This is a genomic window from Kitasatospora sp. NPDC048545 (assembly GCF_040651155.1).
Taxonomy (GTDB): domain Bacteria; phylum Actinomycetota; class Actinomycetes; order Streptomycetales; family Streptomycetaceae; genus Kitasatospora.
On the sequence record NZ_JBEZIQ010000054.1, the window covers coordinates 1 to 57671 of the forward strand.

A 57671-nucleotide genomic window follows, 5' to 3' on the forward strand; every position below is an offset into this window, starting at 1 on the left:
CGGCTGGACGCCAACCAGGAACTGCTGGGCCTCGGCACCGCCAACCTCGGCGCCGGCTTCTTCCAGGGCTTCCCGGTGAGCAGCAGCGCCAGCCGGACCGCCCTGGCCCAGTCGGCCGGCGGCCGAACCCAGGTGTACGCGCTCGCGGCCGGCGTCGGCGTCCTCGCCGTGCTGCTGTTCCTCAGCCCGCTGCTGCACGACACCCCGGACGCCGTGCTCGGCGCCCTGGTCGTGTTCGCGGCGCTGCGGATGATCGACCTCGCCGGCTTCCGCCGGCTGGCCTCCTTCCGGCGCCGCGAACTGCTGCTGGCGCTCGGCTGCACGATCGGCGTGCTGAGCCTGGACATCCTGTACGGCGTCCTGGTCGCGGTGGGGCTGTCGGTGATCGAGCTGCTCAGCCGGGTCGCGCGGCCGCACGACGCGGTGCTCGGGGTGGTGCCCGGCGTCGCCGGGATGCACGACGTCGACGACTACCCCGAGGCGCGGACCGTCCCCGGCCTGCTGGTCTACCGCTACGACTCCCCGCTGTTCTTCGCCAACGCGGAGGACCTCCGGCGCCGCGCGCTCGCCGCCCTGGCCGAACAGCCCGAGCCGGTCGGGTGGTTCGTCCTCAACACCGAGGCGAATGTCGAGGTGGACATCACCGCGCTGGACTCCCTCGACGCCCTGCGGCTCGAACTCGACGCCCGCGGCGTCGTGTTCGCCCTGGCCCGGGTCAAGCAGGACCTGCGCGACGAGCTGGACGCGTACGGCCTCAGCGAGTCCGTCGGCGCCGACCGCATCTTCCCCACCCTGCCGACGGCGGTGGCTGCGTACCGCGCCTGGGCGGGCGGCGAGGCGGGTCCGGAGGACACGCCGTCCCGGTGACCGGCGGCGGGCGGGACCACCGGTCCCGGGTGGCCGGGCCGTCCGACCCTGGGCACCGTCGCGGCCCGATCCCATCCTGGAGGAGCCGCCGGACGGCCCCCCGGAGCCCACCCGGCACGACGCCCCGCCGGACCGGTCGGCTGGCCGGGCGTCCGCCACCTCACCGGCCACGACTTCGCCCCGCTGATCCAGGCCGCCAAGGCCCTGCCGGGTTTCCCGCAGACCCCGGCCGAGGAACGGTTCATCACCGTCGGCTTCGGCCGCGACGCCGTCCTCGCGATTGCCGACCAGGTCGTCGACGCGGTCCGCCGGGGCGCGATCCGGCACTTCTTCCTGATCGGCGGCTGCGACGGCCCCACCCCGGGCCGCGACTACTACACCGAGTTCGCGCTCGGCGCGCCCGGGACAGCGTGCTGCTCACCCTCGGCTGCGCCAAGTACCGCTTCAACGGGCGCGAGTTCGGCGACATCGACGGCATCCCGCGGCTGCTGGACCTCGGGCAGTGCAACGACACCTACTCCGCCATCAGGATCGCGACGGCGCTGGCCGACGCCTTCGAGTGCGGGGTCAACGACCTGCCGCTGACCCTGGCGCTCGCCTGGACCGAGCAGAAGGCGGTCGCCGTGCTGCTCACCCTGCTCGCGCTCGGCATCCGCGACATCCACCTCGGCCCCTCGCTGCCCGGCTTCCTCACCCCCGCGCTGGTCGACGGCCTGGTCGAGCGCTTCGGCCTGCGGGTGACCGGCGACCCGACCGCCGACCTGGCCGCGGCGCTGGAGCGGACGGCGTCGTGAGCACCCCGGAAGCGGACCCGGTGCTCCTCACCACCGCCGACGGCGGACGCCTGGAGTTCCCCTGCGCTCGGGGCACCAGCGTGCTGGAGGCCGCGGCCGAGGCCGGCGCCACCCTGCCGGCCTCCTGCCGGCAGGGCACCTGCGGCTCGTGCCACGCCTCCGTCACCGACGGAGCGTACGAGCTGGGCGCGTACAGCGAGCAGGCCCTCCCGGCGGACGAACGCGCGCGCGGCGACGTGCTGCTGTGCCGCACCTTCCCGTGCGGGCCGCTGACCGCAACCCTGCCGTACGAGCAGTCCCGGATCCTCCACGGCGCAATCCCCGTCCGGACGGCCGTCGTCACGGCGCTCGAACCGGTCGCGCAGGACACCGTGCGGCTCGAACTGCGCCTCGACGGCGAGCCGGACTGCCAGTTCGACCCGGGCCAGTTCATGGAGCTCCAGGCCCCGGACGACGAGGCGAAGCGGGCCTACTCGCTCGCCGGCACCGGCAACTGGGAGGGGCGGCAGGAGTTCTACGTCCGGCTCCGGGAGGGCGGGCGGTTCTCCTCGTACCTCGCCGACCGGGCCCGTCCCGGCGACCGGCTGACCGTGCACGGGCCGCAGGGTGCCTTCGGGCTGCGGGAGACCGGGCTGCGCCCACGCTGGTTCGTGGCCGGCGGAAGCGGCCTGGCCCCGCTGCTGGCGATGGTCCGCCGGATGGCCGAGTGGCAGGAGCCGCAGCCGGCCCGGCTCTTCCTCGGTGTCAACGAACCGCAGGACGTCTTCGGCGTTCGCGAACTCGCCGCCGTGGCGGAGGAGTTGCCGGGATTCCGGTACGACGTCTGCGTCTGGAAACCGGCCCCCGGCTGGTCCGGCCCGACCGGCACCCCGGCGGACCTGTTCGCCGCCGCGCTGCCCGGACTCGGCGGCGTCCCCCCGGCGCAGGTGCACCGGGAGCGCTTCCTGGCCGGCTGAGACCGGCGCCGCCCCCGCCCCCGTCCTCCGTCACCGGGGCGGGGGCGGGGGCGGGGGCGGCCGGGCGCGGTCAGAAGGCGGAGTGGGCGAACCAGTGGGTCAGGAGCTCGTCGTCCCCGGAGACCTCGACCCCGTCGGCGGTGCGGTCGATCCGCCCGTAGAGCAGGAACAGCAGGTCGGCGGCGGTGGCCCGGACGGTGGCGTCGGCGGTGGCGTCGGCGCCGTCCGGGTCGAGGCCGAAGCCGTCGGGGCGCAGCCGGACCAGCCAGTCTCCCTCGCCGTCGGTGCGGCCGAAGCGGATCGTCCGGTCCGCGCCGCGCAGTTCGGCGGTCCCGGGCGCGAAGAGGGCGGCGAAGGGCAGGTTGGTCAGGAACTCGGCCACGCCGTCGGCGGCCAGGGCCGGGTCGACGACCGGCGTCAGGCCGAGCGCGAGTTCGGCGTCGACCCGGTGGACCAGGGTCTCGAACAGCATCCGGCGCACCCAGAACCGGGCGTGCTGGTCGGCGCCCCAGGCCCACATCGGCGCGTCGAGGTCGGTGAACGCGTCGGCGGCCAGCTCGGCGGACTCGGCCAGCCAGGCCGGGTAGTCCTCCGGCCGCTCGGGCAGCCGCAGGTCGACGTCGCGGCTGCGCGGCGGCTCCTGGATCCGCTGCCGCAGCAGCACGGTGAACCAGCGCTGCACGCTGCCGGCGTGGCGGACCAGGTCGGCGAGGGTCCAGCCGGGGCAGCCGGGCACCGGGAGCGACGGGTCGGCCTGCTGCACGGCGGCGACGAAGCGGGCGGTCTCGGCGGCGACGGCCGTGCCGTGGTCGTGGGGGGTCATGAAGGTGCTCTCCGGGGATGCGGGCCTCGCGGCGCCTCGGGACGGCGGGTGCGCCCGATGGTTCATCGCATGAAACAACGGTGGCGACGCTAGGCCTGAAAGGTTGAGCTTGTCAAGCATCGGGTGCGTCGAGCGCCGCCAGCAGCTCCGGCCCCGACCACCGCCGTGCCCCGCCCGGACCCGCCCGCTCCGCCTCATGGACCAGCGCCGCCAGCCGGGCGTTGGCCGGCGCCGGCAGACCGTGCCGGGCGGCGAGCGCGATCACCTCGCCCTGCAGCGCGTCGACCTCCGTCGGACGCCCCCGCTCCAGGTCCTCCCACATGGACGAGCGGGCCCGGGCGTCGATCCGCAGGGCGGCGGCCGCCACCCGCCGGAACAGCACGTCGGGCAGCCCCAGCACCCGGGGCATCCAGCGCGGCGGCAGCGGCCCCAGCCGGGCGGGCGCGATGCCCGCCGCCCGGAAGGCCGCGAGCGCCTCCCGCTGGCACCGGGCCAGACAGGCGCGGTACGCCCGGGCGCCGAGCTCCTCGCGCAGCGGCCGTCCGGACAGGGCGTTCACCGCGTTGTTCAGGTTCATCAGCAGCTTCGCGGCCTGCACGCCGGGCATGTCCGGGTGCAGCGCCAGCGCGAGCCCGCCGGCCCGGGCCGCCGCCGCGAACCGGTGCGCCTGCGGGGCGTCCTCGACCAGGAGCGCACCGCCGCTGCCCTGGTGGACGGCGGCCGGGCCGCTGCGCACGACGTTGTACGGGACCATCCCGGCGAGCACCCGGTGGGCCGGCAGCCCGGCCCGCAGCTCCTCGGGGTTGTGCAGGCCGTTCTGGAAGCTGATCACGACCGCGCCGGGCGCCAGCCGGCCCGCCAGCTCGCGCCCGGCCGCCCGGGTGTCGGCGGACTTGACGGTCACCAGCACGTAGTCCGCCGACGCCGCCGCGGCCGCGCCGGTGGCGACGGTCAGCCCGCGCACCTCCCGCCGGGCGCGGCCCGGACCGCTCAGGGTCAGCCCGTCCCGTTCGATGGCGGCCATCGGCGCCGGCCGGCCGATCAGCGTGACGTCCGCCGCGGCGGCCAGCATGCCCCCGAGGTGGCAGCCGATGCTGCCGGCGCCGAAGACCGCGATCCGCGGTGCCCTGTTCACTGGTGACGTCCTTCCGGCGGTCGGCTGGTGCGGCTCGTGGCGGGTGGGTGCGGTCGGCGGGTGCGGGTGCGGGTGCGGGTGGCCCGGTGGCGTGGGGCCGAGTTGGGCCGGGTGGGCCGGGTCAGCCGGCCAGGTCCGGGTCGGTCGCGCCGATCTGCTCGAAGAGCGGCTGCGCCTGGAACCACCCGGCCAGTCCGCTGCCGACCTGTCCGCGGGTGATCAGCGCCGTCTCCCGGTCGATGTGCTTCGGGGTGCCGGCCGCCATGGCGAGCAGCTGGGCCTGGCAGGAGCGCTCCATCGTGACGAACCACCAGACCGCCTCGGCGACCGACCCGCCGACCGTCAGCAGCCCGTGGTTCTGCAGGATCACCGCCTTGTGCGCGCCGAGCGCGGCCGCGATCCGCTTGCCCTCGTCGACCTCGTTTACCACGCCGCGGTAGTCGCTGTACAGCCCGTGGTCCTCGAAGAACGCGCAGGCGTCCTGGGTGAGCGGGTCGAGCCTGATGCCGAGGCTGGAGAAGGCCTTCCCGTGCAGCGAGTGCGCGTGGGCGGCCGCGATCGCGTCGGGGCGGGCCGCGTGCACCTGGGAGTGGATCACGAACGCGGCCCGGTTCACCGGCCGGCTGCCGTGCAGCAGGGTGCCCTCGTGGTCGACCAGGAGCAGGTCCGAGGCCTTGATCATGCCGAAGGGCATCCCGAACGGGTTCACCCAGAACCGGTCGGGGTGCTCCGGGTCGCGCACGGTGATGTGCCCGGCGACTCCTTCGGAGAAGCCGAACCGGCCGAACAGCCGGAATCCGGCGGCCAGTTGCTCCTTGCGGTACTGGCGTTCGGCGGCCACCGACTCGAAGGTCGGCGGCAGCGGCAGGGTGACTCCGGCGGGCAGTGGTCCGACGGCGGCGGCGAGCGAGGCGGGCAGCGGGGTGCCTGCGCCGGAAGGCGGTGGGGTGCTCATGGCCCCAGAAGATACAATGCTGTATCCGATACGACAATGGATCCGATCTGCATGCGGATCCGGGCGACACGCGTGCGGATCCGAGGGATCCGACCGAGCAGGGTGAACCGAGTGAACCGAGTGAACCGGGATGCCGCCGATGCCCAAGGGTGAGACCAAGCGACGACCGCGCACCCGTGCGGCACTGCTCCAGGCCGCACTGGAGACCTTCGCCGAACACGGGTTCCGCGCCGCCACCATCGAGCAGATCTGCGAGCGGGCCGGCTACACCCGGGGCGCGTTCTACTCCAACTTCAGCAGCAAGGAGGAGCTGTTCCTCGCGCTGTTCGACGCGCACAGCGACCGGATCCTCGCGCGGATGACCGAACTGGTCGACTCGATCGCCACCGAGGACCTCACCGTGCGCGCGCTGGTCGAGGTCCTCTGCGAGGTCGAACCGGCCGAACGCGACTGGTACCTGGTCACCACCGAGTTCACCTTGCACGCCATCCGTGACCCGCAGGCCGCCTGGGTGCTCGCCCGGCACGACGCCCGACTGCGCGCCCAGCTCGCCCGCGCCCTCACCGACCACCTGGCCCGGGCCGGCCGCACCCTCACCGCCGACCCCGACGAGGTCGCCCGGCTGCTGATCGCGATCCGCGAGGGCGGCCTGGCCCAGAGCTACGTGGAACCCGAGCAGCTGCCGCCAGGCAGGCTCGAACGGCGCTTCCTGGAGCCCCTGTTGACGGCGCTGACCACGGACACCCGGGTGCCCTGAGGCGCGGCAGCGCCCCGGTCGGGACGCCGGCTCAGGACCTCGCGGCCGGGCGGCGCCCCCAGGCGGTGATCAGGCCGGGGGAGAGGTCGGCGAGCTCGGGGGAGGAGAGGTAGGCGAGGGCCCGGTCGAGCTCCCCGGGCGCGAGGCCGCCGTCGGCCTCCAGGGCGTCGCGCATGCTGAGCCAGGTCTCGCGCCAGAAGGCGGTGACGGGAGCGCCGGGGGTCAGCGGCGGCACGTGGACCTCGGCGCCGACCTCCCGCAGGCCCAGCCCCCGCAGCAGGTGCGGATAGCGGGTCACCCAGCCGGTGTCGGTGCCGATCCGCCGGTGCAGCGCCTGCCACATGGCGGCCATGGTCCGCCGGTAGACGGCCTGCGGCGAGTCCGCCGTGGTCAGGTCGACGGCGTCGCCGACGACCAGCCAGCCGCCGGGCGTCACCCAGTCGGCCAGGCGCGCCAGCACCTGCGCGTGCCCGGGCAGGTGCATCAGCACGAACCGGCAGTGCACCAGGTCGAACCGGCCGGGTGCCAGCGCCGGATCGGTGATGTCCGCGGCCGTGGTGCGCAGCCGGTCGACCGGGCGGGCGTCCACGAAGCGCGGGTCCCGGTCCAGGGCCAGCACCTCGTCGGCACCGGCCTCCTCGGCCAGCTAGCGGCTGATCGTCCCGGTGCCGGCGCCCACGTCCAGGCAGCGCCACCCCGGGCCGACGCCCAGGGCGGTCAGCCGGGCCCGGGTCACCGCGTCGTAGGCCAGGGCGCCGTAGTCGATGCGTTCCCCCTCGCCGGTCTCGTCGGGGGCGAAGAGCCCGGTGCCGTAGTGACCGTCGCCCGGGGCGGGCTGTGGGCCGGAATGCGGGGCGGGCCGAGGGCCGGGCTGAGGGCCGGGCGCGGCAGCCGGATCCACGGGGGGTTCCTGCACGGGGACTCCTCACCGGGGGAGGGGACGGGAACGGGGCGGCCCGTCGCCCGCCCCCTTCGCTCGGAAGGCGGTCGACGACCTGTCACCCGTCCCACCCCCGGACACCGTCAACCGTTCGACGCCGGGAACCGACCCGAACGGCCGTGTCGGTCCGGGTGCTGCGGCTCCCGGCCCCGGTGGGCGGCGATCAGCTCGGCGTAGTGCAGCCCGCTGCTCTTCACAGTGCGCCGCTGGGTCGGGTAGTCGACGTGGACCAGGCCGAACCGCTTGTCGTAGCCGTACGCCCACTCGAAGTTGTCCAGCAGGGACCAGGCGAAGTACCCCGTCGGTCCCGCCCCCCGGGCGGCCGCCCGGGCGCAGGCCGCCAGGTGGTCCCGGAGGTACTCGGTGCGCTCGGGGTCGTCCACGCTGCCGTCGGCGGCGACGGTGTCGGGGTAGGCGGAGCCGTTCTCGGTGACGAAGATCCGGCGCACGCCGTAGTCGTGGGTCAGCCGCAGCAGCAGCTGTTCCAGGCCCGGTGCGTGGACCTCCCAGGGCATGGCGGTGTGGCGCCGGTTCGGGCCGGGTACCTGGCGGAACCGGGGGGCCGGGCCGCCCGGGTCGTCGGCGACGATCTGCCGGAAGTAGTAGTTGAGGCCGAGCCAGTCGAGCGGCGCGGCGATCAGCTCCAGGTCGCCCGCGCGCTCGGGCAGGTCGACGCCGTACTCGGCCCGCATGTCCGCCGGGTAGCCGCGGCCGAGGACGGGGTCGAGCCACCAGCGGTTGACGTGGCCGTCGGCCCGGGCGGCGGCGGCCCGGTCGGCCGGCGAACCGCTCGCGGGCTCGATCGGGCTGAGGTTGTTGACGATGCCGATCCGCGCGCCGGGCACGGTGGCCCGCAGCGCCCGCACGGCCAGGCCGTGGCCGAGGTGGAGGTGGAAGGAGGCCCGGACCGCCGCGGTGAGGTCGGTGACACCGGGTGCCATCGTGCCGTCGAGGTGCCCGATCCAGGCGGAGCACAGGGGCTCGTTGAGGGTGGCCCAGTGGGTGACGCGGTCGCCGAGCCGTTCGCCGACCACGGCCGCGTAGTCGGCGAAGCGTTCGGCGGTGCAGCGCTCCGGCCAGCCGCCGCGGTCCTGCTGGGCCTGCGGGAGGTCCCAGTGGTAGAGCGTCGGGAACGGCACGATGCCGGCGTCGAGCAGGCCGTCGACGAGCCGGTCGTAGAAGTCCAGGCCCGCCGGGTTGACCCGGCCGTCGGCCAGCGGCACCACCCGCGGCCAGGCGATGGAGAAGCGGTAGGCGTCCAGCCCGAGGGAGCGCATCAGGGCGATGTCCTCGGGCCAGCGGTGGTAGTGGTCGCAGGCGGTGTCGCCGGTGTCGCCGCCGGCGATCCGGCCGGGGGTGTGCGAGAAGGTGTCCCAGATGGACGCCGCGCGGCCGTCGGCGCTCGCCGCGCCCTCGATCTGGTAGGCGGCGGTGGCGGCCCCGAACAGGAAGTCGGCGGGCAGGGCGCTGAGGTCGGTCATGGGACGGCCTTTCGGCGGGCGGGGGGACAGGGGTCCGGTCGGTCCGGTCATTTGACGGCTCCGGCGGTCAGCCCGGCCACCAGGAAGCGCTGGAGCAGCAGGAACCCGGCGACGACGGGCACGCTCACCACCAGGGAGGCGGCCATCACCTGGTTCCAGTAGACGTCGCTGAGCGTCGCGTAGCCCTGGAGCCCGACGGCCGGCGTGCGGGTGCGGTCGTCGGTGAGGACGGAGGCGAACAGCACCTCGCCCCGCGCGGTCATGAAGGCGTACACGGCCACGGCCACGGCCACGGCCACGATGCCCGGGTGCGCCGCCGGGACGATGACCCGCACCAGGGCCCGCACCGGACCGCAGCCGTCCACCAGTGCCGCCTCGTCCAGGTCGCGGGGGATGGAGTCGACGTACCCGACCGGCATCCAGATCGAGAACGGCAGCGAGAAGGTCAGGTAGGTGAGGATCAGCCCGCCCCGACTGCCGTGCAGCGCCAGCCCGGTGGCGTTGCCGACGGTGACGAGGAGGAGGAACAGCGGCAGCAGGAACAGCATGCCCGGGAACCTCTGCGTGGACAACACCGTGACGGTGAAAAGTCGGCGCCCGCGGAAGCGGTGGCGGCTCACCGGGTACCCGGCGAGCACCGCCACCGGTATCGAGCAGGCGGTCGAACCACCGGCGCCGGGCGTCGAGTTGACGAGGTAGCGGCCGAGCGGTACGCCACAGCAGGTTGAACCCGTCGGCGAGCAGCAACGGCGCAGGGGTTGCCGGGGTTTCGGGCATCACGGCACCGCCTCCAGGAACGTCGGCGATTCGGCGGGGCTCGGACTGCGACCCCGCTCTGTCCTCGAACCCGGATTCGGCGAAGGCTACTTCGACCGGCCGGTCCCAGTCGGAGACGGCCTTGAGGAGGGAGAGCACACAGCCTGGTGTCCTGGTAGGTGGTGGCGCGCCGCAGTACGTCGTCGTCGCACGGGAAATGGACGTCGTCGAGGCGCAGTCGGGCGATGGTGACGCCGGGACGGCCGTGTTGTGCCCCGCGGTGACGGTGTGGAAGGGCACCTTGCGGTGGTCGGCCATGAGGCGGGCCGGCGAGACCTGAGGCGCACCCTTCTCGGCCTGGGGAGGTGGCTCGGCACGCGTCGGGTCCAAGAACGCTTACCGGATTCCTGGCCAACGTCGCGTTCGCCGACCCGAATGACTTTGACAGCGAAGTCAGTTGCTCGGCTCAGCTGACCTGCGTCGACTGGGTCGGACGGCAAGCGATCATGCCGAGGTTCTGCTGTCGGGGCTCTGCGGGACCTACGCTCGTGTGAACCCGTGGCTCCGCTCCACTTTCGCCACATGGAGCGTGTAGCTCCGGTACCACTCGGCTTGCCCGCGCTTTTGCGCCGCGCGGTGCTCGGCGTTGCTCCGCCACTGCGTGAGCGCGTCGGCGTCGCGGAAGTATCCGACGGTGATGCCCAGCCCGCCCGGAGTCTGCGCGTGGTCCATCCCCAGGTACCCAGGGACGTCCTTCACCAGATCTTCCAAGTGTGCGTCGGTCTCGCTGTAGCCGCTCTGGTCCTCGGTTCGAACAGCAGTGAAGACCGCGACGTAGTAGGGGGGTTCAAACGCCTTGACAGGCGCGACAGGCGCTTCGGAGTGATCGCTCATGACGTCACTGTACGGACGTGGGCGGGTGCGGCCACCCAGCAGCCGGAACGACGAGGCTCGCCCAAGGTCTGCGTCGTGCCGGCGGAAAGGAGCCTTCTGTGCGCACACCGCCGGGGAACGTCCCAAGCCCCTCGTCACCTCTCCGACGGCCGCGGGGTGGTCAGTCACGCCGGCTCGCGTTCTTGGGGCGGTGGTGAGAGTCAGGGCATCCGGGTGAGCTTGCGGCGGGCGGCACGCCGGCGCAGCCGGGGCAGGCGGTCCAGGGCATCGTCGGCGGCGCGCCGCTCCGCCTCGTGGAGCACACCGTAGGCGAACACGTGCCGGGGGTCGGCATCCGCCTGCTCGGCGAGGTCGACCAAGGCTTGGCGGGCCACCACGCTGTCGTGCTGGTCGCCCAGCACCTTGTGCAGCTTCTTCATCCGACCGGCGTACTTGTGCAGGCGCTTGGCGGTGCTGTGCACGGAGGCGGGCTGCGCGCACTCGGCCGTGTACCGGGCGCGCTTGGCGGCCTTGCGTGCTCGGTGCAGCGCCTCATCCCGGGCCGGCCCGGCGCCGGTGTCCAGCGCCTTGTCGAGCCGGCCCAGCGTCCGGCGCTGCTGGCGCCGCAGGGCGCCTTCCAGGTAGTCGCCGGCGTCCCGGCGAGCCCGTCGGCGCAGCGGCGGGTGGTCCGTGAAGTCCTCCAGGTCGTCGAGCAGGGTGAAATACCGGGCGCTGTCGAGTTCGGCGACCACCTGTTGCCAGGCGGCCCTGTAGCCGCGGGTGTAGTGCTCGGTGATCCGGGCCCGCAGGGCGCCCTCCCGCATGGGTGCAGGCACGGCGGCCAGGTCGCCCACCAGCTGGTCGGCGAGTACTTCCTGGTCGCGGGCCTCACCGAGAAGCCTTGCGAGCCAGCGCAGTTGATCGGCCAGTGGTGTCGAACGGCAGGTGTCGAACAACCGCCGGTGGGCCTTCAGTAGGCTCCGCAGCCGGCGCGCGGTGATCCGCATCTGATGGATCGAGTCCTCCTGCGCGCAGCGCACCGCCCCGTCCAGTCCCAGGAGCCTGTCGCACTGGGCCCGGACGCCGTGCATGACGACGTTGCCGGCCGATCGCGTCTCGCCGCCGTCTCCGGCCGCGGCAGTCCCGCCCTGGCGGGTGCCGGTACGGCCGAGCGCGTGGGCGAGCTTCGAGGGCCACGGGGAGGGGGTGAGGCCCGCCGCGGCGAGGAGAGCGTCGGTCTGTTCGAGCAACTCCTGCGTGCCGTGTTCCAGCTCGACCTCGAACTCGGTCCACCCGCTGGCCTGCGCCCGGGTGCCCTCCGCCGCCTCAGCGGGGGGCCAGGTCGCGCTCTTCCCCGACCGGGTGGGGGCGGCTGGATCCGCCGTGCGCTCGAACGCCTGGGCTGCCACCCGGTCCTCGGTGACCTCCTCCAGGATCCGGCCCTGCGCGTCGAGTAGCTGCGCTCGCCTCCGGTGGGTGCGCAGATGGGCCACTGGCAGCAGGACGGCGCCGCGGGTGTAGGCCGCGAGCCGGCCGGTGAAGTCCGCAGGCACTTGGCACTGTCCTGCTGCGCCGAGTGGCAGGTGCACCTCCTGGCGGGAGTCGGCGCCGAGCGGCAGCTTGGCGTGCCAGCCCGCGTCGCTGCCGCCGGTTCTGCGGCGCACGGTGATCCCCCGGCGCAGAAGACGCAGGTCCGAGGTGTCGTAGTAGACGGCGTCGAGGTCGTGCGGTTCGGCCCGGCGGGTGGACGCCACGCCAGGCAGGTTCTCCAGGCCCACCGGCAGTGCGGGCCCCGCGTACTTGCGTTCTGTTTCAGTCTGTTCCCTGCCCATGTTTCAGCGCTTTCCCAGGCCGGAGCCGGTCACACGTGGATGCGGCGCCCACCGGGCCGGTTCAGCCGGGAGTGTTCCGTCGGCGCCGGCTTCCGCCGGCGCTGTCCTGGTCCTCGATGAAGGCCTTGAAGCGCCGCAGGTCCCCCTGACGCGCCGGTCCACCACCGCCATGGCGTCCGCGGCCTTCTCGGCGACGCCCTCGGGCTCGAATCTCATGGCCAGGCGAACAGTGGTGCGCTCGCCATCGAGGCGTTCGAAGGTCGCCACGCCCGTCTGCCGGACCTCGCCGTCCACGGTGCGCCAGGCGATCTTCTCGTCGGGTAGCCGGTCGACGATTTCGGTCTCGAACTCCCGGGTCGACGAGGTCTTCGTGGGACAGATCGTCCCGGACCAGGAGGTCTTCTCCGGCGCCTACCGTGAGTGAGCTCGTCCTGCCCGCCCTGGACCGCTGACCTCGCGACGCACCCGGTCGGGCGCGCGTCGGCCGGCGGCGTTCGCTCGGCCGTGAGGTGCCGAAGCGGTCCGGACCCGCGTGGCACGAGCAGCGTGTCGGCGCTGGTGTGAGACATGAACGCCGTGCGCCGCGAGCGTGCTCTCCCGGGCCCCTGGATTCCGGCTGCGGGATCATTGCTGTGGAATGCGGGGCGGCCGGATCCACGGTTCGCGCTCTCGGTCCAGGATGGCTTTCAGGAGGCACGGATGATCGCGATGCTCTGCCCTCGCCCGGCAACGGGGCGCCCGGTGTTGCCACGTTGTTCCACAGCCGAGCGGTGGAGCGGTTCCAGCCGGTACGGACTGTGAGCTGCGGGGTGCCCGAGACCGTAGGGACGGCGCGCGCGGTCTGGCGCGGGCTGCGCTCGGTGTCCGTCCGAGCGTGGAGGCGCGGCCGGGAGATCGAGCTGATGCAGCGTTCGCTCGCCTTCGCCGCGCTGTTCTTCGTGACCCTGGTCCCGCTGCTCATGGTCATCGCGGCGGCCTCCCCGGCGCGCGGCAACGGGATCGCCCAGTGGATCACCGACGGACTCGGACTGTCACCACGTGGCGGTGAGGCCGTCGGCATGCTGTTCAGCTCGCGCGGGCAGATCCTCAGCACGACCACCGGCTTCAGCCTCGCTGCGCTGGCTGTCTTCGGCCTTTCCCTGACCAGCGCGATGCAGGGCGCCTATGAGCGGATCTGGAAGGTTCGAGGCAGCTCGTGGCATCGCGTGTGGCGCCAGGTCGTCGCGCTGGCCGTGGTGACCGGCTATCTCATGCTCGCGGCGTGGAGCGGTGTGCCGTGGCACCGCACCCCGATCCAGCCGAGCCTGCGGATCGTCGCCACGGTGGTGGGCGGTCTGCTGCTGTTCTGGTGGCTGCCGCACCTGCTGCTCGGGGCCCGTGCCCCGCGGCGCGGGCTTGTGACCGGGGCGGTGGCCACGATGGTCGCGCTGGCAGGCCTTCGGCTGTTCTCCCGGCTGGTCTTCGCACCGCTGCTGGTCTCCAACGCCGTCTCCTACGGTACGGTCGGCGCGGTCCTCGTGGTTCAGTCCTGGCTGATCGGAGTGGGCTTCACCGTGTACGGCGGAAGCCTGGTGGGCTGGGCACTGGTCGGCGGCGACCAGGCGTCCTCCGGCGTAGGCGAGGATCATGCCTAGGCTGCAGACGGCCGCTGGTCTCCGACATCTGATGGGGAGCCGGCGGGTGGGGGAACAGGTCACCCGTGCCCCAGGCGTGGCACCGCCGGGGACTGAGGAAGGCTGACCGGGGCGTCGGCCGGGGTGCCGGGCTGTCGCCATGGAGCGGGGCCGGTGGCGCTCCGTCTGTCCGCGAGCACGCGGTCTGGCTCCGGCGCCCGCCCTCGCACGGAGGCTGGTTGGTGAGAGCGTCCCGGGTCCCGGTGGGTTGAGCCGGTCGGCACCTGTGCATGGGGCTACGCACGAGCCGGGGCTGGGCAGGGGCGCTGGTCGCCACGGCCGCACCCTGGAAGCCATGGTTCGCAGGACCGCCATCGGACTCACGACGCGGCGCCGCCCGGGGTGAGGATCTCCATGAGATGCCGGTCGGGGTCGTGGAAGTAGGTGCCCCTGCTGCGCGAACATCGGCGTATTCGGGTCCAGGCTCTGCAACTCGGCCGTCTTCGGTACCTCCTCTCGCTGTCGGTTGTCCCACGGCGCCGCGGCCGGCCGTCGCCGTACTGGATCCGGCGACGCTCACGACACTCGCCGTCTGTGGCACGAAAGACCTGACGGATCATCAAGGTGCTTCGCCGGTACCTGCTGGTCACGGCCCGAGATGCGCCCTAGAGGGCCGGGCTGCGGGCGGCGAACAGGTCGGCGCTGGGCGCTCGCACCGTCTGCAGTCCGACGCACCGGAGCTCCTGCGACAGGAGGGCGGCCGGGGCAGGCCACATGTCGAACGTCTCCCGCTCCTCGCGCAGGACCTGTTCTCCTCGTTCGACGCGGTAGGTGAAGACGGCCTGCACGAGGTCTTGGTGGGGGCGCCGGGTGAGGTCTGCGCTGTAGAGGTCCGGGCCGACGCGGACCGGCCCGAGCCGGATCGCAGGTTCGGTCTCGTCCGGCAGGCGATCGGGTGGCGGGTCGAAGAGCAGCAGACCGCCGGGCTGGAGGGCTGCCGCGATCGCCTTCCAGGTGGCGCGGCGGGTGGCGGGGTTCAGACAGGCGATCACGTTGGAGGCGACGGCCAGGTCCGCGACATCGGTCAGGCCGGCGGCCTCGAGAGGTTCGGGGTGCACGGTGACGCGGGCGCGCTGGTCCGCGCCGAGGCGGGCCAGGCGCGACAGCAGGGCGGCGCGCATGGCCGGGGCCGGCTCGACGGCGTGGACGGGCACGCTGGATGTCCGCAGCAGGACCTCGGTGACGATCCCGGTGCCCGCGCCGACATCCAGGATCGAGCGGCGGGCACGCTTCGCGGCGCCCGCGAAGCGCCGTTCGGCGAGGCGGCGGTCCCGCTCGGCCTGCAGGAGGTCGTAGAACTCCGCAGAGACCGCATAGCTGCCGGTGTCGCCCATGCTCGGGCTACCGGCCGAGAGCCGCGTGGTGAGCCGGGTCCCCGAGGGCGCTGCCGTCCAGGTGGACCAGGAGGTCGCCGACGTCATGGTGGACTTCGAGGGCGCCGGCCGCCCGCAGGGCCCGCTCGCCGAAGCCCCCGGAGAGCACCGCCACGCACGCGACCTTCGCCTGCGCGGCGGCTTGCACGTCCCACGGGGTGTCGCCGACGAACAGTGCCTGCTCCGGCTCGGCGCCGGACTTGGCCAGGGCGGCGTGGACCAGGTCGGGAGCGGGCTTGCCGGCCTTCACGTCGTCGGCGCTGGTGGTGTGGTCGATCGCGTCGTCCGTGTCCGGCACCCGGCGCATCACCTCCAGGTCGCGCCCGGAGGCGGAGGAGGCGAGAGTGATCGTCCAGCCGCGCCGCTTCAGCTGCCGCAGCAGTTCTCCGGCACTGTCGAAGGCGCGCAGGGATGGCCACAGCCGGGCGAACAGTGCCTGGTGCGCCGCCGCGATAGCCGCGTCGTCCGCGTGGTCGCGGTCCTCGCCGAGCAGGTGGTCCAGAAGCTGGTCGCCGCCCATGCCGATCGCCCCGTGGATGCGGGCCATCGCAGGGGTGTGGCCGAACTGCGCGAGGGCCTCGGTCCAGGCGATCGTGTGCCAGTAGCCGGTGTCCGGCAACGTGCCGTCGACATCGAACAGGGCCGCAGCCGGCATCGAAGCCTCCCTCGCGCTCGACCGGAACGGTAGGTCTTCCTGGTCGACACTACGGTCCGCCGGCGCGGCACGCACGGCCACGCCATCGGGGCTTCAACGAGGCACTGCGCTGCGAACTGCTCGCCTCCGGTACGCGGGTGCGGACCACGACGGTGCAGATGCCGGCCGTGAACACCCCGCAGTTCGACCGGGTTCGCTCCCGCCTGCGCGATCGGGCCCGGCCGGTGACGCCGATCCACCGGCCCGGGGTCGCCGTCCGGGCCGTGCTGTTCGCCGCGGACCATCCGGGGCGCCGGGAGTACTGGGTCGGCGGCAGCACCGTGCCACCCTGGTGGCGAACGCCGTCGTCCCCGGGCTGCTCGACCGGTATCTGGCCGGAACGGCGTTCGGCTCCCAGCAGGAAGCCCGCCGGCGCAGTGCCGGCGACCCGGACAACCTTCTCGAACCAGCTGACAGTACAAGGGACTTCGGGGCACACGGCCCCTTCGGCGACCAGGCTCGCCGGCGTAGCCGCCAGCTGCAGATGGCCCACGCGCTCGGCTCCCTCGCCGCCGCGGTGCGGCACGCGTCCGGCCGGGTGGCGGTAACTTTGCCCGCCGCCGGCTCCGGGTTCCCAGCCCGGTCGTGGAGACGATGATCACGGGCAACGGAAGGCCGAGCGTGCGTGCTGGAGTCGAGATCGTGGTGTGGTGGGCGGTGAGCCGGGGCGGCCCGTGGTGAGGGGCTGGGTGATTGGCGTTGCCGACGGACCGGACCAGCACCAGCAACTGCTGGTGCTGCTCACGGACGGACGGCGACGGTGTCGGCCGGCCGGTGCCGCGGGCGGCTCTGTGAGGCCTAGCCCCGGAGTCGTCGCCCGGCGCGGCAGTTCACCCGATCGGCAGAGGGGATTCTGTCGGTCCACGGCCGGGCTGTCCCGCCCGGCGGCGGCCGGGGGCGACCCGTCGTAGGTTGCGGGCATGGCCAGTGACGAGACGACGATCCCAGCCGTGGGGGTCCGCGTGCCGGACGAGGTGTTCGACGTGATCGGGACCGCCGACCGGCGCCCGTAGCCCTGGGCCGCGTTCACCCGCCGCGACCACAGCAGGCCGTAGCCGAGGGAGGATTCGTTGACGACGAAGGACAGCGCACCGGGCCGGGACGAGACACCGCAGGAACGGGCCGACCGGCTCTGGAACGAGATGCTCCAGGAAGTGCGCGTGTGCCAGACCGGCGCGCAGATCCTCTTCGGATTCCTCATCGGCGTGGCCTTCACCCCACGCTTCGCCGCCCTGCCGGACTTCGACGAGAACCTCTACGTCGCCACCGTCGTCCTGGGCGCCGTCGCCACCGGCGCCCTGGTCGCACCCGTGGCCTTCCACCGCTTCCTCGCCGGCCACGGGATGAAGCCCGAACTCATCCACGTCGCCGGCCGTCTCATCGCCACCGGACTGACCACCCTGGCACTGACCATCGCCGCCGCCCTGCTACTCCTGCTGCGCACCGCGACCGGCAGCCCGACCACCGCGTGGGCGCTGAGCGGCGCCGTCCTGCTGTGGTTCACCACGACGTGGCTTGTGCTGCCCCAGGTGGTGCTTCGGCGCACCGTCGCCCGCCAGGCGGCCACCCGCGAGCACGGCGGGGCGGCCGGCGGCGACCGGTTCCTTCGGTGATGATCGCGTGCTGCCCGCCGCGGGCCCGAGCCCGTCCGGAGGCTCAGAGCTTGTGGCCGACCACCGGGCCGGTCGGCGTGTGGCCGTCCGGGCGGTGAGAGGGCCGGCGAAGCCACCTCACTCGATCGGAGGCCGCCGCACCTCACCTTTGACGAACTCGTCCCCGCCCGCCTCCAAGCAGCCCGCCTTCACGACCGCCAGCCCGACACCCGTCGAGCACACCCACCGACCCCGCCCGGCATCACCCACCCGGCGCCGGCTCCCCGCAGGGTCAGGGCAGGGGACGCAGGCGGGTCTGCAGAAGACGCAGGGCTTCGGCCATGACCGAGCCGACGGACACCCGGCTCGCGGCCCGGAGCATCCGACAGCGCAAGGGCCAGCAGACCGGTGAGCGACTCCGCCACCGCCGCCGTGCTTCCGGCCGCCTGAAGCGCTGCATGGAGCTCACGCACCACCCGGCCCGGACCGGCCTCGCCAACCGTCGCCCAGCCGCTCACAAGGCGGTGCCCGGACTGGCGCCCCGCCCCGGACCGGGCCGGGGAGTGAGGACGGCGGCGCTGACCACCTGGTGCCAGCCGTTCAACGTGCGTGCCTGTTCGGCGGCGCGCTCGGCAAGGCGGTCCAGTTCCACCGGGTCCAGGCGGCCATCGGTGTCGGCTATGGCGCGCAACGCCCGCCACAGCGCGGCTTTGCCCTCCACGCCGGTGCGCAGCGTCTCCAATTCGATCAGGTCGCTGAGCGGGGCACGGCGCACGACCGTCCCGTTGGGCTTGAGCCGGCCCAGGCGCTCACCGGCGAGGCCGAGCCAGGTCCGGTAGCGCCGCACGGGCACGCCGAGCCCGGTCATGATCCTCACGAGATCGTCCCGGTCCTGTTCGATGTCGCGGGCCAGACGCCGCAGGTCGCCCGCTCGGCGGCTGTTGGGGTGACCACGGGCCATGCGGTCGGCAAGTGCCGCGCCGCCGAACGCACCGGTCAGGTGATCGTTCAGGTAGATGTGCAGGGGTTCGGCCAACGGTTGGGGGGCCATCGCGATTCTCCCGGATCAAGCGCCGGACACCGGGACTGCCGAACGAGCTGGGGTGGCGGCCCTGAGCCGGTCGCGGAACCGAAACGGTCTGGTCATCTCATCGTGCCGCGAGCCGCCGCCGAGCGCTCGTGTACCGACCACACAGGTGGAGCGGAATGACCCCGGCGCCCACCGGGGCAGCCACAAAACGGCGACGGGACGGGGGAGCACCCGCCTGCCATCACCGCTCCCACCGGTGGACCGACCCGGGGCCCGCGAGGCAGGATCGATGACGGACAGCTTCCCTGCCGGACGGGAGCCCGCTCATGTCTACACGGCACGACACATCCGAAGTCATCACGCCGACCACAGCGCTGTTGCGGATCGCCGCGACGGACCTCCCCGGGAGCGCCCTCGTCCTCCACCTGCACGGCGAAGTGGACCGGGACCAGCGCGCAGTCCTGGAGGACGCGCTCACCCGTGCGGTCAAGGACTGCCCGCCGCGACTCATTGTCGACCTGGCCGGCCTCTCTTTCTGCGACTCCACGGGCCTCAACGCCCTGCTCGCGACACGCCTCGAAGCCCAGGCGAACAGCGTCCGGCTGACCTTGGCCGCTCCGCCTCCCCAGCTACGCCGGCTACTGGAGATCACCGGGGGCGACGAGATCTTCACCATTCGTGACACCGTTCGGGCCGCCCTCGACGAGGCCACCGGGCCGGGCGCCGAGTGAGGCAGGCCATGGACGAGTCCCCGCGCTGTGCGATCACCATCCCGGGCCGGCCCGGAAGTCACGGCCTGCCAGAGGTGATCCTGGTCCAGGCCACCGCACAGGTCACCGCAGATGGCCGCCCGGTGTACGCCGACGCCGCCGGAACCCTCCGGGTGGAGATCGTGGGCGAGGTCGCCCGACCGCTGACGGTGGGACCGGAGCCGGGCCGTATTGCCTGCCTGCACGCCACCGCGATCCCCTGACCGGCGGCGCGACCGCCGTCCAGAACGGCACCACCCTGGGCTACGCCGCCTACCAGGTCGACGACGAGGTCGCCGTCCACGAGGGCTGGGGCCTCGGCAGCTACTGCTGCTTCGACGTCGACCCCACCATCCGCATGGATCACGGTTTCGAGGCGCCGATCCGGGCGGGTGTGCGGTTCCACGATCTGCTGGTCGTCTCCCTCGGCGGCAAGGGCCAGTACAACCACGTCGTCGACACCGCCGGCGCGGCCACCTCCGGAAGCTCGACCACCCCGTCGACGGTGGCGTCCTACCCGTAGGCCGAGCCGCGGGCGGGCGCCACCCGGCGTGGCCGGGGCTGCCACCGTGGGGGTGGCGGCCCGGGCGCCGGGCTGAATTCGATCTTGTGCCGGTGTGTCCAACTCCTGCGGGAAACAGGACTGTTGGCGGCCCTGGCGGGCGCCGTGCCGGGGTCGCCGGGTCGACGTTGGCAGGATCCTGACACGATCTCAGGTTACCCTTGGGTAATCCATTGGTGTTGCCCGGGTGAACATTCCCCGGCCCCTCATGAAGGACCCGTACGTGCACGATCACAAGTCCCGCCGTTCCGGCCGCCGACTCGCCGGTCCGGCGCTGGCCCTCGCCACCGCCCTCTGCGCGCTGCCGGTCGCCCCCGCGTTCGCCGACCAGACCCCCGTGCCGGCCCCCGCGCCCGCCCCGGCCGCGCAGACCGGCGCCACCCCGCACCTGGACGCGGTGGAACAGGCGCTGCGTCAGGTGTCGCCCGGCCTGGAGGGCGCGGTGTGGCAGCGCACGGCGGGCAACCGGCTCGACGCGCCCGCCGACGACCCGGGCGGCTGGCTGCTGCAGACCCCCGGCTGCTGGGGCGACCCCTCCTGCACCGAGCGCACCGGCACCCGGCAACTGCTCGACAAGATGCGCGAGAACATCGCACGCGCCACCCGCACCGTCGACATATCCACCCTCGCACCGTTCCCGGACGGCGCCTTCCAGGACGCCATCGCGGCCGGCCTCAAGGCCTCGGTGGCCGCCGGCAACACGCCGCACGTGCGGGTCCTCGCCGGAGCCGCTCCGCTGTACAACATCACCGCACTCCCGTCGAAGTACCGGGACGACCTGGTGGCCAGGCTCGGCGACGCCGCCGGCCGGGTCACCCTCGAAGTCGCCTCGATGACCACCGCCAAGACCGCGCTCTCCTGGAACCACTCCAAGCTGCTGGTCGTCGACGGGCAGAGCGTCATCACCGGCGGGATCAACAACTGGAAGAACGACTACCTCGACACCACCCACCCGGTCAGCGACGTCGACCTCGCGCTGAACGGCCCGGCCGCCGCCTCCGCCGGCGCCTACCTCGACACCCTGTGGGACTGGACCTGCCGCAACACCGGGGTGTTCTCGGCCGCCTGGTTCGCCTCCACCAACGGCGCCGCCTGCACCCCCGACCTGGAGAAGCGCAGCAACCCGCCGGCCGACCGGGTGCCCGCCACCGGAGGCCTGCCGGTCGTCGCCGTCGGCGGCCTGGGCGTCGGGATCCGCGGCAAGGACACCGCCTCCGGCTACCGCCCGGGCCCGGTGCCCACCCCCGACGACCTCACGTGCGGCCCGATCGGCCTGCACGACAACACCAACGCCGACCGCGACTACGCGACCGTCAACCCGGAGGAGTCCGCCCTGCGCGCGCTCGTCGCGAGCGCCGGCAGCCGGATCGACATCTCCCAGCAGGACGTGACCGGCACCTGCCCGCCGCTGCCCCGCTACGACGTGCGGCTCTTCGACCTGCTCGCGGCCAAGATGGCCGAGGGCGTCAAGGTCCGCATCGTGGTCAGCGACCCCGGCAACCGGGGCACGGTCGGCAGCGGCGGCTACTCGCAGATCAAGTCCCTGAACGAGATCAGCGACACCCTCGTCGCCCGCCTCACCGCCCGCCTCGGCGACCCGGCCCGGGCCGCGACGACCATGTGCGAGAACCTGCAGCTCGCCCCGTTCCGCGCCGCCCCCACCTCCACCTGGGCCGACGGCCACCCGTACGCGCTGCACCACAAGCTGGTCTCGGTCGACGGATCCGCCTTCTTCATCGGCTCCAAGAACCTCTACCCGGCCTGGCTGCAGGACTTCGGCTACGTCGTCGAGGACCGCAACGCCGCCGCCCAGCTCGACCAGCGGCTGCTCGCCCCGCAGTGGCAGTACTCGCAGGCCGCCGCGACCGTCGACTACAGCCGCGGCCTCTGCGGGAGCACGTCGCGGGGCTGACACCGGCGCTGACTCCGGGGCCGGCACCGGGGCTGACACCCCACCACCCGGCCCGGCGGTACCGGGAACCTGGGGGCGACGCCCCCATGCGGCCCCGGGCCGGGGTGTGCCCCGGCCCGGGGCCGCGCGGTCTGCGGGCGCCCTTCGGCAGGACGCGGGAACCGTCGGGCCGGGGCGGTGGAGCAGGCGGCCTCGGGCGTGGGCGGAATGCGGGGGCGGATCCCCCATGCGGATCCAGCCGGGCTCGACCGATGCTCAAGGCCCAGGAGGACTCACCGCGCGTCGATCGAGGAGCCGCTCTATGGGGAACGCCCTGTCCGTCAGCGTAGTCGCACTGGATCCCGTCCTGGAGGCGGGAGCCGCCAGCACCCTGGGCAACAGCCCGGAGGTCGCGCTGGCGCTCCCGAACGAGCCCGCCGGGGTCGCCGTCGTGATCGTCGACCAGGTGGACCGCCGGGCCCTGGACCTGGTCACCACCACCCGCGAGCAGGAACAGCGGCCCGAGGTGGTCCTGGTGGCCACCGAACTGGTTGCCGCCGAGGCCCGCCAGGCCATCACCGCGGGCGTGGCCGGACTGCTGCGCCGCCGCGAGGTGACCACCGACCGCCTGGTGCGCACCGTGCTCACCGCCGCCGGCGGTGACTGCACCATGTCGGCCGACCTGCTCGACGAACTGCTGGAACACCGGGAGGACACCGCCCGGCCGTACGCCGACGGCCCCGGCCTCAGCGACCGCGAGCGCACCGTGCTGCGGCTGGTCGCGGAGGGCCGGGAGACCGAGGAGATCGCCCGGGAACTCTGCTACTCGGTGCGGACCGTGACGACCGTGCTGCGCGACATCACCCAGCGCTTCCGGCTGCGCAACCGCGCCCACGCCGTCGCCTTCGCGCTGCGCGGGGGCCTGCTGTGACCGGCGCGGCGGTCGCGGAGGCGCAGACCGGGCCGTGGAACGGGACGCCGGCCCGCCCGGGGTGCCCGCCCCCGCCGGCCGACCGTGCGCCGGCGGGCCACCGGCTGCGCGCGTACCTCCGGGCCACCGACCCCGCCGGGTACGAGGCCCTGGCCGACGCGCTGAGACGGGCCGGCGTGGACGTGCTCGGCAGCCGCCCCGTCACCGGACCACCGGGCGCGGTCACGGTCGCCGTCGGCGGGACGGTCGAGGAGGCCCTCGGCGTCTGCCCACCGTCGGTGCGGTCCGGGGCCGGTCCGGCGGTGCTGCTGGTGGCCGAGCGGTTCACGGCGGGCGGTGTGCTGCGGGCCGTGCGCTCCGGCGCGCGGACCATGCTGCGCGCCACGGACACCGGCCCGCACCGGCTCGCCGCCGCGCTGCGCACCGCGCGGCACGGCGAGGGGATGATCCCGCAGGGTGTGGTGCTGCGGCTGTTCCCCGCCGGGGCGGAGGAGTCCGGAGCGCGACGCCCCGGGACGCCGCTGACCGCCCGGCAGTCCCTGGTGCTCGCTCTGGTGGCGGAGGGCCACGACAACGCCGCGATCGCCCGGGCGCTGTCCTGCTCGCAGCACACCGTGAAGAACGCCCTGTACGACCTGATGGCGCGGCTGCAGGTCCGCAACCGGGCGCACGCGGTGGCGCACGCCGTCCGGGCGGGGCTGATCTGAGACCGGTCCGGTGGGGCGCCGGCGCCCGGCGCCCCACCGCCGTCCCCGGCCGCCCCACCGCCCGTTCCCGGCCCCACCGGAGGCGTCCGGCTACTCCCGGCCGTCCGCGCGAATCACCCGCTCGATCACCCCCGCCAGGTCGGACACGTGCGGCGGCTTCATGACGCCGAAGTGGTCGCCGCCGACCCGGTGGACCGTCACGCCGCCGGTGGCCAGCTCGCGCCAGCGCCGCTGGTAGTCGGCGAACTCCTGGCCGTACGACACCTCGTGGCGCCCCTGGGCCAGTTCGTCGCTGGCGATCAGGTGCAGGTGAAGGGCGAACGGGCGGTGCCGGTAGGCGAGGTCCATCTCCATCACCTCGCGCCAGATCCGCGCCTCGCGCGGCCAGACCTCGCCAATGCCCTCCTCGGGCAGGGTGATCCCGGTCTCCTCGTCGACGTCGTCCACCAGGTGGTCCAGCAGCTCCAGGACCTCCTGCCGCCGGGCCGGGGTGTCGGCGGCCGCTCCGCCCCGCGCCAGCTCGGAGGTCAGTTGCTCCAGCCGCCGGATCAGCGCGAACTCCCGCCAGCCCTCGGCCCGCCGGTGGGCGTCCAGCCCGGGGTCGAGCAGCAGGAAGGTGACCTCCTCGCCGGCCTCCGCCAGCCGGTGGGCCAGCTCGGAGGCGATCCCGCTGCCGCCGCACCAGCTGAACAGCCGGTACGGGCCGGCGGGCTGGGCCCGGCGCAGTTCGGCGAGGTAACGCCCGGCCATCTCCTCGGCGCCGGGCGCCGTCGCGCTGTCGTGCGGCCCGGGCCACTCGAAGGCGGCCACCGGGAGGTCCGGGTCCAGGTGCGGGGCGAGGCGCAGGTACCAGTGCGCGCTGCCGCCGCCGGGGTGGACGCAGAACAGCGGGTTCCGGGTGCCTCCCTCGCGGATCCAGACCAGGGCGCCGCCGGTCTCCGCCGCCTCGCCCGCCGCGCCGGCCGCCCTGGACTCCAGCTCGGCGGCCAGCCCGGCGACCGTCCGGTGTTCGATGAAGGAGCGGAAGCGCAGCTCCAGGCCGTGCCGGGCGCGCACGGTGGCGACGATCCGCATCATCGCCAGCGAGTGCCCGCCCAGGTCGAAGAAGTCGTCGTGGACGCCGACCCCGGTCACGCCGAGCGCCTCGCCCCAGGCCTCGCAGAGCGCCCGTTCCAGGTCGGTGGACGGCGCGGTGTACGCCGCGCCGAGCCGCGGCCGCAGGCCGTCCGGTGCGGGCAGCGCCGACCGGTCGACCTTGCCGGTCGGGCTGAGCGGGAAGTCGGCCACGGCGAGGTAGTGGGTCGGCAGCAGGGCCTGCGGGAGCCGGCCGCGCAGGTGTTCGCGCAGTTCGGCCGGGTCGGCGGTGCGGCCGGGCACGGCCCTGGTGTACGCGACCAGGGTGGCGTCCGTGTCGGGGGTGCGGTGCACGGTGACCGCGGCGGCGGCCACGTCGGGGTGGCCGAGCAGCAACTCCTCGATCTCGCCCGGCTCGATCCGCAGGCCGCGCACCTTCACCTGGTGGTCGCGGCGGCCGTGGTACTGCAGGGTGCCGTCGGCCGAGCGGGACACCAGGTCGCCGGTGCGGTAGAGCCGCGCGCCGGGCCGGCCGCCGTAAGGGTCGGGGACGAACGCCGCGGCGGTGGCCCCCGGGCGGTTCAGGTAGCCGCGGGCGACGCCGTCGCCGCCGACGTACAGCTCGCCGCGCACGCCGTCCGGCAGCGGCCGCAGGCCGTCGTCGAGGACGTACGCGGACACCCCGGCGATCGGGCCGCCGATCGACGGCGGCCCGTCCTCGCCGGTGGTGGTGACCGGGGTGAGCGTGGCGCAGACGGCGGTCTCGGTCGGGCCGTAGGCGTTGACGAAGGTGGCGTGCCGCGACCAGCGGGCGGCCTGGGCGGCCGGGCAGGCCTCGCCTGCCGAGACCAGCACCCGCAGCCGCGGGAAGTCGGTCGGGTCCTGCTGGGAGAGCAGGGACGGCGGCAGGGTCATGTGGGTGACCAGGGCGGACTGCTGCCGCAGGTCGCCGGGGTCGGTGTCCGGCGGCGGCAGCACCAGTTCGGCGCCGTTGGTGAGCGCCATCAGCAGCTCCCAGACGTAGGCGTCGAAGCTGGGCGAGGCGTACTGGAGCACCCGGTCGCCGGGCCGCACGTCGAGCGGTCCGGCTTGGGCCTGACGCAGGTTGAGCGCGGCCCGGTGCGGGACACCGACGCCCTTGGGCCGGCCGGTCGAGCCGGAGGTGTAGATCAGGTAGGCGAGGGAGTCGGGGTCGGCCGGGCCCCCGGGCGTGTACGGCGGCAGCGCGGCGTACGCGTCCGGGTCGAGCACCTCGACCGTTCCGGGCGTTCCGGCGGGCAGGGTGGGCCGTAGCTCGCGGGTGGTGAGCAGGACCGCCGCGCGGGCGTCGGTCACCATGTGCCGCAGGCGCTCGGCCGGGTAGGCCGGGTCGAGCGAGAGGAAGGCGCCGCCCGCCTTGAGGACCGCCAGTTGCGCGGTGACCAGGTCCGGGGTGCGCGGCAGGTGCAGCCCGACGACGGTGTCGGGCCCGACGCCGAGGGTCCGCAGCCGGTGCGCGAGCCGGGCGGCCCGGTCGTCCAGCTCCCGGTACCCGACGGTCCCGGCGCCGTGGCGCAGCGCCGTTGCGTGCGGGGTCCGCCGGGCCTGCAGCGCCACCAGGCCGTGGACCGACCCCTCCTCGGGGAGCGGTGGTTCGGCGCCGAGCCCGGCGCGCAGCGCCGCCGCCCGGTCGGCCGGCGGCAGGGTGAGGGCGCGCGGGTCGGCCTCGGGGTCGGCGGCCATGGACTCCAGCACGTGGCGGTAGATCCGGCCCAGCAGGGCGAGGTGCGGGCGGCCGACCACCGCCGGTCGGGCGCCGAGGCGCAGCACGCCGGGGAAGGTCCAGACCTCCAGGGCGAGTTCGCTCGGGCTGAAGTCGTCGACCATGCCGATGTCGCCGGACTCCCAGTCGAGCACGTGGAAGTCCAGGTAGCCGAACGCGGCCTCGACCAGCGGCGCGTCGGAACCCCACGCCCGCCGCATGGCCGGCATCGGGTAGCGGCGGTGCGGCCACAGTTCGGCCTCGCCGGCGAAGACGTCCGCGACCAGGGCCCGCCAGGTGGGTGCGGACAGGTCGGCCGGGAAGGGCACGGTGTTGAGGTACAGCCCCATCACCTCGTCGCCGCGGGCCCGTTCGGGGCGGCCGTTGGTCACCAGGCCGGTGAAGAACCGGGTGCGTCCGGCGGCGATGCCCAGGGCCGCCAGGTGGGCCGTGTGCAGCACGCTCTTCAGGGACGCGCCGGCGCTCGCGGCGAGCCGCCGCAGGTCGGGCAGCAGGTCCTCGTGCTCGACGTCGACGATGTGGGCGCGCTCGTCCTGCTCGGTGCCGGCCCAGCCCGGGGGCAGCTCGAACTTCTCGTGCCGGGTGACCCGTTCGGCCCAGAACGCGCGGTCCTCGGCCGAGTCGAGGGCCGCCAGCTCCAGCGCGACGAAGTCGGCGAAGCGCACGTCCGGCGGGGGCGGCAGGTCGGGCCGCTTGCCCTGGCGCAGGGCCCGGTAGAGGGCGATCAGCTCGGCGACCACGGAGGTGTGGCTCCAGCCGTCCAGGATGGCGTGGCACTCGGTGTGGGTCAGCCACCACTCGTGGTCGTCGATCAGGTGGGCGGTGTACCGCAGCAGCGGTGCCCGGGCCAGGTCGAACGGCCGGCGCCGCTCGGCGGTCAGGAAGCCGTCCACCAGGGCCCGCCGGTCGGCGGCCGGGAGGCCACGCAGGTCCTCGACGTGGACCGGGAGTTCGGCGTGCCGGTGGACCAGTTGCAGGACCTGGGAGAAGCCGGAGAGGTCGAAGGAGGTCCGGAGGATCTCGTGGCGCTCCACCAGCAGCCGGCCGGCCTCCCGCAGGGCCTCCGGGTCGAACGGCTCCTCGTCGCGGACCCGGTAGCAGGAGACGTTCTGGTAGACCGCCCGGTCGGTGGCGGCGAGCATCTCGAACACCATGCCGCCCTGGGTCTGGGCCAGCGGGTAGGCGTCGGAGAGGCCGTCCGGAAGCCGCTCGCGGTCCTCCGCGCCGATCAGGGCGAACGCCTCCACCAGCGGCCCGTCGTCCGGCCCGGCGTCGCGGGCGGCGTCCGGTCCGGCGGCGTCCGCGGCGCGGACCAGGTCGGCGAGTTCGCCGACCCGCTGGCGGGTGAACAGGTCGTGCACGGCGAGCCGGATCCCCTGCTCGCGCAGGGCGCCGACCGCCCGGATGGCGCGCATCGAGTCGCCGCCGAGCTGGAAGAAGCCGTCCCGGACGCCCACCCGGTCCAGGCCCAGGGCGTCGGCGAACGCCTCGGCGAGGGTCTGCTCCAGGGCGTCCCGGGGGGCCACGTACTCCCCGGCCAGCGCGGAGCGGCTGCCGTCGGGGGCGGGCAGCGCCCGGCGGTCGGTCTTGCCGTTGGGGGTGAGCGGCAGGGCGTCGTGCAGCAGCCAGTGGGCCGGGTGCAGCTGGGCGGGCAGCCGGTGGTGCAGGTGCTCGCGCACCGCGGCCGCGTCCACCGTGCGCGGGACGAGGTGGGCGACCAGCCGGCCGTCGTGGACGGTGACCGCGGCCGCGGTCACGCCCGGGGCGGTGGCCAGAACCTCCTCGATCTCGCCGGGCTCGACCCGCTGGCCGCGGATCTTCACCTGGTCGTCGAGCCGGCCGAGGTACTCGATCGCGCCGTCGGGCCGCAGCCGGGCCAGGTCGCCGGTGCGGTAGAGCCGCTCACCGGGGGCGGTGGCGAACGGGGACGGGACGAACCGCTCCGCGGTCAGCGCCGGCCTGCCCAGGTATCCGCGGGCCAACTGCACGCCGCCGAGCAGCAGTTCACCGGCCACCCCGATCGGTACCGGTCGTAGGCCGGCGTCCACGACGTACGTCCGGGTGTTGGCGATCGGCCGGCCGATGGTGACGGGCTCGCCGGGAAGGCACTGCGCGGCCGTGACGTCCACCGCGGCCTCGGTCGGGCCGTAGAGGTTGTGCAGCTCGCAGCCGATCCGCCGGTGCACCGCCTCGGCCGGCTCGGCGGGCAGGGCCTCGCCGCTGCAGATCATCCGGCGCAGCGCGGGCAGTGCGGGCAGCTCCCCGGCGAGGAACTCGCGCAGCATGGACGGCACGAAGTGGAGGGTGGTCACCCCCTCGGCGGCGATCAGCTCGGCGAGGTAGGCCGGGTCGCGGTGGCCGCCGGGCTTGGCGAGCACCATGGTGGCGCCGGTGACCAGCGGCCAGAACAGCTCCCACACCGAGACGTCGAAGCCGGTCGGCGTCTTGTGCAGGACCCGGTCGTCGGCGCCCAGCCGGTAGGCCTCCTGCATCCAGTGCAGCCGGTTGGTGATCGCCCGGTGCTCCACCACCACCCCCTTGGGGCGGCCGGTCGAGCCGGAGGTGTAGATCACGTACGCCGGGTGGGCGGGCCCGCAGAGCGGCGCCGGGTCCTCGGCGGGCAGGGCGGACAGGTCGTCGGCGATGTCGACGGGGAGCACGTCCCCGTCCTGCCGGGCCGCCTCGGGGCCGCCGTGGCCGATCACCACCCGGGCGCCCGAGTCGGCGAGCATCAGGGCCAGCCGCTCCGCCGGGTAGTCCGGGTCGAGCGGCAGGTAGGCGCCGCCCGCCTTGAGCACGCCGAGCAGCGCCACCACCAGGTCGGCGCCCCGGTGCAGCCGGACCCCGACCACGGACTCCGGGCCCACGCCGAGAGCGCGCAGCCGGTGCGCGAGCCGGTTGGCCCGGGCGTTGAGCTCCGCGTACGTCACCGTGATGCCCTGGTCGCGCAGCGCGGGAGCGTCCGGGACACGACGGGCCTGGGCCTCGACCAGGGCCGTGAGGGTCGCGGTGGGGTACGTGCGGGCGGTGTCGTTCCAGGTGTCCAGCAGCAGGGTTCGCTCGGCGGCGGGCAGCACGTCCAGGGCGTCGACGGGCAGCTCGGGCGCGGCGACGGCGCTCTCCAGCAGCCGGGCCAGCTGGGCGGCGAAGCGCTCGACGGTGCTGCGGTCGAACAGGGCGGAGGCGTAGGTGATCCCGCCGGCCAGTGAGCCGTCCGGCTGCTCGGCCAGGCCCAGGGTGAGGTCGACCTTGGCGCTGCTCTCGCCGACCGGCAGCCGTCCCACGGTCAGCCCGCCGGCCCGCGCGGGGCCCGGGTCCGCGGTGGCGTCCTCCCACAGCAGCATCGTGGTGAACAGCGGGTTCCGGGACGGGTCGCGCTCCGGGACCAGGTCGTCCACCAGCAGCTCGAACGGGAGCTCCTGGTGGGCGTAGGCGTCCATCGCGCCCTCGCGGACCCGGCGCAGCAGGTCGGTGAAGGACGGGGTGCCGGAGAGGTCCGTCCGCAGGACCAGGGTGTTGAGGAACAGCCCTACCATGGACTGGAGTTCGGCGCGGTCCCGGCCCGCCACCGGGGTGCCGACGGCCAGGTCGCGCTGCCCGCTCCAGCGGCCGAGCAGGACGGCGTAGGCGGCGAGCAGGGCCATGAACGGGGTGGCGCCGTGCTCCCGGGCCAGCGCGGTGAGCCTTCCGGCGGTGTCCGCCGGGACGGTCACCGGGACCTGGTCGCCGGCGGAGTCCCAGACCGGCGGCCGGGGCCGGTCGGTGGGCAGCTCCAGCGCGGCGAGACCGGCCAACCCGGCCCGCCAGAAGTCCAGTTGGCGCTCCGATCGCTCACCGGCGAGCCGCTCGCGCTGCCAGACGGCGAAGTCGGCGTACTGCAGCGGCGCGCTGACCGGGTCGGCCCCCGGGCCGGCTGCGGCCGCCGCGTAGCGCTCCGTGAACTCGGCCACCAGCAGGTCCTCCGACCAGCCGTCCGAGGCGATGTGGTGGACGGTCAGGAGCAGCGCGTGCTCGTCGTCGGTGAGCCGGGCCAGCGTCGCGCGGAACACCGGGTCCACCGCGAGGTCGACCGGGCGGCGTTCGGAGCTGGTCAGGGCGTCGATCCGGGCCTCGGCGGCGGCGCGGTCCAGGTCGCGCAGGTCCAGTTCGTCCAGCGGTACCGGGGCCGGCTCGTCGACCAGTTGCACGGGCTCGTCGCCGACCACCGGGTAGCGGGTGCGCAGCACCTCGTGCCGGGCCGGCAGGGCGTCCAGCGCGGTGTGCAGGGCCCGGCGGTCCAGGGGGCCGCGCAGGTGCAGGGCGGCGGTCATCAGGTACGCGGTGCCGCCCGGCCGCATCCGGTCGAGGATCCAGAGCCGGCGCTGGGCGAAGGAGAGCGGCAGGGGGCCGGTGCGGGGGGCCCGGCCGACGCCGTCGGCCCGCCCCGGCGCCGCCCGGCCCTCCAGCCGTCGGCGCAGCAGCTCGGCGCGCCGGGCGGCGCGGTCAACGGTCTCGCTCATCGGACACCTTTCCGGGTCAGCAGGTCGTCGATCTCGTCGTCGGTCAACCGGTCGATGTCGGCTTCGACGGCCTCCTGGACGGCCTCGGCGAGGGCGGCCACCGTGGTGGCCTCGAACAGTCGCCGCAGGGGCAGGTCGATCGCGAAGGCCTCGCGCAGGGCCGCGAGCACCCGGGTGGCCAGCAGGGAGTGGCCGCCGAGGGCGAAGAAGTCGTCCCGGGCGCCGATCCGGGACAGGCCGAGGATCTCGGACCAGATGGCTGCGAGCGTCTCCTGTACCGGGCCCTCGGGGGGCAGGTGGTCGGCCGCAGCCTCGGCGCCGGCCGGGGCCGGGTCGGGCAGTGCCCTGCGGTCGACCTTGCCGCTGGACGTCATCGGGAACTCCGCGAGCGGGGTCCAGCGCGCGGGGATCATGTACTCGGGCAGCAGGTCGCGCAGGTGGGCGCGGAGCTCGGCGACCGGCGGGACCTCCTCGCCGGGCCCGGCGACCAGGTAGCCGACCAGCTGCCGCTCGCCGGGCGCGGTGGGTGCCGCGACGACCACGGCCTCCCGCACCGCGGGGTGCCGGGCCAGCGCCGCCTCGATCTCGCCGAGCTCGATCCGCAGGCCGCGGAGTTTGACCTGGCGGTCGATCCGGCCGAGGAACTCGACGGCGCCGTCCGGCCGGCGGCGGACCAGGTCGCCGGTGCGGTAGAGCCGCTGCCCGGGCGTGGTGGCGAGCGGGTCGGGGACGAAGCGCTCGGCGGTCAGGCCGGGCCGGCGGTGGTAGCCGCGGGCCAGGCGCACCCCGCCCAGGCAGAGTTCACCGGGCACCCCGACCGGGACCGGCCGCAGGTCGGCGTCCAGGACGTGGGCCCGGGTGCCGGGGACCGGCCGCCCGATCGGCAGCGCGGCGGCCGACTGTCCGTCGGCCCGGTCGGCGGCGCCCACCGGGTGCAGCAGACAGGTGACGGTCGCCTCGGTCGGCCCGTAGTTGCCCAGGAAGCGGCCGGGCAGGCCGGTGTCCGCCCAGCGCCGGGCGTCCTCGACGGTGACGACGTCACTTCCGACGTTCATCAGTTTGAGGTCGGTCAGCCGGCCGAGGTCGGGGGACTCCAGCATCGCCCGGTAGTAGGCGGGGGTGATCTCGACGACCGTGACGCCGAACTCGGCGAGACGGGACGGGAGTTCGGCGGGCGTCCAGAACTCCGGAGCGCCGACGACGATCGTGGCGCCCGCCACCAGGGTGGCCGCGATCTGGTCCATCGCCACGTCGAAGGTGAGCGCGGACAGCAGCACCACCCGCTCGCCCCCTGTGATGCCGTAGGCGTCGGCGATCACCCGGCAGTGGTGGGCGTAGGAGCGGTGCTCGATCATCACGCCCTTGGGGCGGCCGGTCGACCCCGAGGTGTAGATGACGTAGGCGAGGTTCCCCGGCCCGGCGAGCGGCGCGGGGTCGGCCCGGTCGGCCCGGTCGGCCCGGTCGGCCCGATCTGTCCGGGCGGCCGGGCCGCCGTCCTGCTCGGGCTTGTCGTCGACGAGGACCGTCCGGTACCGGCCGCCCGCCGTCCGGTCGGCGAACTCGCGCGTGGTGACCACCAGTTCGGCGCCGGCGTCGGCGAGCATGAACCCCAGCCGCTCGGCCGGGTGCCGGGGGTCGAGCGGGACGTACACGCCGCCCGCCTTGAGCACCGCGACCAGCGTGACCACCGCTTCGACGCTGCGCTCCAGACAGGAGGCGACCACCGTCTCCGGCCGCACACCGAGGGCGCGCAGCCGGTGGGCGAGGCGGTTGGCCCGCGCGTTCAGCTCCGCGTAGCCGATCCGTTCCTGCCCGGCGACGACCGCGACCGCGTCGGGGGTGCGGCGGGCCGTGCGCTCGATCAGCTGTGGGACGCACAGGTCGTGCTCGTCGACCGGGTCGAGGGCGGCGGTCCGGTGGCCGTCCGGGTCGGGCCACAGGTCGAGGAGTTGGTGGCGTTCCCGGTCGGTGAGCAGGTCGAGGTCGCCGAGCCGGGTGTCCGGGGCGGCGGCGATCGCCTGCAGGAGAGCCAGGTAGTGTCCGGCGAGGCGGTCCATGGTGGCCCGGTCGAACAGGGCCGTGGCGTACTCGAACCAGACCCGCAGCCGGCCGTCGTCGTGCTGGGTCACCGTCACGGTGAGGTCGAACTTGGCCACGGCGGGCCCGGCGTCGATCCACTCCGCGGTGGCGTCGCCGAGCGTGCCGGGCAGGCCGTCCGCGCGCTGCAGTTCGAACATCACCTGGAAGAGTGGATGGCGGGAGAGGTCGCGGTCCGGCCGCAGCGCGTCGACCAGGTGCTCGAACGGCACGTCCTGGTGGGCGAGCGCGTCGGCGGACGACCGGTGCACCTGTTCCAGCAGCTCGGTGAAGCGCGGGTCGCCGGCCAGGTCGGTGCGGATCACCAGGGTGTTGGTGAAGAAGCCGACCAGGTCCTCGGTCTCGGGCCGGGTCCGCCCGGCGACGGGGGTGCCGACCGCGACGTCCTCCCGCCCGGTGTGGCGGCCCAGCAGCACCTGGAACGCGGCCAGCAGCAGCACGAACGGCGTCACGCCGCGGCGCCGGGCCAACTCGGTCAGCTCCCGGCCGAGTTCCGCCGGGACAGCGGTGTCGAAGGTCGCGCCGCGGGTGTCGCGGACGGCGGCGCGCAGCCGGTCGGTGGGCAGTTCGACGGGCACCAGGCCGGTCAGCCGCTCCCGCCAGTGGTCGAGCTGCGCGGCCAGCGCGCCGGCGTTCTCCCGTTCGCGCTGCCAGACGGCGAAGTCGGCGTAGTGCACGGGTTGCGGCCGCAGCGGCGAGGGTTCGCCGGCCGCGAGCGCGCGGTACGCCCGGTCCAGGTCGGCCAGCAGCAGCCCGGTCGACCAGCCGTCGCAGACGATGTGGTGCAGGGTCAGGGCGAGCAGGTGCTCGTCGGGTGCGGTGCGGATGACGGTGACGCGCAGCGGCCACTCGGCTGCCAGGTCGAACGGGCGGCCGCCGACGTTCGCCAGCAGCTGCTGGGCCTGTTCCTCGGCGTCCGGTGTGGCGGCGAGGTCGACCAGCCAGAGCGGCACCGGGCCGGCCGGGTCGACGACCTGCCGGGGGTCGCCGCCGTCGGCCAGGTACCGGGTGCGCAGCACCTCGTGCCGGGCGGTGACCGCGTCCACCGCTCGGCGCAGCGCGTCGACGTCGAACGGGCCGCGCAGGCGCACGGCCAGCGGGACGAGGTACTCGTCGCTGCCCGGCTCCAGCTGGTCCAGGAACCACAGGCGCTGCTGGCCGAAGGAGAGCGGCAGGTCGCCGGTGCGCGGTACGGGCAGGACGGCGGGCCCGTCGTCGGCGGTGGCGCGGGCCGCGTCGACCCGGGCGGCGAGCGCGGCGACGGTGCGGGTGGCGAACAGGTCGCCGACGGTCAGGTCGGTTCCGAGGGTGCGGCGCAGCCGCAGGACCATCCGGATCGCCACCAGCGAGTGGCCGCCGAGCGCGAAGAAGTCGTCCTCGGCGCCGACCCGGTCCACCTCCAGGACCTCGGCCATCGCCTCGGCGACGGCCCGTTCGGCGGTGGTGCGCGGGGCCACCCAGGCGTGGCCGGCGCTCCGCTCCCGGGCCTGCGGCGAGGGCAGCTGCTTCCGGTCGACCTTGCCGCTGGGGGTCAGCGGGAGGGCGTCCAGCTGCTGCACGGTCGAGGGGACCATCGCCTCCGGCAGCCGGGCCGCGAGGTGCGCGCGCAGTTCCTCGGGGTCGGCCGCGCCGCCCGGTTCGGGCACCACGTAGGCCGCGAGCTCCAGGTCTCCGGCCGACGAGCGGTGGGTGGCCACGGCGGCGGCCCGCACCGCCGGGTGCGCGGCCAGTGCGGCCTCGATCTCGCCCGGCTCGATCCGCACCCCCCGGACCTTGACCTGGTCGTCCAGCCGGGCGATGAACTCCAGCGCGCCGTCGACGCGGCGGCGCACCAGGTCCCCGGTGCGGTACCAGCGCTCGCCGGGGGCCTGCGGGTACGGGTTCGGGGTGAAGCGCTCCGCGGTCAGGCCGGGGCGGCCCAGGTAGCCGCGGGCCAGTCCGATGCCGGCGACGCAGAGTTCGCCGGGCACGCCGACCGGCACCAGCCGGTCGTGGGCGTCGACCACGTGGACCCGCGCCCCGGTCAGCGGGAGGCCGATCGGGACGATGCCCTCGCGCTCGGCGCGGTCGTGGTGCCAGGCGGTGGAGTCGATCGCGCACTCGGTCGGGCCGTAGGTGTTGACCACCTCGACGTCGAGGAGGGCGCGCAGCCGGTCGCAGAGCTCGGCGGGCAGCGGTTCGCCGGCGGAGCACACCACGCGCAGGGCGGAGCAGTCCGCGAGGCCGGGTTCGGCCAGCAGCAGCCGCAGCACCGACGGGACGAGCTGCAGCACGGTGACGCCGTGCTCGGCGGCGGCCCGGGCCATCACGGCCGTGTCGCGGTGGGCGTCGGCCGGGGCGGTCACCACCGTGGCGCCGCACACCAGGGGGGAGAGGAACTCCCAGACGGCGGCGTCGAAGCCGATCGTGGTCTTCTGCAGCAGCCGGTCGCCGGGGCCGAGTCCCAGGTGTTCGACCGACCAGAGGACCCGGTTGCGGATGGCCGCGTGCGGCACCACCACGCCCTTGGGGCGGCCGGTCGAGCCGGAGGTGTACATCACGTACGCGGCGTGCTCGGCGCCGACCGGCACGGGCGTCGCGAGGGCGTCGGCCTCCTGGGGCGCGTCGCCGGCCGGCACCAGCAGCCGGGGCCCGTCGGGGAGGTGCCCGCGCAGCGACTCCTCGGTGATCACCAGCTCCACCCCGGCGTCGGCGACCAGGTAGGCCAGCCGGTCGGCGGGGTGGTCGGGGGCGAGCGGCACGTACGTCCCGCCCGCGGTGAGCACCGCGAGGAGGGCGGTGACCAGGTCGGCGCCGCGGTGCAGCGCTACCCCGACCGGGGTCTCCCCGGTGACCCCGAGGGCGGTCAGCCGGTGCGCCAACCGCAGGGTGCGGTCGGCGAGTTCGGCATAGCTCAGCTCCAGGGCGCCGGCCACCACGGCGACGGCGTCCGGAGTGGCCTCGGCCTGGGCGAGGAAGAGCTCGGGCAGCGACGCGCCGGTGTGCGGGCGGTCGGTACCGGTACCGGTGTCGGTGTCGGTGTCGGTACCGGTGTCGGTGTCGGTGTCGGTGCGGTTCCACGCCTGCAGCGCCCGCGACTCGGCGTCGGTGAGCAGGTCCAGCAGGTGCACCGGGGTGTCCGGGTGCTCGGCGATGTCGGTCAGCAACCGCAGCAGGTGGCCGGCCATCCGGTCGATCCGGGCATGGTCGAACAGGGCGGTCGGGTAGAAGAAGCGCCCGGTGAGCGAGCCGTCCGCCTCCTCGTCGAGGTGCAACGAGAGGTCGAAGGGGGAGGTGGTGACGGCCGCCGGGACGAGGTCGACGTCCAGGCCGGCGAGGCGGAACGGCTGCGGGTCGGTGGTGTGCAGGGCGAAGGCGGCCTGGAAGACCGGGTTGCGGGACTGGTCGCGCTCCGGCGCGAGGTCCGCGACGACCCGGTCGAAGGGCACGTCCTGGTGGTCGTACGCGTCCAGGACGCCCTCCCGGACCCGGCCGAGGAGCTCGCGGAAGGTCGGGGAGCCGGTCAGGTCGGTGCGCAGCACCACGGTGTTGAGGAACATGCCGAGCAGGTGTTCCAGTTCGGGCTGGTCGCGGCGCGAGACCGATACCCCGACGGCGACGTCGTCGCGGCCCGTGTGCCGGGCCAGCAGCAGCTGGAAGGCGGCCAGGTGCACCATGAACGGGGTGGCGCCGCAGTCGCGCCCCAGCTCGGTGAGCCGGGCGGCGGACGCGGCCGGCACGGTGAAGGTGACGTCGGCGCCGGCCGGTTCCCAGCGCGCCGGCCGGTGCCGGTCGGCGGGCAGTTCCAGGGGTTCCAGCCCGGCGAGCCGCTCCCGCCAGTAGCCGCGGCGGCGTTCCGTCCGCTCGGCGTCGGCATCCCAGCGGTCGCGCTCCCACTGGGCGAAGTCCGCGTACTGCAGCGGCGGCGGTGCCGGTGGGGACGCCTCGCCGGAGCGGAACGCGCCGTACAGGGCGTCGAGTTCGCGGGCGAGTACGACCCAGGAGGCGGCGTCGAAGGCGATGTGGTGGACGGTCACCAGCAGGGCCGCGTCGGTCTCGCCGAGCCGGGCCAGGGTCAGCCGCCAGGGTGCCGCCGTGCGCAGGTCGATCGGGGTCCGCCGTTCGGCGGCGATCAACTCCCTCAGCCTGTCCTGCTGTTCGGCGTCGGGCCGGGTGCTCAGGTCCACTCGGCGGAGTTCGACCGGGGCCGGATCGTCGACGATCTGGACCGCACTGTCCCCCTCGGCGGCGTAGCGGGTGCGCAGGACCTCGTGCCGGGCGGCGATCTCGGTCAGCGCGGAGGTCAGCGCGGCCTCGTCCAGCGGGCCGCGCAGCCGGACCGTCTCGTGCAGCAGGTACTCGATCGAGGCGCCCGAGCGCAGCTGGTCGACGAACCACAGCTGCTCCTGGGCGAAGGAGAGCGGGGAGCCGGACTCATCGGGTGTCATCGGACGTCTCCCCGGGCGTGTGGGTACGGGCGGCGCGGGCCTGGGCCGCGGAGGCCGCGGACCAGGGCTCGGCCATGGCCACGGCGATCCGCCGCGGGCCGGTGAAGGGCTCGCGGCCGTGTGCCGCCAGCATGTTGTCCACCACCAGGACGTCGTCGAGCTGCCAGTCGAAGCGGCGCTGCTCGGCGCGGTAGCAGTCCCTCAGGTGGGCGACCACGTCGTCCGGGACGGGCTTGCCGTCGCCGTAGTAGGTGTTGGTGGGCAGGTCGGCCTCCGCGTACATCTCGCGCAGGCCGGCGCACACCTCGGGCCCCAGGGTGGTGACGTGGAAGAAGGCGAGGTGGTTGAACCAGACCGGTTCGCCGGTCTCCGGGTGCCGGTGCACGGCTTCGCGCCGGGCCCGGGTCCGCAGGCCGGCCGCGGTCCACTCGGCGGTCATGCCGTTGCGGGCGCAGTAGCGTTCCACGCCGGCGCGATCCTCGGTGCCGAAGGCCTGCTGCCAGCTCACCCCGAAGCCCTCGGTGAAGTTGCGGGTCACCATCCAGCCCCGGGCCGTGAACTCCTCGCGCACCGCCGGGTCGATCGCCGCGTGGACACGCCGGACGTCGGCGAGCGGGGTGGAGCCGAGCGTCAGCGGCGGCTGTGCGCAGTGGAAGAACAGCGTGCGGGGCCAGGCGGCCTGGTAGGAGTTCTCGTTGTGGAGGAAGATCTCCTCGGCCGGGGGGTAGTCGGTCGAGGTGTACACCCGCCCCTTGATCGTGCTGCGGGGCGAGGAGCGTTCGGTGTAGGCCAGCGGTTCGCCGGAGACGGCCTCGACCACGCCCGCGAACCCGTCCACCCCGCCGACGTCGAAGCCGCGCAGCAGGACCGCGCCGTGCTCCAGGAGCCGCCGGCGGAGGAGGGGACGGACGGCGGGCAGGCAGTCGGCCACCGGGGTGCCCGGCGCGTCCGCCGACAGGACGAAGGGGAGTGCGGACTCCGCGTCGCGCTCTCCCGAGGGGTCCGCGGCCGCGGCCGGGGGTGACGGGTTCGCAGTCATGCGCCTCAGCCTCTCCGGCCGGGCCGGGCGCGGCGAGAGAACAACGAGCAGCCCTGTCGGCAGCGCGTTCTCCGGGGCCGCTGCGCGTTCTTCTCTGCCGCCGTGCCGACGCTGCGGACTCCGCCGACGGCCCGTGGGCACGCGGGCACGCGGGCATGCCGACGGCGGCCGGGACCCCGGCACCGGCCCGGTGCGGGGGTCCCGGCCGCCGTCGGCCGTCGGGGGTCAGCCGAGCCGTTCCACGGGGAGCCCGGGCCGCTCGGCGGCGGCCGCGACGAACCCGGTGAACGCGCCGGCCAGGTCACGGGCCGCGGCGTCGGTGAGCAGGCCCTGCGGGTAGTGCAGCCGGCCGTCCAGGGCGGCGCCGTTCTCGCGCAGGTCGACCAGCACGTCGAAGGGGTGGCCGCCCTGGCCGTGGTCGTACGGTTCGGCGGCGGTCCCGGGGAGGTCGACCCGGCCGGCGAGCGGGCCGAGGAGCTGGAACCCGGCCTGGGCGACGGGGTTGCGGCTCGGGTCGCGCGGCGGCCGCAGCGCCGTCACCACGCGGTCGAACGGCAGGCCCTGGTGGCGGTAGGCGGCGAGCGCGGTGGCCCTGGTGCGGGCGAGCACCTGGGTGAAGGGCTCGCGCCGCCCTACCGGGGTGCGCAGCGCCAGGGTGTTGACGAACAGGCCCACCAGGTCGGCGAGTTCGGCGATCGGCCGGTTGGCGGTGAAGGTGGCGACGACCAGGTCCTCCGTTCCGCAGGCCCCGGCGAGCACCGCCGAGAAGCAGGAGAGCAGGGCCATGAACGGGGTGGCGCCGGCCTCGCCCGCGGTCCGGTTCAGGGCGGTGGTGACGGCGGCGGGCAGGGTGAAGTCGACGACGGCGTCCCGCCGTCCGCGCAGCGGTGGCCTCGGGCCGCCGGGCAGCTCCAGAACCGGCAGCGGCGCGCGGAGGTGACGCAGCCAGTGGTCGAGGTCGTCCTCGGTGCGGTCGGCCGCGCCGGCCCCGCTGCGCTGCCAGGCCGCGTAGTCCGGGTAGTCGACGGGCAGGGCCGGCAGCCGGGGCGCGCGGCCGGCGCGCACGGCCCGGTAGCCCTCGGACAGGTCACGCCAGAACACGCCCATCGACCAGTCGTCGGCGACGATGTGGTGGACCACGGCGAGCAGGACGTGGTGGTCCGGTTCCAGGGTCAACAGGACCAGGCGCAGCAGCGGGCCGCGGTCCAGGGCGAACGGCCGCTCCACCTGCGCCCGGACGGCGCGGCGGGCCGCTTCCTCGCGTCCGTCGGGCGGCGTGCCGGTGAGGTCCACCACCTCCGGGGCGGTCGGCGGGTCCGGGTGGACCACCTGGTGGGGCACCCCGCGGCGGGCCTCGAAGGTGGTGCGCAGGGCGGCGTGCCGGCGGACGGTCGCCCGCAGGGCCTCGTGCAGCGCGGCGGGGTCGACCGGGCCGCGCAGCCGGTGCGCGTCGTACATGGTGTACTCGGTGCTGCCCGGGGTGAGCCGGTCGAGGAACCAGAGCCGGTGCTGCTCGGAGGAGAGCGGTACCGGTCCGGGCGGGCGCGGCGGGACGGTCCGGAGGTCCTGCGGTGCGGGGGCCGGGCCGGCCGCGTCGAGCAGCGCGGCCAGGTCCTCGACGGTGGGGCGGGCGAGCAGGTCGGCGGGCGAGGGCGCGGCGCCGGTGCGCGCCCGCAGCCGGGAGCAGATCCGGGTGGCGATCAGTGACTGGCCGCCGAGGTCGAGGAAGCGGTCCCGGACGCCGATCGGGGCCACGCCGAGGGCCTGCTCCCAGATGCCGACCAGGGTCCGTTCGGTCGGGGTGCGCGGCGCCAGGTAGGCGGTGGCGAGCTCCGGGCGGCCGTCGTCCGGGGCGGGCAGCGCCTTGCGGTCGGTCTTGCCGCTCGCGGTGAGCGGGAGTTCGGCGAGCCGGACCCAGGCGGTGGGGATCATGTAGTCGGGGAGCAGCTCGCCGAGGTGCTTGCGCAGGTCGGGCAGGTCGGGCACGTCCGGGACGGCGCCGACCAGGTAGCCGACCAGCCGGCTGCCGCCGGTGGCGGCCGGGTGCGCCGCCACCACGGCGGCGTGCACCTGCGGGTGGGCGGCCAACGCGGTCTCGACGTCGCCGAGTTCGATCCGCAGGCCGCGGATCTTCACCTGGTGGTCGAGCCGGCCCAGGTACTCGATCCGGCCGTCGACGCGCCGACGCGCGAGGTCGCCGGTGCGGTAGAGCCGGGCGCCGGGCGGGCCGTGCGGGTCGGGCCGGAAGGCGGCGGCGGTCGCGCCGGGCCGGCCGAGGTAGCCCCGGGCCAGCTGGACGCCGGCCAGGCAGAGTTCGCCCGGGGTGCCCGGCGGGGCGGGCACCCCGTCGGGGTCGAGCACGTAGGCCCGGGTGTTGGCGACCGCCCGGCCGATGGTGACCGGGGCCCCGGGCAGGCACCGCTCGGCGGTGACGTCCACCGCCGCCTCGGTGGGCCCGTACAGGTTGAACAGCTCGCAGTCGAGGAGCTGGTGCACCTCGCGGACGAGGTCGGGGCCGAGCGCCTCGCCGCTGCACACGATCCGGCGCAGTGCGGGCAGGACGGGCGGCCCGCCGTGGTCGCGGCGGGCCCGCAGGTCGGCGAGGAACTCCCGCAGCATCGAGGGGACGAAGTGCACGGTGTCGACCCGCTGTCCGGCCAGGACCTCGTACAGGTAGGCCGGGTCGCGGTGCCCACCGGGGCGGGCCAGGACGAGCGTCGCGCCGACCGCGAGCGGGCCGAAGAACTCCCAGACCGACACGTCGAAGGTCGCGGGTGTCTTCTGCAGCACCCGGCTGCCGCCGGTGAGCCCGCAGTCGTCGCGCATCCACAGCAGCCGGTTGACCACCCCCCGGTGCGGCACCAGCACGCCCTTGGGGCGGCCGGTCGAACCGGAGGTGAAGATGGCGTAGGCCGGGTTGTCCGGGTCCGCCGCCGGAGCCGGGTCGTGGGCGGGCCACCCGGGTTCGTCGTCGGGGACGACCGGCCGCACCCCGGCGTGCTCGGCGGCGGCCGCCGCCGCGGCGTCGGTGACCAACAGGGTCGCGCCGCTCTCCGCGAGGACGGCCGCGGTGCGCAGCGGCGGGTGTTCGGGGTCGAGCGGCACGTACCCGGCACCGGACTTGAGGACCCCGAGGAGGGCCACCACCAGGTCGGTGCCGCGCTCCAGGCGGACACCGACCAGGGACTCCGGTCCCGCCCCGGCCGCCCGCAGCCGGTGGGCCAGTCGGTTGGCCCGCTCGTTGAGCCCCGCGTAGTCCAGCTCGACGCCGTCGCAGACCAGCGCGACCGCGTCGGGGGTGCGCCGGGCCTGCCGCTCGAACAGCTGGTGGACGCACTGGTCCAGCGGGTACGGCCGGTCGGGGCCGGTCGCGTCCGCCAGGTACCGGCGCAGCTCCACCGGGGCGGGGACGGCGGACCGGGCGGTCACGGGGCGCCGCCGGGGAGGAAGTCGGTGAGCCGGGTGCCGAGGGCCTCGGCCTCGGCGCGGCGGCGCACCAGGTCGGCCACCGCGAGGTCGAGGATGCCGAGGCCGAACGGCGAGAAGACCGTGGTGCGCCGCGGGTCGCGCCGGTGCGGGCCGCCGGCGGAGAGCAGGCCGCCGATCGTGTCGGTGATGAACTCCCGGTCGCCGGTGCGCTGTTCGGCCAGGTGCAGCGAGGTCGCGGCACGGCACACGTGGTCCGGGTCGTCCACCACGTTGACGGCGGACAGCACCGACTCCACCGTGAGGTCGCGCAGGGACACGTGCAGGACCAGCGTGCCGGGACGGCAGGGCGCGGTGTCCAGGTGCGGGGTGCCGGCGGTGGTGGCCAGGGCGACCAGCGGGTGCGCGGCCAGCGCGTCCTCGGGCCGGTCCACCACCGCGGTCTTCAGGCCGGGCTGCTCCCGCGCGCAGCGCCCGGCGAACTCCTCGGCGCGGGCGCGGTCCCGGTCGTACAGGGTGACGGTGTCCAGGTCCGGCAGGACGACCCGCAGGAAGCGGAGCACCTCGAAGTTGATCACGCCGCAGCCGATCAGCCCGGCCCCGGTGTCGGGCCGATCGCCGGCGAGGGCGGCGGCGGCCAGCGCCGCGCTCGCGGCGGTGCGCCGGGCCGAGACGAGGGAGGCCTCGATCAGCGCCTCGGGGTGCCCGGTGCGCATCGAGTTGAGGATCAGCGCGGCCGAGGCGCGTTCCAGGCCCAGGGCGAGGTTGCCCGGGAAGGAGGAGATCCACTTCATGCCGGCCACCGGCTGCTCGCCGCCCAGGTAGGCGGGCAGGCCGATGATCCGGTTGCGTTCGTCGTCGGGGAAGCGCAGGAACACCGAGTGCGGGACGGCGCTGTCGCCCCGCGCGTGCCGGACGTAGGCGTCGCGGACGGCCGCGAGCACCTCCTGCTCCCGGTCGTCGAGTGCCCGTCGTACGTCGCGTGCGCCCAGGATCAGCATGCTCCCACCTCCACGGAGGGTTCCTTCCACAGGTCGGCGGCCTCGCCGAAGTGCGCGGCCGCCCAGTCGTCGTCGTAGATCGTGTCGAGGTAGCGCTCGCCCCGGTCGGGCAGGATCACCGCACAGACGGACCCGGGCGGGATCCGGGGCCGGAGCCGGTCCAGGGCGCTGAGCACCGCGCCGGAGGACCCGCCGGCCAGGATCGCCTCGCGGTGGGCGAGCCGGCGGCAGCCGACCAGGCAGTCCAGGTCGTCGACGTGCACCACCTCGTCGGCCAGGTCCGCGCCGTACAGCGCGGGGCGCACCGAGGCGCCGTGACCGGGGATCAGCCGGGGCCCGGCGGGCCCGCCGAAGATCACGCTGCCGATGGCGTCGACGGCCACGATCCGGGTCGGGAGGGCGAGGTCGCGCACGTACTCGGCGCACCCGCGCAGGGTCCCGCAGGAGCTGGCGGCGCACACCAGGTAGTCGACCCGGCCGTTCAGCTCGTCGACGATCTCCCGCATGGTCTGCCGGTGCGCCCGGGCGTTCAGCGGATTGGCGTACTGGTCCGGGCAGTACGCGAACGGGATGCCGGCGACCAGCTCCCGCACCCGGCGCAGCCGCACCGGCAGGTACTCGCCGGTGCCCGCGTCGGGCTCGGTCACCACCTCCACCTCGGCGCCCAGGGCCCGCATCACGGCGATGTTCTGCTGGTTGGTCCGGGCGTCCACCACGCAGACGAAGCGCAGTCCGAAGTACCGGCACACCTGGGCCAGGCCGATCCCGAGGTTGCCGGAACTCGACTCCACCACCACGGACTTGCCGGGGGTGAGCGTGCCGGAGCGGATCCGGTCGACCAGCATGCTGAGCGCGGCGCGGTCCTTGATGCTGCCGCCGGGGTTGTGCGACTCCAGCTTCGCGTAGGTGCGGAACGCGCTGTCCGGGAAGACCCTGGTGAGTTCGACCAGCGGAGTGGCGCCGACGGTGGACAGCACACCGGCGGGCATCCCGCCGGCGGCACCGGACGGGGGCGCGGTCACCGGACGCCCGGGCCCGCGTCGAGGCCGGCGCCGGCGGGGGCCCCGGCCGGCACGCCCGCCGGGCGCGCGGCGAGCGGACGGGGCGGGGACGTCGGTGGGGTACGGGTCATGGTGGGACTCCTCGTGGTCGCGTCGGGGTGGGGCGGCGGACGCCCTGGGCCGGACAGGCCTAGGCGGTGGGCGGTTCCGTCCGGGTGGGGTGGGCCGGGTCGGCCGCGGGGCGGTCGTCGGGCCCGGTCGGGGCCTGGCGGACCGCCTTGCTGAGGGTCACCGCGCAGGCCAGCAGGACCATCCAGACGGCGAGCACCGTCAGGGCCGTCCCGGTGCCGTACCACTGGAGCAGCAGGCCGCCGGCGAGCGAGCCGAGCGGCAGCGCGCCGCCGGACAGCACGCCGCTGGCGCCGGAGACCCGACCCTGCAGGTGGTCCGGGGTGGTGGAGAGCTGCCGGGTGGCGACGGCGACGTTCCAGATCGGGCCGACGAACCACATCAGCGCGTAGAGCGCGCCGGTCAGGTAGAGGTTCCCGGCGAGGACCAGGCCGACGGCCAGCAGTGCCCAGGCCCAGTTGGCGCCGATCACCACGGCCCGCAGCGGCAGGTGCCGGCGGCACCAGGAGGCGGCGGTGGAGCCGAGCACGCCGCCCGCCCCCGCGACCCCCAGCAGGACGCCGATCCCGGTGGGCGAGGCGCCGCGTTCCCCGGCGAGCACCACGACGACCAGGAACAGGGCCCGGAAGAGCAGGTTGCTGCCGGCGACGGCGAGGGCGGCGACGCGCAGGAACGGCTGGTGCCACAGCCAGGCGAACCCGGCGGCGAGTTCGGCGAGCGGTTTCGGCTCCGGCGGCTGCCCGGCGGGGTCGGCGCTTCCCCCGGTCCCGTCGGCTGCGGCGGGTGGGTCGGTTGCGGCGGGTGCGGCGGGTGCGGCCTGGAAGTCCTTGCGGATCATCAGGAGCGTCACCACGGACACCGCGTAGCTGATCGCGTCCAGCAGGAACGGCAGCGCCCGGGCCAGTCCGAAGAGCGCGCCGCCCAGCGGGGTGCCGAGGGTGATCGCCGCCCGCTCGCGGGCCTCGTTGCGCGCCAGCGCCTCGGACAGCCGGTGCTCGGGCACCAGGTGCGGCACGGCGACGTGGGAGGCCAGCTCGTGGCAGACCGTCAGGGTGCCCTCGACGAAGCCGACCAGCAGGATCTGGGTCAGGGTCAGCCGGTCGAGAGCCAGCGCGAGGACGATGCTGACCGCGCCGGCCCCCCGGACGGCGTCGCACCAGATCATCAGGCGCTTGCGGTCCACCCGGTCCACCAGGGCCCCGGCCGGCACCGGGAAGAGCAGCAGCGGCAGCAGGGCGGTGAACCCGGCGAGCCCCGCGTCGGCGGCCGAGCCGGTGAGGGCCAGGACCAGCAGCGGGTAGGCGACCGTGGCGGCCGTCGACCCCAGCATCGACAGCGCCGATCCGCTCCACAGCAGGACGAAGTCCCGGTTGCGGTGCAGGGGCTGGTCGGCCACCACCTCCCGCTCGTCCCCCTCGGGCCGCCCGGGTCGGGTGGCGGTCACCGGGCGCCTCCCCGGCGGGCGCGCCGGGCCCCGAGCAGCGGCAGCGCGGCGACCGCTGCGGCCTCCGGGTAGCCGGGCAGCGCGGCGGCCAGCGCGGCCACCGTGGCGCGGTCGAAGACCGCCCGGACCGGGACGTCCCGGCCGGTCGACTCGCGCAGGCGCAGGGCGATCCGGGTGGCCAGGACGGAGTGTCCGCCGAGGGTGAAGAAGTTGTCGTGCACGCCGATCCGGGCGTGGCCGAGGATCTCGCGCCAGGCGGCGGCGACGGCGCGCTCGGCCTCGTCCCGCGGTTCGACGAACTCCTTCTCCTCCGAGCCGAGTCCGACGCTCGGGAGGTTGCGCCGGTCGACCTTGCCGGAGGGGGTCAGGGGCAGTGCGTCGAGGACCGCGAAGGCGGCCGGGACCATGTAGTCGGGCAGGGTCGTCAGCAGGTGGTCGCGCAGCGCGCCGTGCCCGGGCACCACGGTGCCGGGCACCGGCTCCAGGTGGGCGACCAGTTCGACCTCGCCGGTCGGGAGGGTCACCGGCTGGACCACCGCCGCCCGCACCTCCGGGCGGGCGAGCAGCGCCGCCTCGATCTCGCCGGGCTCGATCCGGTGGCCGCGGATCTTCACCTGGTGGTCGGCCCGGCCGAGGAGTTCCAGACTGCCGTCCGGTCGCCTGCGGCCGAGGTCGCCGGTGCGGTACATCCGGGCGCCGGGGGTGGCGCCGTACGGGTCGGGGACGAAGGCGCCGGCGGTGGTGCCGGGCCGTCCGAGGTAGCCCCGGGCCAGGCCCGAGCCGCCCAGGTGGATCTCGCCCACCACGCCGTCGGGGGCCGGTTCGAGGCGGCCGTCCAGGACGTACAGCCGGGTGTTGCCGAGGACGGACCAGCGGGGTTCGCCGGGCTCCGCCGCCGGCCGGGTGACGGTGGCCCAGACGGTGGTCTCGGTGGGGCCGTAGAGGTCCCGGACCCGGGCGCCGCCGGCGGTGAGCCGGCCGAGGAGGTCGGCCGGGAGCCGTTCGCCGCCACTGAGCACCAGCAGGCCGGCGGGGGCGCTCCAGCCGCCGTCCAGCAGCATCCGCAGGGTGACCGGGGTGGCCTGGACGACGGCCGGGCCGGTCCGGTCGAGCAGTTCGGCCATCCGCAGCGGGTCCCTGGCCTCCTCGGTGTCGGCCAGCACCACGGTGGCGCCGGCGAGCAGCGGGAGGTACAGCTCCAGGACGGAGGGGTCGAAGGAGACCGTGGTCAGCGCGGCGACGGCCGTGCCGGGCCGCAGCGGCACCTGGTCCGCCATGGCGGTCAGGAAGCCCGCGAGGCCGCCGTGGGTCACCATGACGCCCTTGGGCCGGCCGGTGGAGCCGGAGGTGTGGATGACGTAGGCCAGTGCCGCCGGGTCGGCGGGGAGCGCGGGCGCGGTGTCGGGGCGGGCGGCGATCTCCGCCCGGTGGGCGTCGGTCAGCACCAGCCGGCGGCCGCCGGCTCGGCCGTCCCCGGCGAGCCGGGCGGAGCGCGCGGTGTCGGTGACGACCACCGGACTGGCGCAGTCGTCGAACAGGTAGCGGATCCGGTCCTCGGGCAGCGCGGGGTCGACCGGCAGGTAGGCCGCGCCGGAACCGAGCACGCCCAGCACGGCCGTCAGCAGGTCGGGGCCGCGGTCCAGGAGCAGGCCGACCACGGTGCCCGGGCCGACGCCCAGCGCCCGCAGGTGGTGGGCCAGCCGGTTGGCGCGCGAGCGCAGGCCGGCGTAGTCGATCCGCTCCGCGCCGCAGACCAGCGCGACCGCGTCGGGCGTGCGGTCGGCCTGGCGGTGGAACAGGTCGAGGACCGTCGGGCCGTCCTGGGCCCCGGTGACGGCCGGACCGGCCGGGAGGAGGGCGCTGCGGTCGGCCGGGGGGAGCGTGACGGCCCGCGGATCCGCCGTCGGGTCGGCCACCAGCCCGGCCAGCACGTGGCGGTAGGTCCGGGCGAGCAGCGCCAGCTCCCCGGCGCCGATCCGGTCCGCGGCCGCCTCCAGGACGAGTGCGCCGGGCACGGTGGACACCGAGAGGCCGAACTCGTTCGGGGTCCGGTCCTCGACGTCGTCCGCCTCGATGCCCTCGTCCGCCAGGACGTGCATGTCGGTGTGGTTGAAGAACACGTCCACCAGCGGCGTGTCCTGGCCCCAGGCGCGCTGAATCGCGGGCAGCGGGTGGTGCCGGTGCGGCCAGAGCGCGGTCTCCTCGGCGAAGACGGACCGCGCCAGGTCGGGCCAGCCGGCCGCGTCCAGGACCACCGGGAACGGCACGGTGTTGAGGAACATGCCGCGCACCCGGTCGCCGTCGGCGGTCTCGGGGCGGGCGTTGCAGACCAGCCCGGAGGTGAACGCGGCCGGGCCGTCGGTGCCGCCGCCGAACAGGCCCAGCACGGTCAGGTGGGCGGCGAACAGCACGCTCTTCAGCGGGACCCCGGCCTCGGTGGCCAGCGCGCGCAGGCCCGGGAGGAGGTCCGCGAAGTCCACCCGGGCGACCCGGTGGACGGCGCCGTCCGCGTCGTCGGCGCGGTGCCGCTCCGGGGCCGACCAGCCCTCGGGCACGCGCCACGGGGCGTGCCGCGCCACCCGCCCGCGCCAGAACTCCCGGTCCTCGGCCGACGCCAGGGAGCGGCGCTCCAGCGCGATCGTGTCGGCGAACCGGGTGGCCGGCGGGGCCGGTGGCGCGGGGTCGCGGCCGTCACGCAGCGCCCGGTAGTAGCCGAGCAGTTCGGGCACCAGGGAGTTCTGGCTCCAGCCGTCGAGGATGGTGTGCGCGTAGACGACGGTCAGCCGCCACTGCCGGTCGTCCAGTCGGTGCGCGACCAGCCGCAGCAGTGGCGGCGCGGCCAGGTCGAAGGCGGTGGACTGCTCGCGCGCCGTGGCGGCGGCCAGTTCGGCCCGGACCCGCTCGGGGGTGAGCCCGCGCAGGTCGTGGACGGCCACCGGGACGCCCGCCTGCGCGTGCACCAGCTGGAGCGGCTCGCCGTAGCCGGACAGGTCGACGGAGGTCCGCAGGATCTCGTGCCGCGCGGCCAGCAGGTCGGCCGCGGCGCGCAGCGCGGTGGCGGAGAACCCGTCGTCCTCGCGCACCGGGTAGCTCAGGACGTTGACGTACATGCCCCGGGCCGCGCCGGCCAGCATCTCGTACGCCATCCCGGCCTGCACCTGGGACAACGGGTACGCGTCCGTCAGGCCGTCCGGCAGCGCGTCGCGGTCGGCCGGGTCGAGCAGGTCGAAGGGCGCGGTGGCGGCGGCCGGGCGGCTCGCGCCGCGCGGGGCGACGGCCTCGGCGAGCCGGGCCACGCTCCGGTGCCGGAAGACGTCCTGGACGGAGACGTCGAGGCCCTGCTCGCGCAGCCGGCCGACGGCGCGGATGGCGCGGATGGAGTCGCCGCCGAGGTCGAAGAAGCTGTCGTGCACGCCGACGCGGTCCAGTTCCAGGGCCGTGCCCCACGCCCGGGCGATCACCTGCTCGACGGGCGTGCGCGGGGGGACGTACCCGGTGGCGGCCTGCGGCACCGGATCGGGCAGGGCCGCCCGGTCGAGCTTGCCGTTCGGTGTCACGGGCAGCCGGACCAGGCTGGTCCAGGCGGTGGGGACCATGTGCTCGGGCAGCGAGCGCCGCAGGTGGTCCTGCAGCGCGGCGGGGGCCGGGGCGGCGGCGGGGTCGGCCGGGACGACGTGCGCCGCCAGCCGCAGGCCGCCGGGCGGGCCGTACAGCGCGGCGACGGCGTCGGCGACCAGCGGGTGGGTGCGCAGCGCGGACTCGATCTCGCCGAGCTCGACCCGGTGCCCGTGCAGCTTCACCTGGTGGTCGCCGCGGCCCTGGTAGGTGAGGGTGCCGTCGGGGTTGCGCCGGGCGAGGTCGCCGGTCAGGTACAGCCGTCCGCCGGGGTTGCCCGGGTCCGGGTCGGGGACGAAGCGTTCGGCCGTCAGGGCCGGGCGGTTCAGGTAGCCGCGGGCGAGCTGGACGCCGGCCAGGCACAGCCGGCCCGGGACGTCGACGGGGACCGGGGCGAGGTCGTCGTCCAGGACGTGGACGCGGGTGTTGGCGATCGCCGTGCCGATGGTGACGCGCTCGCCGGGGCGGCACGGGCCGGCGGTGACGTCGATGGCGGCCTCGGTCGGGCCGTACAGGTTGTGGAGTTCGGCGCCGCCGGTCACGGCGTGGCGGTGGCAGGCCTCGGCCAGGTCGTCGGGCAGGGCCTCGCCGCTGCACAGGACGAGCCGCAGCCCGGCGGCGGTGGTGCCGGGGGCAGCCTCCGGGGTGCCGGCGGCGCTCGCCGGGGTGCCGGCCGGGGCGTCGGCGGGGACGGTGGCGAGGAAGGCGCGGAGCATCGCGGGCACGAAGTGCAGGGCGGTGACGCCCTGGTCGGCGATGGTCCGGGCGAGGTACGCCGGGTCGCGGTGGCCGTCCGGCCGGGCCATCACCAGGGTCGCGCCGGTGATCAGCGGCCAGAACAGCTCCCAGACGGAGACGTCGAAGCTGTACGGGGTCTTCTGCAGCACCCGGTCGGCCTCGGTGAGGCGGTAGGCGTCCTGCATCCAGCGCAGCCGGTTCACGATGCCCCGGTGGGTGGTGACGACGCCCTTGGGGCGGCCGGTGGAGCCGGAGGTGTAGATGACGTAGGCGGGGTGCAGCGGGTCCACCGCGGGGTCCGGGCTGTCCGGGCTGTCCGTGCCGTCCTGGGCGTCCGCGGGTTCGCCGGGTCGGCCGCCGTCCGGCAGTAGCACCCGGGCCCGGTGCGGCGGCAGCTCGGCGGCCAGCTCGGCGGTGGTGAGCACGACCGGGGCGGCGGAGTCCGTGAGCATGTGGGCCAGCCGCTCGGCGGGGTAGCCGGGGTCGAGCGGCAGGTAGGCGCCGCCGGCCTTGAGCACGGCCAGCAGTGCCACCGGCAGCTCCAGCCCCCGGTGCAGGCAGACGGCGACGATGCTCTCCGGGCCGACGCCGAGGGCCCGCAGCCGGCGGGCCAACGCGTCGGCGCGCGAGCACAGTTCTCGGTAGTCGAGGTGTTCGTCCTCGAAGCGCACGGCGACGGCCGTCGGGGTGCGCCCGGCCTGCCGGTCGACCAGCCGGTGCAGGACCTCGCCCTCGGGGTGGCGCACGTCGGTCTCGTTCCACCGTTCCAGCCGGGCGCGTTCCTCCGGCGAGAACAGGGCGGCTCCGGTCACGACCGCCCCCGGGTCCCGGGTGACCGTGTCCAGCAGTGCGGTGAAGTGCTCGGCCAGGACCGCCGCGCGCTCCGGGGTGAACAGCGCGGTGGCGTACTCGACCACGCCGGACAGCGAGCCGTCGGGCTGTTCGGTGAGGTGCAGCGTCAGGTCGAACTTGGCGCTGTGCCAGGGCGTGGCGTACGGGGTGGCGCGCAGCCCGGCGCCGCCGAACTCGGCGCCGGCGCCCGCCCCGTTGTACGCGAACATCACCTGGAACAGCGGGTTGCGGGAGAGGTCGCGTTCGGCGGCGAGCTCGTCGACCAGCCGCTCGAACGGCACGTCCTGGTGCGCGAACGCGCCCAGGGCCGTCTCCCGGACGCGGCCGACGGCCTCCTCGAAGGTCGGGGCCCCGGACAGGTCGGTGCGCAGCACCAGGGTGTCGACGAAGAAGCCGAGCAGGTCCCGGGTCTCGGGCCGGGTGCGTCCGGCCGCCGGGGCGCCGACGGTGACGTCGTCCCGGCCGGCGTGCCGGGCGAGCAGCAGTTTGAAGGCGGCCAGCAGCAGCACGAACGGGGTCGCGCCGCGGGTCCGCCCCCAGGCGGTCAGGGCGTTCACCGTCGCGGCCGGCACGGTGAACGGCAGGATCGCGCCGGCCGGGTCGAAGACCGGCGGCCGGGGCAGGTCGGCCGGCAGCTCCAGGGCGGTGGACCCGGCCAGCTTCCGCCGCCAGTAGTCGAGCCGGTCGGTGGTCGGGGAGGCGGCGTGGGCCTCCCGCTGCCAGTGGGCCCAGTCCGCGTACTGCACTGCCGGGGGTGCCGACGGGCTCGGCCGGCCCTCGGTGAACGCCGGGTAGAGGGCGCCGAGTTCGGCGGCGAGCACGGCGGTCGAGGAGCCGTCGAAGGCGATGTGGTGGAAGGCCAGGACCAGGACGTGGTGGTCGGCGGCGAGGCGGACCAGCCGGGCCCGCATCGGTGTGCCCACCGCGAGGTCGAAGGGTGTGCGGGCCAGCCCTTCGACCAGGGCGCCGAGCCGGTCCTGCGCGTGGTCCGCGGGCAGTGCGGTGAGGTCCAGCAGCTCGAACTCCGGCGCGGCCTCGGCCAGCGGCAGCTGCCGCGGCTCGCCGTCGACCTCCAGGTAGCGGGTCCGCAGCACCTCGTGGCGGGCCGACACCTCGGCCAGCGCCCGGCGCAGCGCCGTGACGTCCAGCGGGCCGCGCAGCTCCCAGCCGACCGGTAGCACGTACTCGGCGGTGCCGGGGCGCAGCTGGTCCAGCAGCCACAGCCGCTGCTGGGCGAAGGACAACGGGAGCGGCCGGTCGCGCGGCACCCGCGCGATGACGGCCTCGGCGGAGACCGAGGCGGCGGCGGTGGTGGCGGCGGGGGAGCCGGCCGGCCGGGCCGATCCGCGCAGCAGGCTGTCCAGCAGGGCCCGCCGTCGCTCGGCCGCATCGGACGAAGCCGGCGCACCTGCCGGTGCCGCCGAAGCCGGCGCACCTGCCGGGTGCCCCGGACCCGGCGGGCCTGTCGGCTCGGCCGGGGAGGGTTCGGTCAGCGGACTGTTCATGGCTCACGCACCTGCGACAACATCGACTCCACCTCTGCATCGGATAGTTGCGCGACCCGCTCGGCGAGCGCCTCGTGCACCCGTTCGGCGAGCAGCGCCGGGGTCGGCGCGTCGAACACCGCGCTCACCGGCAGCTCGACGGGGAAGCGCTCGCCGAGCAGGGCGATGACCTCGGTGGCCAGCAGCGAGTGCCCGCCGAGTTCGAAGAAGTCGTCGTGCACGCCGATCGCGGTGACCGCGAGCAGGTCGGCCCAGACCTCGACGACGGCCTGTTCGACCGGCGTGCGCGGGGCGGCGGCCGGGGCGTCCGCCGGGTCGGCCCCGGGGGTGGGGAGCGCCGTCCGGTCCACCTTGCCGTTGGGGTTCAGCGGGAGTTCGGCGAGCCGGACCCACGCGGTCGGGACGAGGTACTCCGGCAGCCGCTCCCGCAGGTACTCCCGCAGCGGCGGGCCCGGCCGGTCGAGCGTGTCCGACACCACGTAGCCGACCAGCTGCTTGTCCCCGGCCGGGGTCGGCCGCACCGCGGCCACGGCCGCCCGGATCTGCGGGTGGTTGCTCAACGCGGCCTCGACCTCGCCGAGCTCCACCCGGTGACCGTTGATCTTGACCTGCTGGTCGCGCCGCCCGTGGAAGTGCAGCACGCCGTCCCGGTCCCGGGTGACGAGGTCCCCGGTGCGGTAGAGCCGGGCGCCGGGCACCGTCCCGTACGGGTCGGGGACGAAGCGCTCGGCGGTGAGCGCCGGGCGCCCGAGGTAGCCGCGGGCCACCCCCGGCCCGCCGACCAGCAGTTCGCCGGGCTCGCCGTCCGGCACCCGCGTGACGCCGTCCTCGTCCGCCACGTACGTGGTGGTCCGGGTGATCGCCCGGCCGATCGGGATGCTGCCCCGGGTCTCGTCCAGGGTGACGCCGCGCCGCGCACAGCAGAACGTGGTGCACTCGGTCGGTCCGTAGCCGTTGACCACCTCCACGCCCTGCTCCACCAGCATCCGCACCTCGGCCGGCGGCGCCACGTCCCCGGCCACCAGCACCTGGCGCACCGTCGCCAGCGCGCCGGGCCGGGTGCGCACGACGTGCTGGAACAGGCCGGTGCTCAGCAGGGCCACGGTGACGCCGTGCCGGCGCACCGCCCGCTCGACCGACGCCGCCGTCGGGGTCCCCTGCGGCAGCACGGCCAGGCGCCCGCCGTTGCACAGCGCGCCCCAGACCTCGAAGGTCGACAGGTCGAAGGACAGCGGGGCGAGCATCAGCACCACCTGCCCCGGGTCGAGGTCCGCGTAGTCGGCCTCGTGCACCAGGCGCATGATGTTGCGGTGGGTGACCGCGACGCCCTTCGGGCGGCCGGTGGAGCCCGAGGTGTACATCACGTAGGCCAGGTCGTCCGGTCGGGCCGCCGACGGGGGAGCCGTCGTGGGCAGGCCCGCCACGGCCGACCACTGCGGCTCGATCGCCACCAGCTCCAGGCCGGTGGCGGCGAACCGGTCGGCGAGCTCCGGCTCGACCAGCAGCAGCCGGGCACCGGAGTCGGCGACCATGAAGGCGAGCCGCTCGGCCGGGTACTCCGGATCCAGCGGCAGGTAGTGGCCGCCCGCCTTGAGCACGGCCAGCAGCGCGGTCACCACCTCCGGGCTGCGCTGGGCGCACACCGCGACCGGCACGTCCGGCCGGACGCCGCGGGCCCGCAGCAGATGGGCCAACCGATTCGCCCTGGCGTCCAGTTCGGCGTAGCTCAGCCGCCGGTCGGCGAACTCCAGGGCGGTCGCGTCCGGCGTGCCCGACACCCGTCCCGCGAACCACTCGTGCACGCACCGGTCGGGCAGCGGTGCGTCGGCGCGGCCAGCCACGGTGCTCATGCCGGCCGGGTCTCCTGCTCCATGCGCCGACGCAGGCTGAGCGGACGCATGTCCGTCCACACGCTGTCGATGTGGTCCAGGCACTCCTGCTTGGCGCCCTCCTTGCCCTCGCGGTGCCAGCCCAGCGGAAGCTCCCGGTCCGCCAGCCAGATCGAGTACTGCTCCTCGTCGTTGCGGACCACCAGGTACGTGCGCGGGTCGGTGCTCTCGTCAGCCATTCCGCTCTCCTCTCCAGGGCCGGCGCCGTCCTGCCGGCGCCGCGACAGGAAGACTCGCCCGGCGCGGGCCGGGCGCGTCAGGGAAGAAGCGGCCGAGAATCCGGCAGCCCGGCTGCCCGCAGGACTGCTCGTCCTTCTCTACTGCGGGCGCGCGCCCGACGGGGAGGCTGGCCGGACCCCGACGCGTCGGAAAGGACCAGGAATGACCGTCGAACGGACCGTGCAAGCCGGGCCCGGAGGGCTTCCGGCCCCCGGCGACCACGCGCTCTTCGAGACCATGGAGGCCGATGTCCGGCTCTACTGCCGGAAGTTCCCGGTCGTCTTCGAACGGGCCAAGGGCGCGGAGCTGTACGCCGAGGACGGCCGGGCCTTCCTGGACTTCTTCTGCGGCGCCGGCGCCCTCAACTACGGCCACAACCCCGACCACGTCAAGGACCGGCTGACCGACTACCTCGCCGCCGACGGCATCAGCCACGGCCTGGACATGTTCACCGTCGCCAAGCGGGAGTTCCTGGCCCGGATGGACGAGGTGCTGCTGCGCCCGCGCGGCCTCGACCACAAGGTCCAGTTCACCGGACCGACCGGCACCGACGCGGTGGAGGCCGCCCTCAAACTGGCCCGCAAGGCCACCGGGCGCCGCGGGCTGGTCGCCTTCACCGGGGGCTTCCACGGCATGTCGCAGGGCTCGCTGGCGGTCACCGGCAGCCGGCGGGCCCGGCGGGCCGGCGGCGTCCCCGCCCAGGACGTCACCTTCGTCCCGTACGAGGACGGCCCGCACGGCGCGTTCGACTCGATCGACTACCTGGAGCGACTGCTCGCCGACCCGTCCTCCGGAACCGACCTCCCGGCGGCCGTGATCGTCGAGCCGCTCCAGATGGAGGGCGGCGTCTACCCGGCCTCGGCGCACTGGCTGCGCCGGCTGCGGGAACTGACGGACCGGCACGGGATCCTGCTGATCGCCGACGAGATCCAGTCCGGCTGCGGACGGACCGGCACCTTCTTCGCCTTCGAGCCGTCCGGCATCGTCCCGGACCTGATCACCCTCTCCAAGTCGATCGGCGGGTACGGCCTGCCGCTCTCCCTGGTGTTGCTGCGGCGCGACCTCGACTGCTGGGAGCCGGGCGAGCACACCGGGACCTTCCGCGGCAACCAGCTCGCCTTCGTCGCGGCCACGGCGGCCTGGGACTACTGGGAGCGCCCGGAGTTCCACGACGCGCTGGCCGACTCCGCCGAGCGGCTGCGCGAGTTCGGCGAGACCGTCGCCGCCAAGGTGCCCGGCGTCACGGCGCGCGGCCGGGGCATGGTGCTCGGCCTCGACCTCGGACGGGCCGGCGGCCCCGAGCGGGCGGAGCGCGTCCAGCGGTACTGCTTCGAGCACGGGCTGATCGTCGAACTCGCGGGCCGCCACGACGAGGTGGTGAAGCTGCTCCCGCCGCTGGTGATCGACCGGGCCGGGCTGGAGCGCGGCCTCGCGGTCGTGCTCGACGCGGTGGTGGCCGGATGAGCGCCGCGACCGGCCGCCGGCACCTGATCTCGATCGACGACCTCACCGACGCCGAGCTGTACGAACTGGTCCGCCGAGGAGCCGAGTTCGCCGCCGGCAAGGCCGAGGACGCGCGCCCGCTGCACGACCGCGTGGTCGGCATCCTCTTCCGCAGGACCTCGACCAGGACCAGGACGGCCTTCTCGGCCGGCGCCCTCAGGCTCGGCGGGCGGATCATCGGCTACGGCCCCGACGACCTCCAGGAGAACACCGGCGAGACCGTCGAGGACACCGCCCGGGTGCTGTCCGGGATGCTCGACGTCCTCGTCGCCCGGACGTCCGGCCCCGAGGCGGAGATGCGGGCGATGGCCGACCAGCGGCGGATGGCGGTGATCAACGCGATGAGCGCCGAGGAGCACCCGACCCAGGCGCTCGCCGACCTCACCACCCTGCAGGGCCACTTCGGCCGGGTCGACGGGCTGCGCGTGCTCTACGCGGGCGAGGGCAACAACACCGCCTCCGCGCTGACCCTCGCCCTGTCCCGCTACCCCGGCACCGAACTCCACCTGCGCACCCCGCCCGGCTACGGCGTCCACCCCCGCTACGTGGAACCGGCGACCGCCGAGGCCGCCCGCCGGGGCGGCCGGGTCGAGCAGCGGCACGACATGGCCGACCTGCCCGAGGTCGACGTCGTCTACACCACCCGCTGGCAGACCACCGGCACCAGCAAGCCCGACCCGGACTGGCGCTCGGTGTTCGAGCCCTTCCGGGTCGACGACGCCGTCCTGGCCGCGAGCCGCGCCCCGGTCTTCCTGCACGACCTGCCCGCCCACCGGGGGGAGGAGGTCACCGCCGAGGTGCTCGACGGCCCGCACAGCCTGGCCTTCCGGCAGGCCGAGAACAAGTACCACAGCGCCCGGGCCGTGCTGGAGTGGTGCACGGGCGAGAACGGCTGAGCAGGCCGGTCCGGGGGCGGCGGTCACGGTGCCGTGACGGTCACCGGGCCGGGGGCGGCGCGACGGTCACCGGGCCGAGCGCCGCCGGTCACGGCCGGCGGCGGTCCGGGGCGAGCTCCGCCGCCAGCCGGCAGAGCGCCGCCCGGTCCGGCGTCCCGGTCTTCTGGACCAGGCTCGCCAGGTGCTTCTCCACCGTGCGGGGCGAGATCGACAGCCGCCGGGCGAGGTCCTGGTTGCCGGGCCGGTCCACGAGCAGCGCCAGGACCTCGTACTCGCGCGGGGTGACCCCCCGCTCCCGCAGCGCGGCGGGGATCCGCTCCCGTCCGCTGCGGCGCTGCCCGACGCTCGCGCCGGCCTGCCGGAGCAGCGCCCGGCAGGCGCCCGCGACGGACGGGACGTCCAGGCCGTGGAAGTACTCCTCGGCGCTCCGCAGCCAGCTCACCGGGTCGCCCCAGCCGTCGGCCAGCGCGGCCTCGGAGACCAGCCGCAGGCCCAGCCGGTGGGCGGTCGGGAAGAGGTCGGCGCCCGGCGCGAGGCCCTCGACCAGCGCGGCCGCCTCCTCGCCCCGGCCGCTCCGGCCGAGCAGCACTGCCCGGGCCAGGCACAGGAAGCGGCTGTTCCACGCCAGTTCCGCACCCGGGGCGGCGGCCACGGCCGCGTACTCCTCCCACCCCGCCCGGCCGGCCAGCACGGCGAGCAGCGGATCCAGGCCGTACCGGCCGGACAGGTAGAAGACGTTCGGGTGCCGGGCCTCCCACTCGGCGGTGGCGGCGAGTTCGGCCTCGGCGCCCGCCCGGTCCTCCTCCAGCAGCGCGCAGACCGCCCGGCACAGCCCGAGCGCCACCGGGGTCAGCACCGACCCCATGCCGCCGGCCTGCCGGAACAGCTCCAGCTCGCGCTCCATGTCCCGGCGGCGGCCACGGTGGGCGGCGAGCGTCGCCGAGGTCAGCCGCAGGTAGCGGTGGGTGGCCAGGTTGCCCATCCGCAGGCTGGTGTCCAGCCACCGCTCGACGATCGCCCCGGCCGTCACCGGGTCGCCGCGCAGCACCGCGTTCATCGCCAGCAGGCTCTCCGTGTGCTGGGTGCGCGCGATCGAGCCCAGCTCCCGGGCGGCCTCCCCGGCCTGCTCCAGCCGGCGGGCGTCGCCGGTGCGCAGGAAGGCGTTGGCGCCCAGCCGGAGCAGC

35 protein-coding genes and 5 pseudogenes (1 of these 40 running past the window's edge) are annotated in these 57671 nt (G+C 75.1%); 16 read left to right on the plus strand and 24 right to left on the minus strand.

Going from position 1 to position 57671, the window contains the following annotated elements:
• The 4 genes and pseudogenes from AB0D10_RS35915 to AB0D10_RS35930 all read left to right on the plus strand — a co-directional run.
• The coding region (locus tag AB0D10_RS35915) for a SulP family inorganic anion transporter (RefSeq protein WP_360263869.1) at positions 1 to 867 on the plus strand (867 nt) is incomplete at its 5' end.
• A 48-nt stretch (positions 868 to 915) separates the two neighbouring features.
• A pseudogene (locus tag AB0D10_RS35920) lies at positions 916 to 1245 on the plus strand (hypothetical protein); the annotation flags it as partial.
• A 32-nt stretch (positions 1246 to 1277) separates the two neighbouring features.
• The gene (locus AB0D10_RS35925) at positions 1278 to 1661 is read left to right on the plus strand and encodes a hypothetical protein (RefSeq protein ID WP_360263870.1); all 384 of its coding nucleotides are present in this window, start codon (positions 1278 to 1280) and stop codon (positions 1659 to 1661) included.
• On the plus strand, positions 1658 to 2617 hold the full coding sequence (locus AB0D10_RS35930) for a 2Fe-2S iron-sulfur cluster binding domain-containing protein (RefSeq protein ID WP_360263873.1): 960 nt from the start codon (positions 1658 to 1660) through the stop codon (positions 2615 to 2617). The genes AB0D10_RS35925 and AB0D10_RS35930 overlap by 4 nt, the downstream gene beginning before the upstream one ends.
• Before the next feature lie 70 nt (positions 2618 to 2687).
• On the opposite strand, the gene AB0D10_RS35935 is transcribed toward AB0D10_RS35930, so the two are convergent.
• The 3 genes from AB0D10_RS35935 to AB0D10_RS35945 all read right to left on the minus strand — a co-directional run bounded on the left by AB0D10_RS35935 (position 2688) and on the right by AB0D10_RS35945 (position 5530).
• Positions 2688 to 3440, minus strand: coding sequence for a maleylpyruvate isomerase family mycothiol-dependent enzyme (locus AB0D10_RS35935; RefSeq protein ID WP_360263876.1), 753 nt, complete (start codon positions 3438 to 3440; stop codon positions 2688 to 2690).
• Between the two features lie 112 nt (positions 3441 to 3552).
• A complete protein-coding gene (locus tag AB0D10_RS35940; RefSeq protein WP_360263878.1) occupies positions 3553 to 4575 on the minus strand; it encodes a 2-dehydropantoate 2-reductase in 1023 nt (340 codons plus the stop codon).
• 121 nt (positions 4576 to 4696) lie between these two features.
• Positions 4697 to 5530 carry a class II aldolase/adducin family protein gene (locus AB0D10_RS35945; RefSeq protein WP_360263880.1) on the minus strand — a complete coding sequence of 278 codons (834 nt, stop codon included), beginning with the start codon at positions 5528 to 5530 and terminating at the stop codon, positions 4697 to 4699.
• Positions 5531 to 5669: 139 nt separating this feature from the next.
• On the opposite strand from AB0D10_RS35945, the gene AB0D10_RS35950 reads away from it, so the two are divergent.
• Entirely contained in the window at positions 5670 to 6287 is a 618-nt protein-coding gene (locus AB0D10_RS35950; protein ID WP_360263883.1) for a TetR/AcrR family transcriptional regulator, read from the plus strand.
• A 31-nt stretch (positions 6288 to 6318) separates the two neighbouring features.
• Here AB0D10_RS35950 and AB0D10_RS35955 read toward each other — a convergent pair whose 3' ends face one another.
• The 7 genes and pseudogenes from AB0D10_RS35955 to AB0D10_RS35985 form a co-directional block, all read right to left on the minus strand.
• A complete protein-coding gene (locus AB0D10_RS35955) occupies positions 6319 to 6933 on the minus strand; it encodes a methyltransferase domain-containing protein (protein WP_360263965.1) in 615 nt (204 codons plus the stop codon).
• A complete protein-coding gene (locus AB0D10_RS35960) occupies positions 6934 to 7203 on the minus strand; it encodes a hypothetical protein (RefSeq protein WP_360263886.1) in 270 nt (89 codons plus the stop codon). It lies immediately after the preceding gene.
• 107 nt (positions 7204 to 7310) lie between these two features.
• The gene (locus AB0D10_RS35965; RefSeq protein WP_360263889.1) at positions 7311 to 8708 is read right to left on the minus strand and encodes a GH1 family beta-glucosidase; all 1398 of its coding nucleotides are present in this window, start codon (positions 8706 to 8708) and stop codon (positions 7311 to 7313) included.
• Between the two features lie 47 nt (positions 8709 to 8755).
• Positions 8756 to 9428: pseudogene (locus AB0D10_RS35970) on the minus strand (carbohydrate ABC transporter permease); the annotation flags it as partial.
• Positions 9429 to 10004: 576 nt separating this feature from the next.
• A complete protein-coding gene (locus tag AB0D10_RS35975; RefSeq protein WP_360263891.1) occupies positions 10005 to 10358 on the minus strand; it encodes an antibiotic biosynthesis monooxygenase in 354 nt (117 codons plus the stop codon).
• A 200-nt stretch (positions 10359 to 10558) separates the two neighbouring features.
• The gene (locus tag AB0D10_RS35980) at positions 10559 to 12169 is read right to left on the minus strand and encodes a CYTH and CHAD domain-containing protein (protein ID WP_360263894.1); all 1611 of its coding nucleotides are present in this window, start codon (positions 12167 to 12169) and stop codon (positions 10559 to 10561) included.
• 61 nt (positions 12170 to 12230) lie between these two features.
• Positions 12231 to 12523 (minus strand): annotated as a pseudogene (locus AB0D10_RS35985) (cyclase); the annotation flags it as partial.
• 455 nt (positions 12524 to 12978) lie between these two features.
• Between AB0D10_RS35985 and AB0D10_RS35990 the strand changes: the two are divergent.
• Positions 12979 to 13803, plus strand: coding sequence for a ribonuclease BN (locus tag AB0D10_RS35990; protein ID WP_360263896.1), 825 nt, complete (start codon positions 12979 to 12981; stop codon positions 13801 to 13803).
• Between the two features lie 644 nt (positions 13804 to 14447).
• Here AB0D10_RS35990 and AB0D10_RS35995 read toward each other — a convergent pair.
• Positions 14448 to 15176, minus strand: a complete 729-nt coding sequence (locus AB0D10_RS35995) for a class I SAM-dependent methyltransferase (RefSeq protein ID WP_360263898.1) — start codon at positions 15174 to 15176, stop codon at positions 14448 to 14450.
• Positions 15177 to 15183: 7 nt separating this feature from the next.
• The gene (locus AB0D10_RS36000) at positions 15184 to 15870 is read right to left on the minus strand and encodes an HAD family hydrolase (protein WP_360263901.1); all 687 of its coding nucleotides are present in this window, start codon (positions 15868 to 15870) and stop codon (positions 15184 to 15186) included.
• A 62-nt stretch (positions 15871 to 15932) separates the two neighbouring features.
• On the opposite strand from AB0D10_RS36000, the pseudogene AB0D10_RS36005 reads away from it, so the two are divergent.
• Together AB0D10_RS36005 and AB0D10_RS36010 are read left to right on the plus strand one after the other, a co-directional pair.
• Positions 15933 to 16507: pseudogene (locus AB0D10_RS36005) on the plus strand (short-chain dehydrogenase); the annotation flags it as partial.
• A 472-nt stretch (positions 16508 to 16979) separates the two neighbouring features.
• Complete coding sequence (locus AB0D10_RS36010; protein WP_360263904.1) at positions 16980 to 17522, plus strand: DUF6328 family protein; 543 nt, start codon at positions 16980 to 16982, stop codon at positions 17520 to 17522.
• A 493-nt stretch (positions 17523 to 18015) separates the two neighbouring features.
• Here AB0D10_RS36010 and AB0D10_RS36015 read toward each other — a convergent pair whose 3' ends face one another.
• Positions 18016 to 18552, minus strand: a complete 537-nt coding sequence (locus AB0D10_RS36015; protein ID WP_360263906.1) for a hypothetical protein — start codon at positions 18550 to 18552, stop codon at positions 18016 to 18018.
• A gap of 305 nt (positions 18553 to 18857) precedes the next feature.
• Between AB0D10_RS36015 and AB0D10_RS36020 the strand changes: the two genes are divergently transcribed.
• The 6 genes and pseudogenes from AB0D10_RS36020 (at position 18858) to AB0D10_RS36045 (ending at position 23371) form a co-directional block, all read left to right on the plus strand.
• Entirely contained in the window at positions 18858 to 19262 is a 405-nt protein-coding gene (locus tag AB0D10_RS36020) for an STAS domain-containing protein (protein ID WP_360263908.1), read from the plus strand.
• An 8-nt stretch (positions 19263 to 19270) separates the two neighbouring features.
• Positions 19271 to 19504, plus strand: coding sequence for a DUF6296 family protein (locus tag AB0D10_RS36025; protein ID WP_360263910.1), 234 nt, complete (start codon positions 19271 to 19273; stop codon positions 19502 to 19504).
• A 14-nt stretch (positions 19505 to 19518) separates the two neighbouring features.
• A pseudogene (locus AB0D10_RS36030) lies at positions 19519 to 19803 on the plus strand (coagulation factor 5/8 type domain-containing protein); the annotation flags it as partial.
• A 262-nt stretch (positions 19804 to 20065) separates the two neighbouring features.
• The gene (locus AB0D10_RS36035) at positions 20066 to 21754 is read left to right on the plus strand and encodes a phospholipase (protein WP_360263913.1); all 1689 of its coding nucleotides are present in this window, start codon (positions 20066 to 20068) and stop codon (positions 21752 to 21754) included.
• A 301-nt stretch (positions 21755 to 22055) separates the two neighbouring features.
• On the plus strand, positions 22056 to 22664 hold the full coding sequence (locus AB0D10_RS36040) for a response regulator transcription factor (RefSeq protein ID WP_360263916.1): 609 nt from the start codon (positions 22056 to 22058) through the stop codon (positions 22662 to 22664).
• A complete protein-coding gene (locus AB0D10_RS36045; protein WP_360263918.1) occupies positions 22661 to 23371 on the plus strand; it encodes a LuxR C-terminal-related transcriptional regulator in 711 nt (236 codons plus the stop codon). Before AB0D10_RS36040 ends, AB0D10_RS36045 begins: the two co-directional genes overlap by 4 nt.
• Positions 23372 to 23461: 90 nt before the next feature.
• On the opposite strand, the gene AB0D10_RS36050 is transcribed toward AB0D10_RS36045, so the two are convergent.
• From AB0D10_RS36050 to AB0D10_RS36095, 10 genes are all read right to left on the minus strand, one after another.
• Positions 23462 to 30706, minus strand: a complete 7245-nt coding sequence (locus AB0D10_RS36050; protein ID WP_360263921.1) for an amino acid adenylation domain-containing protein — start codon at positions 30704 to 30706, stop codon at positions 23462 to 23464.
• Positions 30703 to 37230, minus strand: a complete 6528-nt coding sequence (locus tag AB0D10_RS36055; RefSeq protein ID WP_360263924.1) for an amino acid adenylation domain-containing protein — start codon at positions 37228 to 37230, stop codon at positions 30703 to 30705. The genes AB0D10_RS36050 and AB0D10_RS36055 overlap by 4 nt, the downstream gene beginning before the upstream one ends.
• Complete coding sequence (locus AB0D10_RS36060; RefSeq protein ID WP_360263926.1) at positions 37217 to 38269, minus strand: TauD/TfdA family dioxygenase; 1053 nt, start codon at positions 38267 to 38269, stop codon at positions 37217 to 37219. Before AB0D10_RS36060 ends, AB0D10_RS36055 begins: the two co-directional genes overlap by 14 nt.
• Before the next feature lie 225 nt (positions 38270 to 38494).
• Positions 38495 to 41698 (minus strand): amino acid adenylation domain-containing protein, encoded by a 3204-nt coding sequence (locus tag AB0D10_RS36065; RefSeq protein WP_360263929.1) that lies wholly within the window; start codon positions 41696 to 41698, stop codon positions 38495 to 38497.
• Positions 41695 to 42696 carry a 2,3-diaminopropionate biosynthesis protein SbnB gene (gene sbnB, locus AB0D10_RS36070; RefSeq protein ID WP_360263932.1) on the minus strand — a complete coding sequence of 334 codons (1002 nt, stop codon included), beginning with the start codon at positions 42694 to 42696 and terminating at the stop codon, positions 41695 to 41697. Before sbnB ends, AB0D10_RS36065 begins: the two co-directional genes overlap by 4 nt.
• Complete coding sequence (sbnA, locus tag AB0D10_RS36075) at positions 42690 to 43685, minus strand: 2,3-diaminopropionate biosynthesis protein SbnA (RefSeq protein WP_360263967.1); 996 nt, start codon at positions 43683 to 43685, stop codon at positions 42690 to 42692. Before sbnA ends, sbnB begins: the two co-directional genes overlap by 7 nt.
• A 202-nt stretch (positions 43686 to 43887) precedes the next feature.
• On the minus strand, positions 43888 to 45270 hold the full coding sequence (locus AB0D10_RS36080) for an MFS transporter (RefSeq protein WP_360263934.1): 1383 nt from the start codon (positions 45268 to 45270) through the stop codon (positions 43888 to 43890).
• Positions 45267 to 51980 (minus strand): amino acid adenylation domain-containing protein, encoded by a 6714-nt coding sequence (locus tag AB0D10_RS36085; protein WP_360263937.1) that lies wholly within the window; start codon positions 51978 to 51980, stop codon positions 45267 to 45269. The genes AB0D10_RS36080 and AB0D10_RS36085 overlap by 4 nt, the downstream gene beginning before the upstream one ends.
• The gene (locus AB0D10_RS36090; RefSeq protein WP_360263939.1) at positions 51977 to 53830 is read right to left on the minus strand and encodes a non-ribosomal peptide synthetase; all 1854 of its coding nucleotides are present in this window, start codon (positions 53828 to 53830) and stop codon (positions 51977 to 51979) included. The genes AB0D10_RS36085 and AB0D10_RS36090 overlap by 4 nt, the downstream gene beginning before the upstream one ends.
• Positions 53827 to 54048 (minus strand): MbtH family NRPS accessory protein, encoded by a 222-nt coding sequence (locus AB0D10_RS36095; protein ID WP_360263942.1) that lies wholly within the window; start codon positions 54046 to 54048, stop codon positions 53827 to 53829. The genes AB0D10_RS36090 and AB0D10_RS36095 overlap by 4 nt, the downstream gene beginning before the upstream one ends.
• Positions 54049 to 54250: 202 nt before the next feature.
• Here AB0D10_RS36095 and ectB point away from each other — a divergent pair, with 202 nt between their 5' ends.
• Together ectB and AB0D10_RS36105 are read left to right on the plus strand one after the other, a co-directional pair.
• A complete protein-coding gene (ectB, locus tag AB0D10_RS36100) occupies positions 54251 to 55552 on the plus strand; it encodes a diaminobutyrate--2-oxoglutarate transaminase (RefSeq protein ID WP_360263944.1) in 1302 nt (433 codons plus the stop codon).
• Entirely contained in the window at positions 55549 to 56487 is a 939-nt protein-coding gene (locus AB0D10_RS36105) for an ornithine carbamoyltransferase (protein WP_360263947.1), read from the plus strand. Before ectB ends, AB0D10_RS36105 begins: the two co-directional genes overlap by 4 nt.
• 88 nt (positions 56488 to 56575) lie before the next feature.
• On the opposite strand, the gene AB0D10_RS36110 is transcribed toward AB0D10_RS36105, so the two are convergent.
• Positions 56576 to 57671, minus strand: partial view of an AAA family ATPase gene (locus tag AB0D10_RS36110; protein WP_360263950.1) — the end only. Its footprint extends 1943 nt past the window's final position; 1096 of the gene's 3039 nt are visible here — the last part of the coding sequence; its start codon lies off the right edge, out of view; it ends in the stop codon at positions 56576 to 56578.

What these genes read in the sequence shown, in the direction of transcription:
- AB0D10_RS35935 (WP_360263876.1), bottom strand. Translation starts at nt 3,440, where the DNA reads ATGACCCCCCACGACCACGGCACGGCCGTCGCCGCCGAGACCGCCCGC.
- AB0D10_RS35945 (WP_360263880.1), bottom strand. Translation starts at nt 5,530, where the DNA reads ATGAGCACCCCACCGCCTTCCGGCGCAGGCACCCCGCTGCCCGCCTCG.
- AB0D10_RS35950 (WP_360263883.1), top strand. Translation starts at nt 5,670, where the DNA reads ATGCCCAAGGGTGAGACCAAGCGACGACCGCGCACCCGTGCGGCACTG.
- AB0D10_RS35965 (WP_360263889.1), bottom strand. Translation starts at nt 8,708, where the DNA reads ATGACCGACCTCAGCGCCCTGCCCGCCGACTTCCTGTTCGGGGCCGCC.
- AB0D10_RS35975 (WP_360263891.1), bottom strand. Translation starts at nt 10,358, where the DNA reads ATGAGCGATCACTCCGAAGCGCCTGTCGCGCCTGTCAAGGCGTTTGAA.
- AB0D10_RS35980 (WP_360263894.1), bottom strand. Translation starts at nt 12,169, where the DNA reads ATGGGCAGGGAACAGACTGAAACAGAACGCAAGTACGCGGGGCCCGCA.
- AB0D10_RS35995 (WP_360263898.1), bottom strand. Translation starts at nt 15,176, where the DNA reads ATGGGCGACACCGGCAGCTATGCGGTCTCTGCGGAGTTCTACGACCTC.
- AB0D10_RS36000 (WP_360263901.1), bottom strand. Translation starts at nt 15,870, where the DNA reads ATGCCGGCTGCGGCCCTGTTCGATGTCGACGGCACGTTGCCGGACACC.
- AB0D10_RS36015 (WP_360263906.1), bottom strand. Translation starts at nt 18,552, where the DNA reads ATGGCCCCCCAACCGTTGGCCGAACCCCTGCACATCTACCTGAACGAT.
- AB0D10_RS36020 (WP_360263908.1), top strand. Translation starts at nt 18,858, where the DNA reads ATGTCTACACGGCACGACACATCCGAAGTCATCACGCCGACCACAGCG.
- AB0D10_RS36025 (WP_360263910.1), top strand. Translation starts at nt 19,271, where the DNA reads ATGGACGAGTCCCCGCGCTGTGCGATCACCATCCCGGGCCGGCCCGGA.
- AB0D10_RS36040 (WP_360263916.1), top strand. Translation starts at nt 22,056, where the DNA reads ATGGGGAACGCCCTGTCCGTCAGCGTAGTCGCACTGGATCCCGTCCTG.
- AB0D10_RS36050 (WP_360263921.1), bottom strand. Translation starts at nt 30,706, where the DNA reads ATGAGCGAGACCGTTGACCGCGCCGCCCGGCGCGCCGAGCTGCTGCGC.
- AB0D10_RS36055 (WP_360263924.1), bottom strand. Translation starts at nt 37,230, where the DNA reads ATGACACCCGATGAGTCCGGCTCCCCGCTCTCCTTCGCCCAGGAGCAG.
- AB0D10_RS36060 (WP_360263926.1), bottom strand. Translation starts at nt 38,269, where the DNA reads ATGACTGCGAACCCGTCACCCCCGGCCGCGGCCGCGGACCCCTCGGGA.
- sbnB (WP_360263932.1), bottom strand. Translation starts at nt 42,696, where the DNA reads ATGCTGATCCTGGGCGCACGCGACGTACGACGGGCACTCGACGACCGG.
- sbnA (WP_360263967.1), bottom strand. Translation starts at nt 43,685, where the DNA reads ATGCCCGCCGGTGTGCTGTCCACCGTCGGCGCCACTCCGCTGGTCGAA.
- AB0D10_RS36085 (WP_360263937.1), bottom strand. Translation starts at nt 51,980, where the DNA reads ATGAACAGTCCGCTGACCGAACCCTCCCCGGCCGAGCCGACAGGCCCG.
- AB0D10_RS36090 (WP_360263939.1), bottom strand. Translation starts at nt 53,830, where the DNA reads ATGAGCACCGTGGCTGGCCGCGCCGACGCACCGCTGCCCGACCGGTGC.
- AB0D10_RS36095 (WP_360263942.1), bottom strand. Translation starts at nt 54,048, where the DNA reads ATGGCTGACGAGAGCACCGACCCGCGCACGTACCTGGTGGTCCGCAAC.
- ectB (WP_360263944.1), top strand. Translation starts at nt 54,251, where the DNA reads ATGACCGTCGAACGGACCGTGCAAGCCGGGCCCGGAGGGCTTCCGGCC.
- AB0D10_RS36105 (WP_360263947.1), top strand. Translation starts at nt 55,549, where the DNA reads ATGAGCGCCGCGACCGGCCGCCGGCACCTGATCTCGATCGACGACCTC.